Raw genomic sequence first — 57671 nt, forward strand, 5'->3', positions numbered from 1 at the left:
TGAGTACTCACTCCCGTCGGAGATTTCTTCACTACTAATCTTAGTATGTTTTATAGCAAATTTACTTATTTCAATAGTCTTAATAAAATTGATAGTCTCCATTGTAATTGATACAATTCTAAATCATGTTCAACCACTATTAGCTCAGCTTGTAGATATACTTTATCAATACAATCTATATTTTCCTTTAGATTCATTAACAATGCTTCTGTATTAAAACTATTCATAACTTTAGATGAAAGCTGATTATCGATTTTTTCATTAATTAATACTTTTAATTGCTCACTCCCTGTTTCCTTATAAAGCAAGCAATATTTCAATAAACTTAAAAGCATTAGGGCACTATCTTTAGATATATCATCAATAATTGATAATGAAGTATAAATCAATAGCTGATATGCTCCATATGAAAGAAAAAATTTTTCTATTATTTCATAGTAATTAGTTGACGGAGAACTCTTCTCTAGTAACATAGTAATAAAAGATGAGATGATAAATATCTCAATAAAATAAAGTATTAAGTGTTTAAGTCTTTGATTATTAAATCTACTCATTAATTATACAATCTTCCTCTCTAGCAAATACAACAGCAAACGAATTAAGGCAAAACTAAAAGGAATTAGTAATTTTCAGTCAAAACTAAATCCTTTACTTAATTTATTTATCTAACTTTATGCGGTCAATAACTTTTTCTCAGTATGTTTATTTTATTATATTATCTTTGTCTTATTCCACAATTGTATAGTCACCACTTTGTAGTAAACTCAGGACTTTATTTACAAATTGTGTTGAAAGTAATCCTTCAATATTAGCACCATGAGTCTTAAAATCTTTGTCAATTTCTTTAATTTGTAAGTTAGTATACTTTTTAGCCTTTTGCTCCGAAATTGGTAAATGGAAACTATACTCCCCAATTTCATAAAATAAAAAATATAGATATTTTTTTCTACCCAACTTATAATCAAAAAATTCTACTTCTATAGACTCCTCAGAATCCTCAGAATCCTTAACAGAGTAACCACTTTTCCAAATGATATCATTACTTTTTTCTTGCAATAATTTATCATAGTCTTTTTCAGTACTAAATACTCGTTTTTTCTCTTCCCCTACATATTGTTGATGGATTAGTGATGGTTCAAACACTGTTAACAATTCTTCTTTCATCGTATAGTATTTTTCCATCTCACCTTCAGCATTTTCAATGTTTCTTTCTGTATACGGATTGTAGCGATCGTGTTTAAATTTTCTTATTTTATCACGATAATTTTTAGCTCGCTTGTTTACAGAATATATACATCCTGCAATCATCTCATTCGTAATTTTTTTGTCATTTACCAACTTAGTATATTTTTGGGGAGTTCTCATATTATTAATCCTTCCATCTCTTACTTTAAAATATGCAACAGTAAAAATTATTTTCCCATTATATTAAATAGTCTATTATTTCATTTTTACTTAATTATCTGTTTTATTATATCAAATATCGTTCACCTTGTCTTTTTTGTACTTTTCTACCATTCCCCAGAGCGTATGATTCGCTAAATCCGCTACAAGATCATACCATTCATTAAACAAGAATGATTTAAGCAACATATCAAGTGCATAATTCAAATTTAAAATCTCATCCATCTCTCTAATCTCAAACGTTTTTTTACAATGGCAAGAGTGATAAACTACAATTCTCAATGTATCATCGACAAAAGCGAACTCTAGTTCTTGGTTATCTCGAGATAAATCTACATAGAAGTCATCTTCGTAAGCATTGAAGTTGATAACAATATCCATCTCTTCTCTTTTCTCAATCAGATCACCCACTATTGTCATGATTTGTTTATTAATATATTTTTTTACAGTTTTCATTTTTTACACCTTTCTTAATTTAACTTAATATTTAATAGAACTATTCCGTATCAAATTGGTCAAGTTCATAGCCTAGCCTAATCTCTAAAAAAGAACATTTATCATATAGTTAACCTCCTTGTTTACAATTTTAGTATGTCAGAAAAGTTGAATTTTAAAAAAATCAAAATTATTTTTTACTTCTCAAAAATAATCGTAGTTTTTTTCTTAAATATAAGTTCACTTAGCTCTTTTATATTTTAAGTTTTTGTTATATCTGTAAGCGGTGAGCCCAAAAATCGTAAGTAACTTTACTTTTAGTAATTATATATATTTTTGCCTCTCTACTTTTGTAACTATTTAGTATGTCAGAAAAGTTGAATTAAAAAAAACAAAATTATTTTTTAATAAAGAACCACAGCTCAAAGATTATACAGAAATAACCTAACTTTTGAAGTATTTTAAAAGAGCCGCTAATGAAAAGCGACTCTTTTTGTGATTCTATAAAACGCCTATTCTTCTACTCTCGATAATAAACATCCGTACCATCACTGACATGATTTTTACTCCAAAAAATTGACTCTCTTCCATCTTGTCCCGACGGAGTAAATACAATTGGTGTCTCACTAATACCTTCTGATGTTTTTGTAACGGCTGTGAGGTTTTCTCCTTGGACGGCGAACTTATCAAAAACTACATCACCCGCAGGATTACCATTCACTTGGGTCAAGCCATTGGCATCGAAAGTAATACTATTACCTTGTGCATTTCTCCAAGATCCTTTAACACTTGAAAAATTACCTGTTTGAATTTCTTGAATGTTCATACCACTAGATTCCGATTGAGTTTGTTTCTCACCTTCTATTCGTTCCGTATAATCAAGAGCAATCCATCCTTGACCAGATTGTAACTTCCCCCAAGTGTAACCTTCTGCACTTGTTGTTTCCGAAATAGTGTGAATACCTTGAGATATCTTGCCCAGAGACTGAGACTTAGCACTAGGTTCTTTGCGTATTTCCAAATCCGATATTTGCACACGAACCTGAAAACCAGTTTCTGACTTAATATCCTCACTCTGACTAGAAGATTTCATATCACTTTCTTTTGAGGAAGTCGTTGAACCTTTATCAATTGATTCCCACTTTAAGTTTTTGAGATTCAAAGCCGTAGACGAAATACCTAGTTCTTCTTCGATTTTCTTCTTATCATTCATTTGTATCGTAGTTTCTTTTTGCTTATTTGGGAAACTAGCTTCAACTTTGTATAAAGCTAGGTTTACTTCCGGATTCGATGACTGCCAGGCAGCAAATACCACCTGACCGTTTTCATAAGCAGTAAGAGATGAACGTGCCCCACCAACAGAGGCTGCATAAGCTACATGTAACAAAGTAGGTTGACTATTTTTTAGATAATAGATTGCAGAAATATAATCTTGTTTACCGATTAATAACTCGTCCTGTCCATCTTTATCTAAGTCTACAAACGCATATTGAAAATCAACTGACGTTCCCGAATGCCCTAAATTATCAATGAGCATATATTCTTCAGATGTAGCTTCGACCTGTTTTAAGGCTTCAGTTAAACGACTATCATCACCACTATTTATTGCTTGCTGATAAGATTTATAACGATCTAAGACCGTTTGAAATGATTCCTGTCTATTCTTCTTTAATTCTTGCTTACTAGACGAAGATGATTGCTGTGTTACCTGCTTCATTTGATTAGAGCCACATGCAACCAAGGTCAAAGTACTCAGGCTTAAAAGCGATATCAGTATCCATTTTTTCATATTAAATTCTCCTGTTCTTTCAATATTTTTATTTCCGCTAAATGTTTTGATTTGATTACCCACCACTACTCATTAGCAAATTTTCTACAACTTAACGTTGATCAAACTAAAATATAGGGTAGCAATAGTTAGTAAATCTTTCAATAGGTCAATATTATTTGGAAGATTCTATATACAAAAACCATTTCAGCAAAATAGGACTCCGTTGAAGAGTTCAATGAATCTTCATAAGAGTCCTATAACTATTTATTGTTTTTCATAGGTGGCATCGTGAAGTGCATAACTCACATTAGTATTAGTGAATTCAAAGAAAATAGATTCAATCTTTCCTGTTGAAAGTTCACCCTCAGCTTTTGGACCACTTGTTGCCGTAAACTTAATTTTATCACCCGCAATTCTCCAAGTACCTGTTCTAGATTCACCACTTTCTTTGGTAATTTTTAGGCTCTTATTTGATTTCAACTCAATTGTTACGTCATTTTCACCGTCGTACCAAGTCCCGACGACCTGCTGTTCCGGAGACTTTTCACGAGTTAAGAAATATGCTCCTACACCAATACCTGCTAGTGCGATTACAACAACAGAAACAATAATTAATACTTTTTTCATTTTATATTCTCCTATTTATTATTAATAAAACTTAGTTTTTATTCTCAACTTCTCTAGAATATGGAAGTAATTGTAATTGAATTAAGGAAGTGATTCTTTAGTTATGTCATAACTTCTCACTCAGTAAAGCAATTTAGAAACTGTAATTTATAACTTCTTCTTTCTCATCACTCCTGCTAGGGCAAGAAACGTAATTCCTGAGAGCGTATAAACCGCTGTCTCACCTTCACCTGTTTCAGGTAATGATGCTTGATAGATCGGCACGCCGTGTCTCGAAACAACATTATCGGTAATAGTACGGACAGCAGTTCTGACGTTTCGGGAAAATGAAGAGTTATAACCTACTATTTGTCCATTTTCATCAAGGATAGCAACAGGAGTTCCTCCTTTTTGAACAATAGCTTCATATTGAGCTTTTACTTGTGCTTGTGTATAAGCTTCTTTTACAGCTTCATATTGAGCTACTGCATCACGCTTATTGATAAACAACCGTTTAAGTTTTTCAGTTTCTTTATCAAGAATTGATTTAGCTTCTTTATGTTTTTCTACTGCTAATTTATAAGCAACTTTAGCTTTTTCTAAATTACTATCAGCATTTTCTAGTTTGCTAAGGTAGTCTTTTGTTTCTTGAAGTTTAGTTTGAAGAGATTTAATCTCGTCTTTGATTTTAACTTCATTCGCTTTCAAAGCGTTCACTGTTTCTTGAAGAGAAGCAAGTTCTTTTTCATCTTTAGCTTTTTGAGCTTTAAGTTCTTCCAACTTAGCTTCTTCATTTTGAAGTGTTGCTTTAGCATCCGCAAGAGCTTTAGTTTTAGTTGCAACATCTGAGCTAAGATTATTAACAGCTGTTTGAGCATTAATTAATCTTAGCTCAGCTAATTCACGCGCCGAAGTCGCTTCAGCCAATTTTACTTTAGCATCAGGTGTAAGGTCAGCAATTGCTTTGAGTGAAGCAATTTTATTGCGAGTTTCTGAAAGTACTTCATTAGCAAGTTTATTTTTAGCCTGCGCAGAATTTAATTCTTCATTAGCGACTTTGTTTGCGTTGTTGGCTTTTTCTTGTGCTACTTTCGCATTGGCAAGAGCTTTAGTTTTAGTAGCAACATCAGCGTTAAGATTGTCAACTACTTTTTGAGCGTTACTGAATCGACTTTCTGCATTCTTACGTGCCTTAGTAGCTTCATCTAACTTAGCTTTCGCATCAGGTGTGAGATCAGCAATTGCTTTGAGTGCGTTCAAAGTTTTTGTTGTGTTAGATACAGCATCCTGAGCTACTTTATTTGCTGCCAATGCTGTGGTCAAATCTTTCTGAGCTGTTTTGTTAGCATTATCCGCAGAAGATTGAACAGCTTTAGCTTCAGCTAATTGAGTTTTTACAACTGAAGAGTCAAATGGATTAGCTAATATTTTATCAGTATCTGACGAAGTGTGATTGAAATGAATTTCATGCATCAATCCAAGACCTTCTGGTGTTACGCTTGTTGCAGCACCAATATAATTTGGAGCAACCTTACCGTTTTTATAGTCAGGTTTTCCTCCAACTGTTGTAATGATATGTGCATAATTCTGATTGTAGTCACTACCAAAAGTATTGATAATAGATTTATAAATACCTTTATACAAAGCTGACATTGTAGTTGGTTTAGCTTTGATGTAACCGAGGTTTTCTGCCTTCCAATGCGTAGTATCGGTTCCATCATTAGTTAGTGCACTAAGAAGATGGTCGCCATCAGGATTTGACATGTTCGAATAAGCAGTTGTGATATTCTTCATTGCCGTAACAACATCTTCTGTTACAAGGACTTCTGAATCACCCCAGATAGTTTTTCGCACTTGTTGAATCAAGCCTGCTTGATAAAGTGAGAGGTTAGCAATTTGTTCTTTTGTTAAATTGCTAAGATCGTTGATTACAGTATCGTCAGCAGGATAGTTGTTTTCTTTGCTATAATCACGGTTATCCCACCAAGTTTGAACAGCATCAAAGAGCTTATCCTTGTTTGCTTCTGTTTTATCTTCATAGAAGTTTCGATAAGCACTTGCAACTTCTTCTGGAATTTCAATAGAGCTAAGATTTTCTAGACTAGTTAGTTTATCTTCCAAACGTTTTACAGCTTTGTCTGCTTCTTCTTTTTTAGACTTAGCATCAGCCGCAACAGCTATAGCAGCTGTCAATTCTGTTGAAGTTCTCGAAGCTACATTTTGTTGAGCTGTCAAAGTTTCTGTCAATGCTTGGATTTTAGATTTTTTATCAGCATCAATTTTTTGAGCTTCTTTCAACTTTCTTTCAGCCTCTGCTTCGGCATCTTTTTTCGTTGCCAAATCAGTTTGAGCATTGTCTCGCTCTGAGATGATTTCTTTAGCTCCTGTACCTTCAAGTGCTGCTTGAGCATTAGTTACAGCAATATTAGCATTATTGAGTTGCTCTTTAGTCTGTTTAGCCTTAGATTCAGTATCACTCAAAGTTTTAGAAGTGTCTTCAACAGCTTTAGCTTGAAGTTTTTCATCTTCTTCAGCTTGTTCAAGTTTAACTTTTTTATCAGCATCAGCTTTCTGTACTTCTTCTAGCTTGCTTTTGGCATTAGCTTCCGTGTCTTTTTTCGCCGCCAAATCAGTTTGAGCATTATCTCGTTCTGAGATGATTTCTTTAGCTCCTGTACCATCAAGATCTTTTTGAGAAGTTTCTACTTTGGTTTTAGCATTTGCTACATTAGTTTCTTGAGTAGTAATCTCTGTTTGATCACTGTTAACAATTTCAGTTTGTTTGTTAACTTTATCTTGAGCTTTAGCAGTCTCAGCTTGAGCATTCTGAAGTTGAACGTCTTGATTTTCGATTGCTGATTCTGTTTCACTAATATTTTGTTTAGTTTTATCAATTTCAGCAGGAGTGGCCTTGTCTTTGATAATTTGAGCTTCATCAAGAGCTTCCTTAGCCATAGCTTCAGTTTTTTCAGCTTTTTCTTCTTCAGTGATGGCTTGCTTAACTACACCTTGTTGAGCGTTTACTGCTTGTACCGCTACACTTTGCTTGTTCTCAGCTTCTTTAAGAGCTTGAATAGTTACTTTAGAACTTAAGGCATCAACTTCTGTTTTTGGGGCTTCTTGTTGATTAGCATTCGCTACAGACGTTAATCCTGTCGCTGCAATCACCGTCGAGACGCTAGCCAATGCCTTAATAGCCTCTTTCTTTTCCATTAACGCTAAAACTCCTTTTATTTTCAATAAATTATACAATTCCTATATTGTAATGTTTACATTATATAACTTAAAAACAACCTTGTAAAGTTGTTTTTAACCTTTTAAGGTGTTATAACCAACCTTTTAAGGTTGTAAAATAAACCTTGCGAGGTGGTTTATGTCAAATCTACAAGAATATATCAGTAAGCGTATTAGAGTCTTACGAATAAAAGAGGGAATGACCCAAGAAATGCTTGAAGAAAAAGCTGAATTGGGGACAAATTACGTTTATAAAATTGAAAATCTAGAACCTAACATTAAAATCAAAACTCTTGAAAAAATTATGAAAGCCTTAGATGTGGATATCCCCACTTTCTTTGATGTCACACTAAAAGAAGAAGATAGCGATTTGGTAAAACTTATTGATAATTTAAAAGCGTTGCCTGCGTATAAACAAAAGAAATTAATCAAAGCTATCAATACTATTATGACTGAAACAAAATAGCAGAACCTTTTTGAACTGAACAACTACTTTAGGTTAAAATATAATTTAAGTAAAAGACTTATCTCTATGCAAGATAGAGATAAGTCTTTTTAGCTTTCTTTATTTATCATTGTGATATACAAATTGATTTTTATTCCATACAAAAGTACATCCTTGTTTCAGAAATTTACAGATTTGTATCTTATCTTCAAAAGTTAATTTCATAATAAAAACACCCCAGAAGTTAGATCTTTCCTGTCTAACTTTTGGGGTGTAGTTCAATATTGGGTTTCGAACCTCCGTAAAGACGCTTCATTGCGACTATTGCCAGTATAGTAACCTACTTTATCGTACGGTTCATACCCTAAAAAGTTGACAACACTGCTTGAAATAGATCATCCATGGCTGTTTCAATAGAAGAAGGGTAAAATTCATCAATATCTTGCTTCTGGGTTAGGAAGTTAAGCAATTATATGGTAAATTGAGTCATAGTAATAAATCTTCTTCTAGTAATGTCTCACAACTCTACAATAACGTATTTATCCCTTTTTGTGTTTATACAACTTATTATATACTACCATTTACCATACTAGTATTTAAAAAATTACGTTTCTTTATTAATAAACTGAGTTTCAACCAATTCTTTATAGAGCTTATTCCTCGATAATAATTCTTGGTGAGTGCCACAGTCATCTACTTCACCTTCACTAATTAGATAAATTGAATCAGCATTCTGAATAGTAGATAATCTATGAGCTATTATTAAGACGGTCTTTCTCCTAGATAAATCTTTAATTAATTGATGAATTTTTGACTCATTTATACTATCCAAATTTGATGTAGTCTCATCCAATAATATTATGTCATTAGGGGAAATTAAAGCTCTAGCTAATGATAACCTCTGTTTTTCACCACCACTCAAAGTGATTCCAGACTCCCCGATTACTCTATCTAGTATTTCTTCAGAGGGAATATCTTGAAAAAGGTTAACTAAATTTAGAGCATGTAAGCAGTCAAGTCTTGAGACATTTTTATTAGCAATTTGTAAGTTCTCTAGTACTGTTCCAGAGAAAATTGAAGCATTTTGTTCTACAAAGGTTATATTCGAACGAAGAACTTTAATAGGCAAATCATAAATATTATTTCCATACAGTTCTATTGTTCCATCATCAAAATCATAAAATCTTTCAATAAGCTCAAATATAGTTGTCTTTCCTGAACCGGATGGTCCAACCAAAGCTGTTACTCCTGGACCATTAACTGAAATATCAATCTTATTTAGAATATTTTTATCAAAATTATCATTATATTTAAAGCTTAATTTTTTAATTTGCAAAATCTGATTTTCTTTTTTCTCAAGAACGTCTAAAGAATTAATATCCTCCTCTATCGGAAGTTCCAAAGCAACTTTAATCCTCGAATAAGCTCCCAATCCCTCATTTATTGATGCTAGTACTCCTCCTAGCATTGCAGCTGGAGTCAGTACTAACATTACGTACATTATAAAGGCGCTTAGACTTCCAATAGATATAACCCCTGTTGCAACTCTAATTGCACCAACTCCAATTATTATTATAAGCATTATTTGTAGTGCTATGTTAGAGAAACCACTTATAATAGATTTAAAAATAGCCACTTTTTTCCCAATCTTTGTCGCACTAGTTACAACACTACTCATTCTTTCAACAAAAACATTTTCCGATAAAAATGCACGAATTGTTCTGACACCTCGCAAAGTCCGCTCTAACTCAGATGATAATTCTCCAACTACTTCTTGTAAATCTTTCGCAATAGGCCTAGTTCTTTTACCAAGTAACAAGCCACATATTAAAAGAGAAAGAACTGCTAGCAGAGATAGACTAAACAATTGAATATCAAGATAAAACATCATAATCAATGCAAATAACATTGTAAATGTTTGTGACACCAATTCTACTATTCCTTGACTTAAAATCCCCCTAAGCTGAGCTGTATCCGTGCTCAATATTGATGCTAAATCCCCAATTTTTCTAGTATCAAATACTTCAATCTTATACTTGATTGATCTATTAACAATTTGAATTCGTAAACTATTCACTAAATTTTCACTAATACTCTCCAATATATACTGCTTAATTGAGTTAAGGATTGCAGATGACAATACTATCATAGAGAATAAAATTACAGTTTTTTTCAAGATGGTATTGTTAATATTGTCAATAATTTTTGAAAGAAGTATTGGTTGAAGAATTGATAATGTCGACGCAATTAGAGCAATAATCAAAGCAATACTTATAGATATTTTATGTGGTTTTAGTAATCTTAAAAATTCCCTGAAAGAGACTTCTGAATGTTGTTGACTATCCATTATTAAACCCCTTTTTTATTTTCAAATAAATCAACAGTAATACCATAACATTCCAAAACAACAATACAATATGACTAGTCGAAAATACTGAAGTTTTGAAACTTTCAGAAATCGCTTCATAATATATATAGGGTGATGTGGCAGGCAATACCCTTTCAATATATGGCAAAACTAGTATTGGGAATATCAATAAAGTAGCTAGTGCTACCATTGAGCTTTTGAAAAATAAAGTTAAATAATAGGCGATAGAAGAACACAAAGTAGTACTCAAAATATAAGAAATTAATACGATCAAGTCAATTCCTTTAATCTCTCCTTTAAAAAGTAAGAATAAAACGATAATCAAAAATGATAGAATTACTTGTAATACACAGTCTATCAACTCTACTATAATTATTTTTTGTGCACTGATATTTTTGTTTCCATTTAATAAGTATATTATTTTAGATTCTGGATTATCTACTTCCGTAGAACCATTTATCAATCCACCTATCATAAATAAATAAGATGCAATTATCAGTATTTGATTCATTGATAACACCACATAATTATCATTGATTTTAAATTTTATTAAACTAAGAATACAAGAAAGCAGAATAAGTGATAACAGACTTAAAATTTGTAGTTTCACCGCATTCAGACTATATTTTTTATAAAAAAGAGCACATACTGTTTCATCCATAATTCTTGTCCCTCTGATTTTTATACCAATCTTTAATATACATCATAATAGTTACTATTGATGCTTGAGACAATAATAACAACAAACCATATACTTCCGAAGTATTGTTATTTTCTACTCTCCCAAATGCAAATGACTTTGCACCTATTAAGGGTAATAAATTTTCAAGTGTTGGAGAGACAACTCTTAGTATGCCTGATAGAGTTATAATAAGAAGACTTACAATAACAATGACAGATGGAATAGGCTTCCTTGTTATTTTTACTAAAAGCATTGAAAGCAATGTCAATGTTATGGAAAAGATAATAATTCTAAACGTTACCTCTAAAATAAGACCTATATTAAGGTAGTCCTGTAATCTTTCATCTAACATCACATAGAGCATTGCACTATTTATTAGAGATAAAATAACAGTAAACGTACTGGCTACAATTATTGCAGAACAAATCTGGCCTGTTAAAACCGTATGCCATTTTGGTGTAAGTAATTTAGTTAATGATTCCTGACCAAATTTGTACTCTGTAGATAGAACCAGTGCAAACAAGATTGGAAAAAATAGAATACTTGATTGATAAGGAGAAGATAATATCGCATCTCTTACTGTTTGAGCCTTCGTTAATTGACTAGTCATATCTTCGAGCTTAACAATCTCTGTATTACCATTTGCTATCGCATTAATTACTTGAATATTTTGAAAGGTAAAGAATATACTGATTCCAATCACAATTACTACACCCATCCAAAAAAGTGGCAAGGACAGGATTTTATATAGTTCACTATGCGTATTTTTCATCAAGTTTACCTCATCTCGTTTCTAACAGATCTAAAATATGCTTCCTCGAAAGATCCATACTCTTCAAGAACATCTTTACTGCTACCATCGATAACGACTTTACCATTAGATAACCCTACAATTTTGTCAACTGTAAGTTCTAATTCATTCATATAGTGACTTGTGATTAGAACAATTTTATCGTCCTTTACAAATTCTCTTAGAAATTCTCTAACCCATCTAATTCCATCTGGATCAAGTCCATTAATCGGCTCATCCAAAATAAGTATTTTAGGATTTGCTAAAATAGCCGTAGCCAACCCCAGTCTTTGTTTCATTCCAAGAGAATAGTCTTTTATCTTTTTATTACCAACATCCTGAAGACCAACGATTTTTAAACATTCTAAACACCTCTGCTTACTTATACCACTAGTTAAAGCAATCCATCTCAAGTGATTATAGGCCGTCCTTGTGGGATTTGGTTGAAAACTATCTAGAAATGTCCCGACATATCTAAAGGGATATTTCCCCAATTCACCATAATTTTTTCCGTCAAAAGTTGCTCTTCCTTCATCTGTAGAAATCAGCCCAAGCAATATTTTTAGTAACGTTGATTTCCCTGACCCATTTGGTCCAATCAACGCTGTCACCTCCCCTTCGTTTGCTGTAAACGAAATTTTTGAAAGAACAATTTTTTCTCTAAAAGCTTTACTAACATTTTCTATTTTAATCATTTACCTTTGTCCTCCTTTTACAAATAGGATTTTTTGAAAGTTAGATAGGTCCATCTCTTCACCGATTGGTATTCCATCGACTTCCACCCATGCATGAGCTATGAAGGGTGATACTTGGAAACCTGAAACCCAATCTGGAGTTCGTCTTGCTATTATTCCCCGTAGCATAACTGCGACTGACCTTTGTAAGCACCCATTACCTGCACACCTAACATTAATTGAATTTATAGACGTACGCCAACTCTCTACCTCCTTCGGAAGAGCCTTTCGAGTATTTTTACTTAGTTTCTCGATAACTTCAGACAATTTCTTAGGAGGTAGTTTAATTAGAAAAAATGAAACATTGGCACAAAATAAAGCTGTTATTTTGTTTTTTACTGACAATTTAGTTCTCTGCTCCATTCTAACTGGTGAACTCATTTAATTTCCTCCAAAACCTTTAACTGCTGTAATTCCTCAATAATTTCTTTATAGTCTTTTATAACCTGATATAACTCCACTGAATAATTGATAGAGACATTTTTGCAAAAATCTTCAAGTGTGACTCCTTTAATTAAGGAAGCTAAAAAATCCGTAGTTAATTGATCAAAATGGTAATACTGAGCATCATTAGAATTCAAAACAATACTACTACCATCTTCTGTTTTGCTAATATTAATATTCGATGACAACCTATATTTCATACTCACCCTCACTTTCACAATAACCTCTCAACCAAAATTCAATAATTTGAAGCCTCATAACATTTTCTAACAGTTCTCCATCCGCACTAAATTTATTGAGCGACTCTAACAGATCAACCCTATCTACAAGTCCTAACTTATAAATCAGACATTCTTCAGAAAATATTTTTTGTAATATCTTCTTACGCTTACTGTATTCTGTAAATGTCGGTTTGCTGTATTCCCCTTTATCTCTTCTCTGAAAGTATTCAAGAGACATAGAGCTTGGACGTATCTCCGCTAACATAGGTTTAGTCACTTTTGCGTTAAATCTTTCGTCAATATTATACTTTAATGCTGATTCTACAATGTCATAATTTGTATACGGACTTAAAAATCTAAAATACTTATCAGTTGGCACCATTGCATTTAAGTCTCGTTGCAAGAGAGTATGACTTTCAATTTCTTCAAGAATTTTATGGATAGATTTATCATCAGAATATGATTCAATATCTTTTTCAGCATAAGAGGTTGCACATCTTGTAATTAAATCTCTTGCTGTTTGGGTTACAAAACTTTCAACTGACAGAGTCGAAATCCATTTAGAACTATACTTAATATCAAAATCAACCTGTTCAACCTCCTGACAAACTAAATTTCTCAAATTGTCAGATAAACTAGTGTTGTCGGTCAATGACTTAAAAAACTTAAAAAGGTTGAATTTATTTAACCTTGCAAAACCGTATAAATTTCTTATGCGATTTGGATAGTTAGAATGATATAAAGACCAAGCCATAGTAGATAACGGACCAAACAGTTCATCACCACCATGACCATTTATATGGGTACTTATATCATTCTCTAGCCCAATTTCAATAATTTTTCTAGCTAAATTTATATAGCGAAACGATTCTGAAGGACCAAATGGAAGTGCATTGTATATCGCTATCGGATCTAAAGTGCTCAAAGTAACTGTGCTACTATACGGCAAAATCACGTGTTCTGCTGAAACATCCCTGCTTGCTCGATTTGACCAGACGACATCACTATCAGCACCATCCTCTGGAGATAGAAAGACTGTATTCAATTCTATTCCTAAATTCTTACAAAAATAACAAAGAGAAGTCGAATCCAAACCACCTGATAAATCTGCACTAATTTTTGGTTGGTTTTCCAGATATTTTCGTAATACACTATTTAAATTTTTACTCAACTCTCCTGCTACTCCAGCAATAGTTTTATTTTCACCATTACTTCTCCAAGGAAATACCTGTTTAACCTGTCCTTCTAAGGATACAAGTATCTTTCGACTGTTTACAAGTTTCACGTTATCCCATGGGGTCAACTCAGTAAATGGATAGACGGTATCAAAGTTTACTATACGTAACGCAAAATACGTTCTATTTAGTTTTTGTTTTGTAAAACTAGCAATTAATTCTGGATAAAATGAAATAAATAATTCTTCATCCTTTTCTAAATAATATATTGGATTATGATTATTAAAATCACCACCGATTACAAAGTGATTCTCTTTTGTGATTGCTACAAAAGATGCATTCTTTTTTAGCTCAAGCAGATTACTCTCTATCATTTCAATGTTTAAGTTTTCTTTAGCCAAAAATCTACCAATGTCTTCAGAATTTTTATGGGGTTTTACTATCATTAATAAATTATCAGCAGTATAGGTTTTAAGTTCTTCTGAAACTACCAGTTCGTCTATCAATGTATCAGTAGTAATGATTTGATTTTTCGATAAAATAACATTAACTTTCATTCATAATTTATGTTTTATACCAATTATATAAATAATAAGCAGAGTTGCTCACCTCCGCTTATTATCTATATTCTATATATTATCCCCAAGGCCAGTGGATAACGATCAACGCACTAAAGCCAAGCAAATCGCGCTCACGTGCTTTACCTGCACCATTTGTCAAAGTACGGTAGTTACCGATTTTTGTAATAGTTGGTTTTTGGTACATAACAGTTTCCTTTCTATTTTTCCATAACAATTTCTGAACAACAAACTGTGTAACTCTGTTAAACCATGAGCAAATTAATTTAACCTACTTCACATGTTGCTGTTTCAGAGACATTTTTTTCTATCTCTAAGAAATTATGTTACAGAATAAATTTTTAGAACTAATAGTCACTATTAGTATAGATGATAAACTATCATCTACATTTTGTATTGTACAAAGCAAATATCAAAAAAATATCAGAATTTCTGATTTTCAAGTAAATTATTTTGACCCAATAATCCCTTAGTTCCTTAGTATATGGTATAATACTCTCATAATTTACGAACGTTCGTCTAGAATATCGTATCTAACACTACCACATTCACTTACATTCTGGTGAAAGCTGGTATAAAACATCTCAACATCATAAAAAAATGACTAACTGTTGTGACTGGAGTCGTGTTTGAAACTGGATGAAATATGTAAGGAGAAGGCACTTATGAAATATAAAATCCTTGTTATAGATGATGATAAATCCATCTTAAGGTTGGTTCGAAATGTTTTAGAGAGTAAAAACTTTGTCGTTGATACGCTAACATCTATTCCAGATATTGATATATGCCATTTTATCGGCTATGATTTAATTATTTTAGACATCATGATGCCGCACAGTGGAATTGAAATTTGTAGGTATATCCGAGAATTTATTTCTGTGCCAATCATATTTCTAACAGCAAAAAATTTGGAAGAAGATGTTGTATGTGGCATACAGTCTGGTGCAGATGACTATATCACAAAGCCATTCAGCATTCCAGAATTAGTAGCAAGAGTACAGATGCATATCCGTAGAGAAGTACGCAATAATAATTCTAATGAGATTCTACAATTCGGACCGATCACAATTAATAAAATTAAAGAAGAACTTAGGGTTGCGGATGTACATGTCCCCACTACAAAAAGAGAGTTCCAATTAATTTTGTTACTCTCCAGCAATCCAAATAAAATATTTTCAAACGAAGAACTGTTTGATTATCTTTACCCTCATGATTCTGAAACACAGGGAAGATCAATTACAGAGTATGTATACCAAGTCAGGCAAAAATTAAAACCTTATGAACTTAATCCTATCAAAACAATCTGGGGAGGTGGATATCAGTGGAGAAGTCTTTAACTTTTAACCAACTGGTTAAGCAAACATATTTTAAGATTTTAAGACAGTTCCTAATTAATCTTTTTTTATTTTATTTGTTACCGATGTTACTTACTGCATTTACCAATATTACTGAAAAAAATGCAGGGGCATTTACAATTTATTTCAGCACAGCTTCTTGGATTTATATTAGTCTAATTTTACTTTTTAGTATTACTAAAAATATGAGGAATCTTCTAGAAAAGATAAAACAAGAAACAATTATCGTATACAATCAAAGTTTACTGGGCGATACAAATGAAAATAACTCAGCTAAGTTAACCCTGATTGAACTGATTGAAACCCGACAAAAAATTCAGGAAATGCAAGCAACAATAAAAAAAACAATTCAATCTGAAAAGCAGCAAAAACAGGAGTTAATGTTTCAAGTATCAGCTGCAGCACATGATTTGAAAACACCATTAACAGTTATTCAAGGAAATGCTCAATTTTTACAATCTATGGATATTCCTGGAAATATTGAGCAATGTTTAGAAGATATTGAACTTGCCAGTCAACAACTTAATCTTTACTTTAACCAACTCATAAATTATTCTAAAACATTCTATAATGATACTTCAAATTGGGAGAGTTTGTCTTCAGATTACTTATTTGAATTATTTGAACAAGAAATTAAGTTAATTACTGATAAAAAAGCTGATATTCAATTTTCAAACAACTTACCAACCTCTATTTATTTAACGCTTAACCTAAACTTATTTCTAAGAGCTATTCTAAATATCATAAATAATGCTATTGACCATTCCCAAAGTAGTTATCCAACAATAAAAGTAAACTACAAATTTATAGATAATCAATTTTACATCTCAATATGGAATAGCGATTCTTCATTTACAGAGAATTTACTCGAAAAATATGGACTACTATTCTATCAAGACAAACAAGCAACAAATTCAGAGCAACGAAGTAATTTTGGTATCGGATTAGCATTTGTTAAGAGGGTAGCTAAGATTCATGGAGGACAAGTAAATTTGAGTAATTATAATAACGGTGCTCTTGTCACTATTTGCATACCAGTCTAGGATATACTTCTCGTACTACTGATTAAATGAAATAAATTTATGACCAACCGTCTAATGATTGATATGATAGCAGGTCTCTTTAAGACTACTTTCTTTTATTCTCCTCACCTGTAAACGGATTATATTCCTCAAAAAGACTGAGCTGATCTGCTATCACGTCTTCTTGTAATTGATTACGAATATATTCTTCAATTCGCTTCTGATTTCGTCCAACCGTATCAACATAAAACCCTCGACACCAAAATTTGCGATTCCCATATTTATACTTCAAATTAGCGTGTCGGTCGAATATCATTAAGCTACTTTTACCCTTTAAATATCCCATAAATGAGGAAATACTTAGTTTCGGTGGTATACTCACCAACATGTGAATATGATCTGGGCATGCTTCTGCTTCATGAATTTCAACGCCTTTTCTTTCACATAATAACCGTAAGATTTGACCAATACTTGCTTTGTATTTCCCATAAATTATCTGACGTCTATATTTTGGGGCGAAAACAATATGATACTTACAATTCCATGTAGTATGTGCTAAACTATTATTATCCTGTCTCATCAGGGGTCCTCCTTTTGTATATTAGTTAGTGGTCGGGAAACCTTACCTAATATAACACTTTAGGGGGACTTTTTTGATATATCGCTATACCGCTTTTGTGCTAAGAAGTTTAGTAATTCTGTGGTAAACTGAACCATAGGAATAAATCTCTTTCTAGTAAGGTATTGCAAATCTACTATAACGTATTTATTCCTTTTTGAGTTTACATAACTTCTTTTATACTACCTAAACAAAACGTTTATTATGATAAAACATCGAAAAACTATTTAATCGGATGATAAAAAAATAACCTCAAGTACAGTTTACATGTACATGGAGGTTAGTGCACCTTTTCGATATTAAAAAAGTAATCTAGATATCCACTAATGTCATTAGTAAATCCCGCTAATGACTTTTTTATATCAATAACACCTAATAATTCGAGATGTTCATTGAATATTCTTTTATAATCCACATTTGCGGTCAATAAAATAATTTGTGCACTAACGTTACTCCGCCTAATTTTTTTGACTCTTCTTCCATAGTTACATCTCTGTGTAAGTGTGATAAAATATAGACAATTGGTTGCTGTAGTAATTCTTAACGAATTAAAATGATTACTAATTTTAACTTTTAACTTATATTTTTTTATATACCTTTTTACAGTAATCAACAACCAAAAGTGCTTTACAATATTGAGCATACTTCTCCTCCAATTCTATTTTTATTATAGCTTGGTTATACCGTTTAATTAGTCAAATATCGTAAACGGTTCATTTATTGTCATCTGTGGTAAAAATATACTAATAATGATAGTTTCTAGACTGTTTACGACATACCAATTTTATTACTCCTATCATTACTTTTACAATATTAACTTGGAGAAGAAATATGGATTTTTATTTAGATGTTGTAAAAATGTATTGATTAACCCTAGGAAAATATCATTCTTATCTAAAACAACAACCATATAATTTTAATGCCGGAAAAGGCTTCAATATCTTTTGTTTTAGGAGAAATAAAACACAGTTACTAAATATTTTAGCGAATGAGGAGTACACTAATTGTTAAATATTTTTATTTTAGAAGACGAATTTTTACAACAAACACGGATAGAGACCGTTATTAAGGATGTTATTGCAAAAAAATCTCTAAAATGTAAAGGACCTGAGATTTTTGGAAAACCTAGCCAGCTACTTGATGCGATTACCGAAAGAGGTTCTCATCAACTTTTCTTTTTAGATATTGAAATTAAAGGAGAAGAAAAAAAGGGGCTAGACATTGCAAAAGAAATTCGGAAAAAAGACCCTAATGCAACAATTGTTTTTGTAACAACACATTCAGAATTTATGCCAGTCACATTTAAATATAGAGTTGCTGCACTAGATTTTATTGATAAAGCTTTGGATGATGAAGAGTTTTATGAACGTGTTCTTTTAACAATTGAATATACCATGGATAAAATGGGTGCCACTATTGCCCAAGATTCTTTTACTTTTGAAACAGCTACGGCCCATGTTCAAGTGCCTTTTAACAATATCTTATTTTTTGAAACGTCTCCAACAATACATAAAGTTATTTTGCATACTAAAGAAGAACGCATGGAGTTCTACGCCAGTATTTCAGAAGTTGAACGAGCTGATGACCGCCTATTTCGATGCCATCGTTCATTTATCGTTAATCCTGAAAATATCGTTAGGATCAATAAAGAAGATAAAGTGGTAATGTTTGAAAATAATAATGAATGTCCCATTTCGCGTACGAAATATAAGGGCCTCCTAGAAAAAGTTAAATCTCTGAAAAGCTAAGGTGTTTCTATGGATATAGTTATAAATTTATTGCTGTTCTATTCTAAGATATTGGTAGCATTGTTACTGTTTCAACAGGTTAGTAACCAACCAATCAAACCTTTGTGGTGTATTATTGGTCCATTTTTGTATGTTCTACTCCTCATCATATGTCCTCCTGTTGGGTACTTTGCTTTCTTTTTTATCTTTATTGCTTATAACATATATCAAAATAAGTATGGTAGTAAAACACTTGATATTTTTTATGGCTTGTACCCCGTTATCGTTGAAAGCTTGCTAGGTAGAATGTTAGGATTCTACGTTTTCCCTCTACTAGGAGTCTCAGTCTTCAATGAAGTCAAACTAAGTTGGTATGATATCTTAATTGAATTACTGGTTTTCCCTCTTCATTTACTCATAGTAAAATCTCTTAGGTTAGATTTTAACGAAATAAAAGAAGGTTTCAAGCGTTACTATTTCAAGTATTTATTATTACTGACCAACATCTCTATGTTTGTATATATGCTCTTAGTTTCTATACTTGTTATTTATAGAGACAAATTAGCTGATGCAGATAACTGGAGAGGACATATTAATAACTTTTATATTGTTCTGTTTTTTGTAATGCTACTCTATCTCAATGCAATTTCAAAAGAAAAACTAGAGAAGGAAATTATTGATCAAAAAGATACTCAACTAAATGAACTAGCTATCTATAGCCATCATGTTGAATCACTTTATGAGGAAATTAGAAGTTTCCGTCATGACTACATTAATATTTTGACCAGTCTAAAATTAGGAATTGATAATCAAGATATTGAAGCTATTAAAACTGTTTACAATGGCGTACTTAGAGATAGTGCAAACCAATTCTATGATAGTAAGTTTGATATTGCTAAACTTAGTAATATTAAGAATGATGCTATCAAAAGTATTCTTTCCGCTAAATTACTTGAGGCACAAAATAGGGGAATTTCAATTTCTGTTGAGATTGAAGAACCTGTTAGTAATTTTAGGATAGAATTACTAGATTTCATAACTGTTCTTTCTGTCCTTTGTGATAATGCCATTGAAGCCACCATTAAAGCCACAAGTCCTAGAATGACTGTTGTTTTCATAAATAATGATGATTCATTGGTACTTATCGTTGAAAATAGTATAAAATCAGAAAAAGTGGATGTTAGTCATATTTTTGCTAGGGGGTACTCTAGTAAAGGGGAAGGAAGAGGCCTTGGTTTACATAATGTAAATAGCGTATTGGAAAAATACCCTAAATCTACGATTACCACTCGTAGTGCAAATCATCTCTTTTCTCAAACTATCAGATTTTGTAAGTAAGTCTCAACTTTTAACTTTAACCTCTTTAATCGACTTAGGTTTTGCATTTGAATAGTCTGTTTCTAGTATTTTTTGCTACATAGCTTAATAATTTTTGGGACCACTAGCATAGCTAGTGGTTTTCGTAAGACCAAAATAAGACAGTAACTTCAGAATAGTTACTGTCTTTTTTATTTCATGTTTTTCTTAAAGCCTTGATAGACTTGAAAAGTGGTTTATAAAGACTTCTTAATCATTTATCAATGCCCTACATCTGAATATGAAATATAATAACGTTGCCCATCTTTGACAAAACTATACCAGTTTCCATCAGGTAAAATTTCATATTTATCCCAATCAACATCTCCGGCAGGAAGTGTAGAAACTGCTCCGCTATCTTTATCTGGTGCAGCATATACAGGTGTTTCCTCATCAAGTGTCAATGTTCCAGAAGTTGCTGTCCAAGCACCTCGACCACCTTCAACTCCTCCAACTTGAGAAGCTGGTGTTGTTGCTTCAGCCACTTGCCCACCATCTGTGGTACCTGCTTGAGCTTGTTCTTGAGAAGAAGCTTTAGGTACTACTGCTGAAGCCTGGTTGTCATTTTCTTTACTTGAAACTGCTGAAGATGATGATTGAGCTGCTTTCTTATCCTTCTTAACAGCTTTACTTGAGCTTGAAGATGATTTCTTAACCGTCCTGACTGAGCTACTACTTGAGCTAACACGTGCCGACTCATGACTATTAAACTTAGTCACTAAGAAGATAGCGAGGATAACTACAATAAGAGCTGATAGGATACCAATGAGTTTAGTTGTTGTTTTCATGATTGACGTTCCTTTTCTTATGATTTACAAGATTAGTATAATACAAAGACAACTAAAGTTTCATTGAAGTCATAAACTGTAGTTTTTTCGTCATAAAAGGACAACATCTTCTATTTTTAGCATCTATTTTAAATGATAGTCTTTAAATCGTATTGACAAAGAACAATTAGGATACCTCCCTAAAATCTCTCCAACAGCAGACAAACCTATACCATGTCGCTCCCCTTTACTTTAGTAACTGAGTTTAAAGATATGATATAGAGTATATAGATAGATTCTTGAGAAGTATTTACTCTTTTAGTACTGCTTTCCATACCAGCCTCAAATATATCTAATCTTCCAGTTTATATACGTGTCAATTGACGTATTGATAAAACCTCTTCACAATCACTTAAATATAGATATAAAGGCGAGATTCTCCCAATCTCTTTTTTTATTTCTTTTTTAATTTAGAAAAAAACTTACCTTTGCCAACAGAGAGGTGAATTTTTCCAAATACTTTTGGAAAAAGAGGATGCAATCCTAGCCGTCTGCAAGACCACAATAATAATGACTCTGTCATTATATATATTGTGTTATAAGCAGCGTCAAACTCTGCTGACTGTCTCCATCATCTCCTAAAAAAATCATCATAATCTTTTTTTATTTTCAACTTATCAGACATAATTAATAAATAAAGGAGAAAGGTATGGACAATGCATATACTATTTCAGCTCACTTTGGAAAAAAGATGAGTCGTGATCATAATATTCGTAATCGCAACATAACCAACTCAGAGGATCATATAGACCCAGATGGATATTTTAAAATTATAGAGGATAGGCCCATCAAACAGGCTTATTATAAAATTTTCGGACAGGCTGTTCTTGACTATAATGCGAAACAAACTCGGTCTGATAGACAAATTATAGACTATCATACGAAAGTACTTTCAGCTTATAAGCGTGATCCCAATCGCAATCCTGCAACCAGCCATGAGGCAATTTTTACCATAGGAAATGTTAACCATCATCCCACAATCACTAAATCAGAAAAAATTCTCACAGATTTTTTAAAACAATTCAAAAAAAATAATCCTAATGCCGTCGTGTTCGGTGCCTATTTCCATGCAGATGAACCTGGTTCTGCCCCTCACCTTCATGTTGATTTCATCTTAGTTAAACGACAAAATAAAAGAGGCTTAAGCATTCAAGTCAGCCAAGAAGGTGCTCTCAAAGAAATGGGCTACTACACAACAGGTTCTAAAAAAAATAAGGATTTAGTAACAGCACAGACGAGATGGCAAGCAGCTCAACGCGAACTACTTCGAACAACAGCTAGAAATCATGGATTACAAGTTCAAGAAAGTGGCAAATCTAAAACAATAGCTAACCATCTGGATACTGAGATTTACAAACGAACTACAAAACTTAAAAACTTAGATCAAAAAATTGAGGAGAAAAAGATGTGGGCTGAAAATGCTAAATCTGAAGCAGAGAAAAATAAAAAGGAGCTGTCAGAGATTTTGAGAACTAAACAAGAGTTAGACATTGAAATTCAGATGAAAAAAGCAAATCTTGAAGAGATTACTAAAATTAAAAAGAAAAATAAAGAATTAAGCGAGGAAAATACTTTTTTAAAGAAATCAATTAATATTCTGCAAGAGAGTATCGATCTAGCCGAAAGTTGCTTCAAAACATATTTACTAAAAAATAAAGAGAACCTATGGAATATATTTAAACAAAAACTGTCTGAAACATTTGGTTCTAAAAAATACGAACGTTATAATATTATTCGTCATGATACAGAATTAAATGAAAAACTTGCACAACACGAACGAGATTACTTAGAGGGAGAAAGACGTGATCCACCTCCTACTCAGCTATTTGGATATGATGCTAAAACTGATAATGAATCAGATTTTCATTGTGAAGAATTGACTATTGAAAATGAAAATTTATAAAAAGGTTAGTTCTCGTATTTTTTCTACGACTAATATCAAACATAATATATTTAGAAAAATTGAAAATAAGGAGATAATAAATGATGAATCATGTCAATTCCCAAATAAAAAATAGGAGAAGAAATACAGTTATTGCAAGAGGAAAAATCATAAATATCGAACATAATGAGGATTGCTCTTACTTAAAATTATTTATTCGAAATGGCGCTGGACTAAGACATACTTACTTAACATTTAGATATGATCCAAAAATATTTTATATTAGTAAAAATCAATATGTGATAATTACAGCACATATTGAAAATAAACAAAATAGTTTTGGAGGTGTTGATCAATTTATCATAATTGATTCAATTTCTGAATCGCAAAGTGAACTATCTGAGCACTTTTTTGATAATCAAAAGAAATTAGGATTCTCACATCCCAAATCATACGCAAAATGTTATGTATACGGAAAAGTCATTCATAAATTCGAAAAAAATAATTCTAATTGGATTGAACTTATTGTTAAGGACAATTTTGACTTCACAGTCAAACTCCAATATAGTAAAAAAATGCGAGTATCAGATATAAATTATGATGTAGGAGACAATCTATTCATATATGCTTTAATTATTTCAAGCGAAAAGACAATAAATCAAAAAAAGCGTTCATATTTCAATCTCATAGTAGAGGATATGATAAACAAAACCAATCTAAAATAGAAAAACAAAAAAACTGCCAAAAATAAATTTGGCAGTTTTTTTGGTAGGGAACCTATTAATTCAAACAGTTTCTCATAATCGCTTATCGCAATAAAAAACCGGTATAGTAGGATTCCGCAATTAAATAGCTATATGACTATTATTTAAGAGTAACTGAAGCTCCAGCTTCTTCAAGTTTAGCTTTGATTTCTTCAGCTTCAGCTGCAGCAACACCTTCTTTAATAACTGATGGTGCACCGTCAACGATAGCTTTAGCTTCTTTAAGACCTTCGCCTGTGATTTCACGTACAACTTTGATAACGCCAACTTTTTTGTCGCCTGCAGATGTCAATTCAACGTCGAATGAATCTTTAGCAGCACCAGCGTCAGCAGCACCAGCTGCAGCAACAGCTACAGGAGCAGCTGCAGTTACACCAAATTCTTCTTCGATAGCTTTTACAAGGTCGTTCAATTCAAGGATTGAAGCTTCTTTAATTTCAGCAATAATGTTTTCAATGTTCAATGCCATTGTGATTTCCTCCAAATGTGTTTTTTAATATAATGTTTTAAACGTAGCTTAGGCTACGAGTTGTGAAGATGGGCTTACGCAGCACCGTCTTCTTTGCTTTCTGCAACCGCTTTGACAGCGTATGCAACGTTGCGCACTGGCGCTTGAAGTACAGAAAGGAGCATAGAAAGCATACCTTCTTTGTTTGGAAGTGATGCAAGAGCGTTGATTTCTTCGACTGAAGTGAACGCACCGTCAACAACACCACCTTTGATTTCAAGAGCTTCTGCGTCTTTAGCAAATTCGCTAATAACTTTTGCTGGTGCGATAACATCTTCGTTTGAAAATGCTACTGCAGATGGTCCAACGAAAAGTTCTTTAAGGTCTTCAAGACCTGCTTCTTCAGCTGCACGGCTCAAGATAGAGTTTTTGATAACTTTAAATTCAACGCCTGATTCACGAAGATTACGACGAAGAACTGTATCTTGGTCAACTGTAAGTCCACGAGAGTCAACAACAACGATAGATGCTGCTGCTTTCATTTTCTCAGCGACGATAGCAACCTGTTCAGCTTTCTTAGCAATAATAGCTTCACTCATTAGTAGTTTTACCTCCGTTTTTATTTTTGGGCTAGGCACAAAAAAATCGTACCTAAACCTAGACACGAAAGTACAATACGTTACAAAAAATAGTTACGTTTTGTGCCTCGGTTGGATGTTTACGAGTCTAGCTCCCCAACTGTCTTAGGTCAGTTTTTTCAAACCTCATATATAATACCATGACCTAAATCAGACGTCAAGAAAAAAATACAACTTTTTTTGATTTTTTCTCTATCTTTTTTTGAACACCATAAAACCTCTTAAAATCCAAAGATTTCAAGAGGTCTTTTCTAATCATATCTAAGAGCTTCGATAGGGTCGAGTTTTGAAGCCTTATTAGCTGGCAGGAGGCCAAAAATGATTCCTACGCCTGCTGAGAAGGCTATGCTTCCCATGGCTACGCCAAGAGAGACCGTCGCTTTAAGATCCATTGCACTCCCAATTGGTCCAACTACAAGGGCCGCAAAACCTAGACCAATCAAACCACCCAAGATGGTAAGGACCATCGATTCAATCAAAAACTGAGTCAAGATTTTACGACGTGTGGCGCCTAAAGCTTTTCGAAGACCAATCTCTCGTGTCCGCTCAGTTACCGAAACCAGCATGATATTCATAACACCGATTCCACCAACTAATAATGAAATCCCAGCAATAGCACCGACAACAGTGGTAATGGTTCCAAAGATCGTGTTCACCTGATCTAAGGCTGAACTCATATCTGCCGCCTTGTACTCTCCATTGTCATCTTGGGACAACTGGGTCAAGCGTTTAGCGGCATCCTTTGCGACACTGCTACTATTTTTCACATCGGTCACATGGAAAAAAATCTGACCAATAGCATCAGTATTATTCTCAGCTGCTAACTGGGTATTGGCCACAAGAGCTGTCCCAATTTCACCATAGGCACCAATTGCTGTGTCTTTATTCTTATAAACACCAATCACACGATAATCATTGTTCCCAATAGTAACCACTTGATTAAGGGCATCCTCATTGGTCTCAAAGAGTTTTTTAGCTACCATCTGATCAATGACAATGACGCGCGAAAAGTTTTTGTAATCATTGTCTTGCAAAGAACGTCCTGTCAACATCTCTAACTTTTTAGCTTTAAAGTAGCCCTGGCTGGCACCTGTGATATTAACATTCTTCACAGTCTTTTTTTGGAGGGAGATAGAGGACGTTAGGCTGTTGGTCACAAAATAACTATCGATACCAGGCGTCTGCTTGGCCACTTGCTCTAGCCAAACTTCTTTAACCGGTTTGGTAGGTTGTGCCAAATCTGCATAAGCAGGATCTAGCTCCTCACCCTTGGCTTCATAGTAGACTTGAACAGTATCCTTATCACCGGTCACACTATCGGTAACACTCTGACGCATCCCATTTCCTAGACCCATGATAAGTACTACCGCAGCAACACCAATGATAATTCCCAACATGGTCAAAAAGGACCTCATCTTGTGTGAACGGATAGAACTAAGAGCAAATTTCCAATTTTCCATTCTTACCTCCTAGTCAATCCGAACGCTATCAGTCGTATCCTGGGTAATCTCCCCATCACGGATGACAATCTTACGTCGGGCATAGTCCGCAATCTCTGGCTCATGGGTAACCATAATGATAGTTTTTCCTTCACGATTTAGCTGGGTTAAGAGCTCCATAATCTGCATCCCTGTCTTGGTATCAAGAGCACCCGTAGGCTCGTCCGCCAAAATGATTGCTGGGTCATTAGACAGGGCACGCGCAATAGCCACTCTCTGCTTTTGTCCACCAGAGAGCTCTGATGGTAGGTGATGGCTACGGTCTGACAAACCGACTTTTTCCAAAAATTGTTGTGCCCTTTGTTTGCGTTCACGTGGAGATTTCCCTGCGTAAATCAAGGGAAGCTCTACGTTCTTTTGGGCACTTAACTTTGGCAATAGAAAAAATTGTTGAAAGATAAAGCCAATCTGGTTATTTCGTACCTTAGCTAAGCGATTTTCGGAGAGCTCAGCCACCGCTTCTCCCTCAAGTTGATAAGAACCTGTAGTCGGTTGATCAAGGAGTCCGATAATATTCATGAGAGTTGATTTTCCTGAACCAGAAGGACCCATGATAGCCACAAAGTCACCTTCTTCAACAGATAAATCGATACCCTTGAGTACCTGCAAGGACTCTTGACCATTTTTGAAGGACTTGGTGATGCCTTTTAAAACCATAAGCGCTGGCTTAGTCACTAGACTTCACCTCTTCTCCGCTAGTGTCTTTTGATTTTTTGCTATCAGCATCCGTCACATCCTTTAGGGTCTCGCCGTCCTTAAAGGATTTTTTGGCCTTGGTGATAACCTTTTGACCTTCTTTAAGCCCCAATGCAATTTCTTGTTGCTTGGCATCTGCATTACCAAGTTTGACCTTGACTTGCTTGATTTTCTGAGTCTCATCATCGTAAACCCAGACATAGTTGTCAGAGCCTTTCTTGCTCACAGCCGTTACAGGAACCAACAAGGCATCATCATCCTTTGTCACTTCAAGAGATACATTAAAACCTTGCTTAAGTTTGCCGATAGGACTGGTCAATTGAACCTTATATTCATACTGGGAACCTGACTGACCTGAATTTCCAGATGCCCCCGTTGACTGACTGGCATTTTGCTTAGGATAATTGGAAACATAGCTGACTTTACCTGTCCACGTTTGATCTGGGTATACTTTAGAAGTAATCTTGACCTTTTGACCTACTGAAATATTTGGAATGTCATATTCTGTTAAGGTCCCTTGAATCTCAAATTGGCCTTCACTTGTCACATGAACTAGGGTTTGGCTCTCTTTCGAAGCAGGGTCCACAGAGTCCGCAACTTCTACGACTGTTCCATTAACATCCGAAACAATGACTGTTTGGTTGAGAACATCTTGCGCCTTTTCTAGCTCTGATGCTGCATTAGCAATAGCATCATTATAGTCTTGCAAGGTTTGGTAATTACTTGCCTCAGTTTGCTGACGCTGTTGAGCTGTCACTGCATCTGTCGAATTATCCTCATCCGAATCACTATTTGTTTGCGTTGAAGCCGACGGAGCTGTGCCATACTGTTGGAAATAATTACGGTCCCGAACGGCCTTATTGTAGGCACGACTAGCCGTATCATAGGCTGCTTGAGCTGAGGTACTGTCGTATTGGACCAATTGCTGACCAACACTAACTTCCTCACCAACATAGACTGTCACAGAGGCATTTCGTCCAATAGTATTGTCAAAATAAACGTACTGTTCCGATTCGGCCTTCACCATACCAGTTAGAAGAGTGGACGAGGCCAGTTGCCCCTTTGTTACCTTACTCGCTGTAGGACTTTCTGCCGCCTTATCATCTTGACCCCCTCCTCCAAAAAGGTTAAAGCCTAAAACCAAAAGGACAAGAAAGCCAATTCCTCCAATGATCCAAACTCTTTTTTTATTTTTAAATAACTTTGGACTAATTTTCTTTCGCATAAATCTCTCTTTTCTTTTTTGTACTACATAGATAGAACAATTGTAATACTTTTAAATTTCAGTGTCAATAACCGTCTCTTAAATCCATGAGACCATAGTGCAACTTTTGATTGGGACGAACCTGACGTTCAAAACCAAGTTCCTCAAAAACAGGGTCACGAAAATGCGCCTTGATGATAATTCTTTCTCGGCCAACACGTTTAGCCTCATCGAGCCATTCTCGCGTTAGGCGACTGCCATTGGCCAGAGGTTTGATAGCATGTAGATTTTCTGATTCCTTTATGGTCTCTGAAAACATAGGGTCAGCATAGACGATATCAAAAGAATGATTAGCCTGAGATTTCAAAAAGGATAAACTATCACTCTTTACAGTCTTAATAGACCGCATGGCCTTTTCAAGCCACTTGTCATCTGTCTGGTAAGTTGCCAGACCACGAGAAACCACCTGAAAAATCACTTCTTGACTCTCAAGGGCTGTCACCCTATTTCCCACTGCTGCCATCACTAGACTATCTGAAGCCAGACCCATGGTCGTGTCAAGAATAGACTTGGGAGATTGCCCCAAAAGACTAATTAAGGCATCATGTGGAGCCCTAATGCGAAGGACAGCCGTATCTGGATGAAAGGTCAACTCACTGGCATCTGCATTGACAAAAGACAATCTGTCCTTATATAGAAGATAGAAAGGTCCAAATCGTTCCAGACATTTGGATAAAGACAACTTGCGCCGAGGCTGATAGTCAGCCCCCAGTTGCCTAGCTAATTCTTGGGCACACGCAATTAAGGACTCGTTTTCACGTAAAGATGTCGTAATAATCATGTTTCTAGTATAGCAGAATCTTAGGAAACAAAACCATAGTCTAAGCTTTCATTATTAACTTCTTAGCTTACATTCGTGTAAGAAAAAGAGAGTGGGACAGAAATCGGTAATTCGTTAGAATTCGATTTCGTCGTCCCACCTCCGCACAGTTGAGTAGGGCTGTAAAAGCTGATAAAATCAGCGTAGTAGAGTCCACTCAACCACTGCGTCTTGCTCGACAATCCAAAGACAATTTATAGACTAGGACTTTTGCCCCACTCACTCTCTTTGCCTTTTTATTAACCTTCCCTTAGGTGAGGACGGACGGTAGCGACTCCCTTTGGGATTCCATACCTTAGATTTGAGACTTCCGTCCCAAATCTACCGAGCAGCAGAAACAAATCTGTTTCTGCTGCTTTTCTCACGACGGGAAGTTTCAATAGTAAGCCTTCCGCTTCCTCAAATGCTCTTATGTCTACTATCCCTGTTATAAACCTTATTGCGAAGGGAAATAGTGGAGCAAGCTTCGTTTGCTGGTTTTGATTTTAGTGGTGGCATGATATAATATACTAAGAATAGAGAAAGAGGCATACTTTGAACGAAATCAAGTACCCCAACTGTGGGGAAGTCTTTACAGTCAATGAAAGTCAATACAGCGAGCTCTTGTCCCAAGTACGGACAGCGGAGTTTGACAAGGAAATTCATAAGCGGATTCGGCAAGAGTTGGCTTTAGCTGAGCAAAAAGCCCTTAATGAGCAACAAGAGAAGTTAGCAAAAAAGGACCAAGAAATTGCCCAGTTACAAAATCAGATTCAACAGTTTGATACCGAAAAAGAATTGGCCAAAAAAAGAGGTGGAGCAAACCGCTAGCCAAAGTCTGCTAGAGAAAGAAAAAGAAGTTCAGACACTAGAGAATCAGTTGGCCACCTTGCGCTTGGAACACGAGAACCAATTACAAAAGACTTTGTCTGATCTAGAGAAAGAACGGGATCAGGTCAAAAATCGGCTCCTTCTACAAGAAAAGGAAAATGAACTTTCTCTAGCTTCTGTCAAACAAAACTATGAGGCCCAGCTTAAGGCGGCCAATGAACAAGTTGAGTTCTACAAGAACTTCAAGGCCCAACAATCGACTAAAGCTATAGGGGAAAGTTTAGAGCAGTTTGCGGAGAGCGAGTTCAACAAGGTTCGTAGTTTCGCCTTTCCAAATGCTTATTTTGAAAAGGATAATAAGGTCTCTGCGCGTGGGTCTAAAGGAGACTTTATTTTCCGCGAATGCGATGAAAATGGAGTAGAGATCATCTCTATTAGGTTTGAGATGAAGAATGAAGCCGACGGCACTGAGAAAAAACATAAGAATGCTGATTTCTACAAGGAATTGGACAAGGACCGTCGTGAAAAGAACTGTGAATATGCGGTTTTGGTAAGTATGCTTGAAGCCGATAACGACTACTTTAACACAGGGATTGTCGATGTTAGCCACGAGTATGAGAAGATGTATGTGGTCCGTCCTCAGTTCTTTATCCAAATCATTGGTCTCTTGCGCAATGCGGCTCTCAACTCTCTTAAATACAAGCAGGAATTGGCGCTTGTCCGTGAACAAAATATTGACATTACTCATTTTGAGGAAGACCTAGATGCATTCAAGGTGGCCTTTGCTAAGAACTACAATTCCACTTCTGTTAACTTCGGTAAGGCTATCGACGAAATCGACAAGGCCATCAAACGAATGGAAGAGGTCAAGAAATTCCTAACAACATCTGAAAACCAACTCCGCCTTGCAAACAATAAGTTGGATGATGTTTCCGTTAAAAAATTGACTCGGAAGAATCCAACCATGAAGGCTAAGTTTGACGCCTTGAAGGAAGACTAGGAGGCTCCTATGCAGATACGAAAAGCAACCATGAAAGATGCTGAAGCCTTATTGTCTCTATACGAAGACTTGGGCTATCCAACGACCGCTTCTAAGCTGGCTCGACGTTTAGAAATGATTCTCTCTCAGCCGCATTATGGCTGTCTTTTAGCTGAAAGAAACGGAGAAATTTTAGGTTTCTTAGGTTATGCAAAGCTCTTCTTTTTTGAAGCAGATGGATTTTACTATCGTATTTTAGCTTTGTCAGTTAAAAAAGAAACAAGACGACAAGGAATTGCTAGTAGACTAATCGATGAGTTGAAAAAACAAGCGGTAAAAGAAGGAGTTAAGGCACTGGCTCTAAATAGTGGATTAACTGCTGAACGAAATGCTGCACATCAGTTTTATCAGGCGGTTGGATTTGAAAAAGTGACTGCCGGCTTTGCTTTGCATTTAAAAACTCAACATAAATAAATCATGAAAAAAATAGTATAGGAAACGAAGTAATGTCTTCAACAAAAGGGAAAACCTTATATTTTAACAATAAGAGCATGGACTATGTAACATTTGGTAAAGGTAAGCAACCATTAGTGATCATACCAGGCTTGGGGGATGGGTTGCAGACGGTTAAAGGAAAGGCCCAGCTCTTTTCTCTCTCGTATCGATTACTTGCTAAACATTACAAAATCTATGTTTTTTCTCGGATCAATGAGCTGAGACAGGGCTATACGACACGGGATATGGCAGCCGATGTAGCGGAATCAATGGAAGTATTGAATATTACTAGTGCTGATGTTATGGGGATTTCACAAGGTGGAATGATTGCCCAATGGTTGGCAGTTGATTTCCCTGAGAAGGTTCAAAAGCTCATCCTAGCCGTGACAACAGCTAGACCGAGTCAACTTGCTAGAGAGCGAATTGAACATTGGCAAAAACTCGCTCAATCTGGAAATTTTAGAGACCTCATGCTGGATATCGCCTATCATTCTTATACGCAAGAGAGCTATCCAAAGTGGCGCTTTCTTTCGAACATCATGGGTTGCTTGGGGCGAATCAAAGATGAGAAACGAATTGCTATTCAGTCTCAGTCGTGCCTTGAACACGATAGTCTTGAGGTCTTAAAAGAAATTCAATGCCCGACCTTGGTCCTTGGTGCGCTTGAAGATGATGTGATCGGTGTGAAGGGATTCAAAGAACTGGCAAAAGGGATTTTGGATTGTCAGCTCATTATTCTTAAGCATTCAGGTCATGCTCTGTATGAAGAAAATAAGTCATTTCAAGAGATTGTTTGTGGATTTTTACACTAAAAGAGAGTGGGACAGAAATCGGTAATTCGTTAGAATTCGATTTCGTCGTCCCACCTCCGCACAGTTGAGTAGGGCTGTAAAAGCTGATAAAATCAGCGTAGTAGAGCCCACTCAACCACTGCGTCTTGCTCGACAATCCAAAGATAATTGAGAGTCTAGGACTTTTGTCCCAGACTCAGAACATCATTATACTATTTAAAATATGAAATAGATTTTACGAAGAAGCTAGTAAGCTTACACCGAGACTTTCCTAAGTGATAAAAACGCCTGAAGCGATTAGTTTCAGGCGTTCGGAAGTTTTGAGACATCCGGCTCAAAACTTAGTCATGGAACTTCGCAGAAGGTCGCTGACGTCCACCATCACCCAAGGAAAGTCTCAAAAGAAAACTTAGTCTTCAATAAAAGCCCCAGCAAAGCTGAGACTCAATATTATGTTTAGATAGCTTCTGTTGTAAAGCTGCGGCTTTCAAGCACACGCACCATAGCATCTGCTGTATCAAGGGCTGTGAAGAGTGGAATTCCTGCCTCAATAGCTGAGCTACGGATAGCCGCTCCATCTTCATCATAAGTACGTTTGTTACCAACTGTATTGATAATAGCTTGTGCTTTACCTGTACGAACGAGGGCTGGAATGTCATTGTCATCATTTTCACCCAACTTGTTAACAAGCGTTGCGTGAACCCCGTGTTCATTCAAGAACTTAGCTGTTCCTTCAGTTGCGTAGATACCATAACCGATAGCATCGAAACGACGGGCCAAGCCAAGAGCTTCTTCTTTGGTGTCATCATGAATGGTGAAGATGACGTTACCAAAGGTTGGCAAGTGGAGGTAGGAGGCTTCAAAGGCTTTGTAAAGGGCTTTTTCAAGCGTTGCATCTGTACCCATAACTTCACCAGTTGATTTCATTTCAGGTCCAAGGAGGCTATCTACCTTAGCCAATTTTGTGAATGAGAAGACTGGTGCTTTGACATGGACATGGCTACTTTCTGGGTAAAGACCGTCTTTGTAACCTTGCTCAGCCAATGATTTACCAAGAATCAAGTTTGTAGCAACTTGAGCCATTGGGATATCAGTCACCTTAGACAAGAATGGTACCGTACGGCTGGCACGTGGGTTAACCTCGATAACATAGACCGTTTCGTCCTTAATAACGAACTGGATGTTCATCATACCGATACAGTTAAGACCGATAGCCAAACGTTTCGTGTAATCAGCGATAGTCTCTTGGATTTTCTTAGAAAGAGTTTGTGGTGGATATACCGCCATTGAGTCCCCTGAGTGAACCCCTGCACGTTCGATGTGTTCCATAATACCTGGAATCAAGACATCCTTACCATCAGAGATGGCATCCACTTCACACTCACGTCCAATGATATAGCTATCAACAAGGACTGGGTGGTCTGGACTTGCCTTAACGGCTGTGCGCATGTAAGAACGAAGGTCATCTTCATTTTCAACGATCTCCATAGCACGTCCACCCAAAACGTATGATGGACGAACAAGAACTGGGAAGCCAATCTTACGAGCTGCTTCAACTGCTTCTTCTTCATTTGTCGCTGTTTGTCCTGGTGGTTGTGGAATGTCGAGATCTTTAAGGGCCTGTTCGAAGAGGTCACGGTCTTCTGCACGGTCAAGGTCAGCAACCTGTGTACCCAAGATTTTCACACCTGCTTTAGACAATGGCTCTGCCAAGTTGATGGCTGTTTGACCACCAAACTGAACCACCACACCCTTAGGTTGTTCCAATTCAATAACGTTCATCACGTCTTCAAAGGTCAATGGTTCAAAGTAGAGTTTATCTGACACTGAGAAGTCTGTTGAAACTGTCTCAGGGTTAGAGTTCATGATGATGGCTTCGTAGCCAGCAGCTTGGATAGCTTTTACAGAGTGAACTGTCGCATAGTCGAACTCAACCCCTTGTCCGATACGGATAGGACCTGACCCAAGAACGATGACTGATTCTTTATCAGATTTGATTGACTCATTTTCCCACTCGTAAGTTGAGTAGAAATATGGTGTTGATGATTCAAACTCAGCCGCACACGTATCAACCATCTTGTAAACAGGAACAATGTTATTTTCCAAACGTGTCGCACGTACTTGGTCAGCTGTTTGATTCCAAAGATCCGCAATCTTACGATCAGAGAAACCATTACGTTTAGCTTCTTTCAAAACATCAACATCGCCTACGTGAGTAGCCAATTCTTGTTCTAATTCGAAGATGTGGAGCAATTTATCAAGGAAGAAGATATCAATCTTAGTCAACTCTGATAATTCTTCAATAGTATAACCACGACGGATAGCTTCAGAAATATAGAAAAGGCGGTCGTCTTGAGCTTTGACAACTTTTTCAACCAAGGCATCGTCTGTTACTTCGGCAAGCTCTAGAATTTCATTGTGGTAAACTCCGATTTCAAGGGAACGACATGCTTTAAGAAGGGACTCTTCAATGTTACGACCGATAGCCATAACTTCACCTGTCGCTTTCATCTGAGTACCAAGACGACGTTCACCGTGTTCAAATTTATCAAATGGGAAACGTGGAATCTTAGCAACCACATAGTCAAGGGCTGGTTCAAACATGGCGTAAGTTGTACCAGTGACTGGGTTAATCATTTCATCAAGTGTCAAACCGACAGCAATCTTAGCTGCCAATTTAGCGATTGGGTAACCAGTTGCTTTTGAGGCAAGGGCTGATGAACGTGATACACGAGGGTTTACTTCAATAACATAATACTTGAAGCTATGTGGGTCAAGCGCCAATTGAACGTTACAGCCACCCTCAATTTTAAGGGCACGGATAATCTTCAAGCTAGCATCACGAAGCATTTGGTTTTCAATATCTGACAAGGTTTGCGTTGGAGCAAATACGATTGAGTCCCCTGTGTGGATACCAACTGGGTCAAAGTTTTCCATGTTACATACCACAAGAGCATTATCTGCGGCATCACGCATAACTTCGTATTCGATTTCTTTGAAACCAGCGATAGAACGCTCAATCAAACATTGTGTTACTGGTGACAATTTCAATCCATTTTCAGCGATTTCACGAAGCTCTTCTTCGTTGGCACACATACCACCACCAGTACCACCAAGGGTAAAGGCTGGACGAACGATAACTGGGTAGCCAATCTCTGACGCAAAGGCAACTGCCTCCTCAACTGTATTTACAATTTCTGATTCTGGAATTGGTTGCTCCAAATCTTCCATCAATTGTTTGAAAAGGTCACGGTCTTCGGCTTGGTCAATGGCAGACAATTTTGTTCCCAAAAGCTCTACTCCAAGCTCATCAAGAATACCAGCTTTTGACAATTCCATTGCCATATTCAAACCAGTCTGTCCACCAAGTGTTGGCAAGAGAGCATCAGGACGCTCTTTACGAAGAATACGTGTGACAAACTCAAGCGTAATTGGCTCAATGTAAACCTTGTCTGCGATTTCTTTATCAGTCATGATAGTCGCAGGGTTAGAGTTAACAAGAACAACACTGTAGCCTTCTTCTTTCAAAGCCAAGCAAGCTTGCGTACCAGCGTAGTCGAACTCAGCAGCCTGACCAATGATGATAGGACCAGACCCGATAACCATAATTTTTTTAATATCAGAACGTTTAGGCATATTTAAGATACAAAGGACGACCAGAAAGCGTTAGAATTTTAGGCAATCGTTGCAGGATGCCAGCATCCAAAACGATTGTTCTAAATTCCGAGCTTTCCGTCCGTGTTCAGTTTCAGATGACATTATTGACACAAGATCTTTGGCTGAAAACTCCTTCCAGTAAAGACAGGTCTCACTCTGTAAGAAACAAGGCACTACACTTCGTTTCTTTAACTGAATACAAGTCCTTAATTCTCCTTTCTATTTGACAACTCTCTGGTTGTCATTAAATAAGGTAGTAGACTGGGGCAAACAAGAGTAATACCCCATTATAGTCACTAGACAGTTGTAATTAACGACGTGCTTTTTCAGCTTGGAAAGCATCAATCAATTCCAAGAACTCATCAAAGAGATAGCTCGCATCGTGTGGACCAGGCGCTGCATCTGGGTGGAATTGCACTGAGAAAGCAGGGAAGTCACGGTGACGAACACCTTCGACTGATTTATCGTTAATTTCTTCATGCGTTACCATGAGGCAATCTGGAAGTGTGTCACGGTCAACGGCATAACCATGGTTTTGGCTGGTAAAATCAACACGACCAGTCGCAATTTCACGAACCGCATGGTTAAATCCACGGTGACCAAACTTCATCTTATAGGCCTTGGCACCATTCGCCAAACTAAACAACTGGTGACCCATACAAATACCAAAAATTGGGATTTTACCTTGGATGCCACGAATCATATCAAGTGCATACGGCACATCTTCAGGGTTACCTGGACCATTGGACAACATCACACCATCTGGATTAAGATGAAGAATTTCTTCAGCTGTGATGTCATGAGGAACAACCGTCACGTTACAATCACGTTTTGAAAATTCACGTAAGATAGAGTGCTTAAGACCAAAGTCAACCAAAACGATATTTTTACCAACACCTGGTGCTGGGTAGGCTGTCTTAGTCGATACCTGCTCAATATTGTTCGTTGGCAAAACAGTGGCACGCAATTGATCTTGCAAGTGCTCAATGCTGTCTCCAGGATTAGCCAAAGTCGCCTTCATGGTACCGTGTTGACGGATAATCTTAGTCAAGGCACGTGTATCAATACCAGAAATACCAGGGATGTTTTTGGCCTTCAAAAACTCATCCAAGGTCATTTGGTTACGCCAGTTGCTGGCACGACGGCTAGCCTCTGATACAACCACTCCCTTAGTTGTTGGCGTGATTGACTCATAGTCATCACGGTTAACACCATAGTTCCCAACCAATGGATAAGTAAAAGTCAAAATTTGACCGTTGTAAGACTGGTCGGTGATAGATTCTTGATAACCTGTCATACCAGTATTAAAGACGATTTCACCCGTCACATCCACATCAGCACCGAAGGCCTGACCTTCAAAAATTGTGCCGTCTTCCAAAATAAGTAAACGTTTTGCCATTATAGTAAATAGTTCCTTTCACTAAGATACAAAGGGCATTCCAATCTGAATGAAAACTAGTAAATCCGATGCAGAAGCTCAAGCTTCTAGAAAGATTTATCTATTTTCCGAGGATTTAGCCCATGTTCTTTTTCGTCTGATTCTCTCGGGAATCTGTTAACGTTGTTTACGCTTTGCCATTTAAAATAGCTTCAATAATCGCCATACGGACAAAGACTCCATTTTGCATCTGAGCAACGATTCGAGCCTTAGGTGCTTCAACCAAGCTATCAGCAATTTCCACATCACGATTAACCGGAGCTGGGTGCATGATGATTGATTGATCTGCTAACTTGGCATAACGTTCTTCAGTCAAACCATAGAGAGTATGGTACTCTTCTTTTGAAAATCCTTTGTCATCCCCATGACGCTCGTGCTGAACACGAAGCAACATGAGTACATCCAAGTCCTCAATGACGTCGTCAATGGCCACATGCTGACCATAAACATCAAACTCACTTGAGTACCACTCTGCAGGACCAGCAAAATAAAGCTGAGCTCCCAAACGCTTGAGAATCTGCATATTTGACTTAGCCACACGCGAATGCGTAATATCACCTGCAATACAAATCTTTAAATCTTCAAAGGTTCTGAACTCTTCATAAATGGTCATCAAGTCAAGCAAACACTGACTTGGGTGTTGCCCAGAACCATCACCACCATTAACAATAGAGGTCTGAATAGTCCTACTGTCAATCAACTGCTTGTAGTAGTCAACTTCCGAGTGGCGAACCACACAGATGTCAATACCCAAAGCAGACATAGTCAAAATCGTATCATAGAGGGTTTCACCCTTATTTACTGAGCTGGTCCCAGCATCAAACTCAATCACATCTAAGCCAAGTTTTTTCTCAGCCACTTCGAAGGACTTATGAGTTCGTGTTGAATTTTCAAAAAAGAGATTGGCAGCGAAATACTGTCGATCCAGCTGGAAATCAGCTCTGCCGTTTTTAAAATCTCCACCTCGACGAATCAGGCCCAAGACCTCTTCATTCGTGAGGGTTTCCATAGTCACCAAATGTTTTAGTGACACTTTTCCATCTGCAATCGCCATAGTTTTTCCTTTTTTAATGATTAACTAGTCCTTGCTACCTTTATTAGGATCTGGCAAGATTTGGTAAAGTAAGATCCCAAGAATGGTTGAGCTTGCCACACCTGTGATTTGAAGACCACCAAGGTCAATCATTAAACCACCGATACCAGATACCAAGATAACACTAGCAATCAAGAGATTCTTTTTATTATCAAAATCAATCTTATGTTCAACTAAAATTTTCAAACCGCTAGCAGCGATAACCCCAAAGAGGGCAATAGAAATGCCACCCAAAACAGCTGTTGGGATAGAACTCAAGAGAGCAGATACCTTACCGATAAAACTCATCAAGACCGCAATCACTGCTGCGCCCGCAATAACGTAAACTGAGTAGACCTTACTGAGGGCCATAACTCCAATATTTTCACCATAAGAAGTTACTGGCGGAGCTCCAAAGAAACCAGCGATAATCTGTGCCAAACCATCACCCGTTAGAGTACGGTCAAGACCTGGATCTTTAAAGTAATCACGACCAGTTAAACTATTCAAAACCATGACATGGCCAAAGTGCTCAGTCATTGTCACAAAGGCAATTGGGGCCATGGTCAAAATCGCACTTGGATAGAGTTTGAAGTCATAATTCACAAATGGAATATCAAAACTTGGAACTTGGAACCAATGAGCGGCCGCAACTTTTGAAAATTGAACAAACTCATGTCCTGTCAACCAACCAAGAACCACTGAGAAAATATAACCCACGATTAAACCAAGCAAAATTGGGATAACACCGATGATTTTCTTACCATACATGTTAAAGAGGATGACGGCAAAGAGAGTCACCATAGAAATCACAAGACTGAAGATACTATAGGTATCATTAACCATTGTCGCATCCTTAACTGCATTAGCCGCAAGACTCAAACCGATGACGATAATAATTGGACCAACCACAATTGGTGGTAGGACCTTATCAATCCAAGCATTCCCCGCATACTTAACAATCAGGGCAACAATCAAGTAGACCAAACCACCAGCCATGGCACCTTGAGCCACCGCTGCGATCCCGTCAGTCTTCATAAGCATCTGCATGGCCGCAATATAGGCGAAACTAGACCCCATGTAAGCTGGAATCTTGTACTTAGTCACCGTCAAGTGAGCCAAAGTTCCCAAACCAGATGAGAAAAGAGCAATAGCGGGATCAATCCCAACCAAAATCGGCACAAGCACCGTCGCACCAAACATGGCAAACAAGTGCTGGAATGACAAACCAAGCAACAAACCAGGTTTTGGCATATCATTCACATCATATTTTACGTTATTCACGATATCAAAGGACTCCTTAAAAACAAGATACAAAGGGACGTTTTGGCGTAGCCAAACATTTCTGTAGAAAAATAGGAAGTCGACACCGCACTCCAAAGAGTGCTAGGAGACTTATCTTTTTTCCTAAGAAATGAGTCCCGTGTTCAATTAACAAGATACAAAGGGACGTTTTAGCCTAGCTAAACATTTCTGTAGAAAAATAGGAAGTCGACACCGCACTCCAAAGAGTGCTAGGAGACTTATCTTTTTTCCTAAGAAATGAGTCCCGTGTTCAATTAACAAGATACAAAGCCCGTCTAAAGCCTAAAGTAAAATAGGAAATACGATGACGGAGCGCTAGCTCCTAAGAGTATTTATCTTTTTTGCACTAGGCTCAGGGCATATTACATTCAAACCAAGATTCCTCTACCACAGCGAAAGAATCATTCTAGGTTCATGAACTAGCCTATCAAAATCTTAGCTTGGATCGATAATGTTGACGCTATCTTTACCATCAACTTCAGAAACCAAAACTTCGATTTCTTCTGACTCACTTGTTGGGATATTTTTACCAACATAGTCTGCACGGATTGGCAATTCACGGTGACCACGGTCAACCAAGACAGCCAAACCAACACGCGCCGGACGTCCATGGCTAACGATATTATCAATCGCAGCACGGATAGTACGACCTGTGTAGAGCACATCATCCACAAGGATAACATCTGTTCCATCAATCTCGACAGGAATAACAGACGTGTCTTGCTCAGCCTTAACATCATCACGGTAAGCCTTAGTATCAAGCTCAATCAATGGCACATCAAGGTTTTCCAACTGTTTCAAGCGCTCTTGAATACGCTGAGCAATATAGACACCACGTGTCTTAATACCAGCCAAGACAATCTTGTCGAGATTCTTGTTTCGCTCAATAATCTCATAAGTGATACGTGTAATGGCACGTTTCATGGTTACGTCATCGACGATCTCTTTTTTCTTCATAAAAAGAACCTTTCTAAATACAAAAAAATCCCCTTGAAACAAGGAGATACACAAAAATATGGCACAGTCCACCCGTGCGCTTCTCATGGCTCCTTGCCTGCCTCTCTGGACAGTGATTAAAGGACTTATTTAATTAGGTAAATTATAGCAAATTTCAGACTCTTTTACAAGAAAAAAACGGATAGCCTCTCCCAAGAAAGACCATCCGTTTGATGATTAGTTACCTTTTTTCAAAGTCTCCAAGGTTTCCTTGAAAATAGCAGGTTCTTCTGCTGTAAATTCGACCAATTCTCCTGTCGTAGGATGCGTGAAACCAAGGGTCTTGGCATGTAGAAATTGTCCATGGCCCTTGAGGGTCTTACGAGGCCCATAAAGAGAATCTCCAGCCACTGGGTGACCGATATAAGCCATGTGCACACGGATTTGGTGGGTCCGACCTGTTTCCAGTTGCAACTCTACCAAGGTATAGTTGCCAAATCGTTCCAGAACGGTGAAGCGAGTTACCGCAGGTTTTCCTTTAGCTGTTACCGCCTGTTTCTTACGGTCCTTGTCAGAACGCCCAATCGGAGCCTCAATCACGCCTCGGTCGTTGGGCAAATTGCCATGAACGATAGCTACATACTTGCGAAGTGACTTCTTATCCTTAAGCTCAGCCGCCAAAGCATTGTGGGCCTTATCATTCTTAGCAACCATAAGAAGACCAGACGTGTCCTTATCGATACGGTGAACAATCCCAGGACGAACCACACCATTGATAGACGAAAGGTCCTTGACATGATACATAAGAGCATTGACCAAGGTACCAGACGTGTGACCAGCTGATGGATGGACCACCATGCCTTGAGGTTTGTTGACCACTGCCACATCCGCGTCCTCGTAGATAATATCCAGAGGAATATCTTCAGCCTTGTATTCCAAGACCTCTTCTTCAGGCAATACATAGGTGATGACATCACCCTCTTTAACCGCATACTTAGCCTTGGCCAACTTACCATTGACCAAGACTGTTCCAGCCTTGATCGCTTCATTGGCCTGACTACGTGACAATTCTGTCAAATCTGCCAAAGACTTGTCCAGACGGTTTCCCGCCTCTTTAATGATGACTTCCATTTTCCTCTTTCCATAAGACTAAAATCAAGAGCAGGACGCCCACCGTTAGATAGGAATCTGCCACGTTAAATATTGCAAAATCAATAAAATCAAGCTGAACCATATCAACCACGTAACCCAAGTGCACACGGTCGATAAAGTTGCCAATACCACCTGAGATAATCAAAACCAAAGATAGAACCAACCATAGGCTCTTCTGGTAATTCTTAACCAGATAGACCAGAGCAGCACCAATCACTAGAACCGTCAAAATCACAAAGAAAAATTTCTGATTCTGTAAAATCGAAAAAGCAGCACCACGGTTCTGTAAATAGGTCAAGCTGAACACCCCAGGAATAGCCTTGATAACTTGGTTGAGGGCAATATTTGCCACAACCCAATGCTTGACCCACTGATCCAAACCAATCAAGGCCAGAATGGCCAAAGGAATCATAACCTTACGCATAAGTCCTCCTATGGTTTATAAGTATCAAAGTAGTCAAACATAACATTGACAAACTTGAGAGCACACGACGACAAATTAATTCCTTTACGACGAACATAAACCATCTTGTTATCCAAATTATCCTCAAGTGGAATAACTGTAATACCGTTTACACTTTGAGCATCCAGGAAACCTGAGCCCGTCGCATAAGCATCCGTACGCTCCAAGATACCGTTCAAAGTCGCACGGTCTGTCACGTTAAACATAAGAGACGAATCTGACGTATCCACAAAGTTTTCAGAATAGTACAGATACTCGTCCTTCTCCTGAGTAAAACGTACGGTAGGTAGGTGCGCCAAATCCTCCATGACTAAACTCTCTTTTTGAGCCAGTGGATGCCCCTTGCGAAGATAAATATGAGTCTTAAATGGAATCAAATCAATAGCCTCAAGCCCAAGCTTGTCCATATTTTGTTGGATTCCCTTACTATTTTGACGATTCAAATAGATAATTCCAATCTCACTGTGCCCCTTGGCTACCTCATCCAAAATTTGAATAGTCGTAGACTCAAAGATTCGGAAATCCTTGTAATCAGGGTAACGTTCTGAAAAAGTCGTAATCAAAGGTGGCAAAAAGTCATAGTGCTGACTGGCAATCGAAAACTGGTTGCCCTTTTCAGAAGCATTAAGATAGCGATTTTCAAAACTATCAAAACTGCGCACTACCTCAAGCGCACGTTCATAAAAGGTCATACCCTGACTGGTCAAGACAGCCCCCGTCGTTGTACGGGTGAAAATTTGAAAATTCAGCTCTTGCTCCAAATCCTTGATAGCCACTGAAAGACTAGGCTGACTCACAAAGAGCTTGCTGGCTGCCTCACGAAAGGTTCCGCTGTTGGCAATGGCTACGACATAACGTAGTTGTTGTATGTTCATATGTGACACTTCTTTCTTGAAAAATCAATCAGTTCTATTATAACAGATTTTATCCTCTTTTGTTGATAGTAAAAAGCCCAGGCAACCCTGAGCTTGAATTACTAAAAAAGTAGTCTTATTCGTCTGATTTGTCTGTCAAGAAGTACTCGTTTTCACGTTTATCGTAGTCAAAGGTCAAACGAACAGTACCTAACTTACCACTTTCTGGATTATAATCACGGTAGCTAAGACTCACTGACTGAGTGAGGTCTCCTTGTTCGGTTTGTGTCATTTCATGATAAGTAAAGCTAGCCTCTGGGTGTTTTTCAACTACCTCAGAAAGTCGTGTCCCCTTGAGCAAATCGGCTTGTGTGCCTAGAGACAACTTTTCATAGTCATCTTTTGTCCAGTTGCTACGATAGTCATCGACTTCTTTGACCTTATCATAGTCGAAGGTCGCTGAGGCAGATTTCAAAACATAGACATCATCTTTTTTCTCAAAAGTTAAACGAACATAGTTGTTTCCATCTGTACCTTCTTTTCTGTAAGTAAGGTCTAATAAATCTGGTTCATCTTCCTCGTAAGCCTCACTATACTCGGCATCAGTCGCATTACCGTGGGTATCCAAGACTTCATCCAAAGTCAAGGTACCAACCTTTAACTCCTTAAACTGATCCTCGGTCCAGTCAAACTTATAATTCTCATTAATATATTGATAAGCTCTGTCGTTACCGTCACTTTGGAACTCTTCAGCATGGTTCATGACATATTTCACCACTTGATAGCCTGTTCCAGCAAGCGAAGTCATGAAGAAAATAATTGACATCACCAAAGCAATAATAGATAGTGCTTTGCGTGTTGACTTTAGACTCAGCACCATGGTCACAATAGCCAAAATGATAAAAAAGAAAGCAAGGAAGGTAAAGATGAAACCAATTGGAAGTGTCCAAGCCAAAACGGCAAATAGAAGTCCCAAGACTAGAATAATAATCGGGAGAACGATGTTAACAAAAGCATTATTTTTGACTTCTTTAGGTTTGTAATAAGGGTTCTCCAAAGGTATCTGACTTGTCTTTGGAGCCTCTTTTTCTTGCTCTTTCTCCATATTTAACTCAGGCATTTGCTTAGGAGCTTCCTCCTCTAATGTCACCTGAGCTTCGTCTGGTTGTGCATCTGCTTCTGACTCAGCAGCTACCTCTTCAGTAGCTTCAGAACTATCCACCTGCTGAGCCTCAACCTGTTCAGACACTTGGGAAGCTTCCTCCTCAGAAGCGATGACAAAGCCCTCTTTCTTAGCCTCCATAAACTCCTCAGGACTTGGTTTACGACCATTGACGTCCTCAAAGTGACGCACCCATTCTTCTCTAGTTGCCATAGCTGACTCCTTTATATCTTTTTCTTTATTCTATCATACTTTAATCTCATCTTATGAAAATAAGGTCGGATATAAGAGAAAATTTTTTGAGACTGTCTTATATGCTTAAGTGACAAGCTATCTCATAGAAAATGGATGAAAGTCGAAAAAAACTGCACCCTAAAGTTAGATTTTTCTGTCTAACTTTTGTGGTGCCATTCACTTCTAGTGAATTATAGTATTTTCACTGTCCACTGTAAGTGAGAGTATATCACCTTCACCGTCTCAGAGGATAGGAATTAAAAGAATTTTTCAATAGAAAAAGGACTCTGCATTGAAAAAGAATCCTTAATTTCTTATAATCCCATCAAATAATTTCTTCAAATTCCCAAAACTCACCACTGGAAAGACGAGTCCTGAATAGAATAAGAGCACGGTGTTTAGAAAATCTACCAAGACTGAAATTCGTTGGAAGCGGATAGTCAGTCGAATCATGACAAGATAATAGCCGAGGAAAATCAGGAAACCAATCAGTACCACGAACAGTCCTTGGAAACTGATGACCTTCAAAGAAAAGTGAGTTGGTAAACCCTGATGAATCAAAAGCAGAGCAATCCAGAAGATCAAAGACAACCAAACAAAGTAAACCACTGCTCGTTGCAGGTAAATTCTATACACTGATTGCAAGGCATACTGGGTGCCAAAAGATTGCCCAGACCGAATCTCGTACTCCAACTCTTCATTTCCCAAGGAAACCACATGGGTCAAGATGAAATAATAATAGAAATAGGACAACTGAAAGTCAGAATTTCCTCTCAAAAGGCTATAAAAACCAAGAATGAAAATGACGTGGTAGAGGGTGTCAAACAGGGTATCCGCCCAGCGTCTCCTGCGAAAGAGATAAAATCGCTTCACTTCATTATACATGGAACAAACTTCCCTTCTTTTTGGCATAGGTCAAACAAGTTTGAAAGCACAAGTAACCCAAGAGCCAGTAAATCAAACCGTATCCCAGTAATAATAAAAGAACGAACCAACTTGGCTGGCGGATAAAACTCACCAAGAGATGGAAAGGCAAGAAACGAGTTAAAGTAGCAATCAAATGACTCGATTGTTCCTGAAAACCAACCAAAAAGAGAATCCCGTAAGCAAGGAGGCTAGTAATACTGGAAATTTTTGTAAAGACAAAGGAAAAACTGGCAAAGAGAAAGCCTAGACCATAAAGGGACGCAATAACCACAAAGGACAGAAGAAAGGTAACAAATGTATCGACCCAGTCAGTAGGAAAGGCAATCTGCTGAACCAAGGCAACCAAGCAAAACAAAGGAATGGCCTTGACCAGGTCCAACAAAATCTGTACGATAATTTTGATAAAAAGCATGACAAAGATGCTCCTCCGACTCTGAATCACGTTGATAATGGTGCGGTCTGCAATCTCATCCTCGATAAAATAGGTCGGATGAGTGATACTGTGGCTAGAAAAATACCAAGTAAAAAGCAAGATAAACAGCTCAAAAGTATCTTGCTGACTGTCAAAATAGTTCAGAAAACCCGTAACCAGAAAGAAAATTCCCAAATTGGCAAAGAGAAGATTGACTTTGAACTGTTTGTATTCACTGAGTTGGCGACTAAACTCTCGCCCAATCGCTGCTAGCATCATTTGAGCACCTCATACAGCAAATCTTCCAAAGAGGCAGGTTCTCGAGTGAACTGCAAGACTTCCGTTTCTTCTAGCAATAGCCGATAAAGGTCTGGATTTCTGGTCTCTACCGAAATCCCACCATCAAGCACCTTGTAGTCCAGCTCAGTAAAGTTTTGTCTCAGTACACTTTCTGCACTCTTATCTAGAAGCAAGTGATAGACTTCATACTGGTGGACATTGCCAAAAATCTCTTCAAAGGTTCCGTCACGATAAAGCCGCCCCTCCTGAATTACCACCACCCGAGTGCTGACCTTCTCGATAAAACTAGCGTCATGACTGGTGATGAAAATACTTGCTTGATGGTAACGAGCATAATCCTGCAAAAGAGTTATCAGCTGTTTTTTTGCCAGCAAATCTAGCCCATTGGTCGGCTCATCCAAACAGAGAACTTTCGGTTTTTGTACTAAGGCTAAGATTAAGGTCAATTTCTGACGGTTGCCCTGGGACAGTTCTGAAACCAGCGTATCCTTATAAGGGGTAAAAGCCAGCTGGTCACATAAGACATCCACTTCTGACTTGATATGAGACAAGGCAATCCCATTCAAGCCTAGAAAATATTGGAGATTTTCCATAGCTGTCAAATAACTGTACAACCCCTGCCCGCTCTCCAAGACAAACTTGACCAGCGAGTGGATTTTCTTGGAGCGATTAGAAACGCCATGAACACGAACCTCGCCCTTATCCTGCAAAAAAATCCCTGCCAAGAGCTTGATAAAAGTCGACTTACCGGCACCATTGCCACCAACGATGGAGACGATTTTACCTGAATCCGCTTGAAAATCAGGAATGTCTAACACCAACCTCTTGTGAAATCTCTTTTGAACTTGTGAAAATGTTATGTTAGTCATTTAAGATTACCCCTTGATTTGGAAGATCCCCTTTAATTTGTTCAATTATTTTTTCAATATCTATAATTTCAGTATTATTAGGAAAATTATATTGCTTTGGAATATAGAGATTGTAGATATACTCATTTTTCCCCTCTTCATTAACACTCTGAGCAATCTCACGAATTTTTTCATTAATTTGTTTTTCCATTTTATCCTCCAATACGGTTTAAAATTGTTTTAACTTCAAGCATTTTGCCATCAATTTCATACATTACTTTAACCACACCCTAACCCTGCATCCTCCTATACTCCTTCGATTTCTCGCCATACCAGTCCTTAGCTGAATAGCCGAATTGCTCTCGATAGCTTTCGGAGTATTTAAAGAGGTAATAACCTCGTAGCAAATCAATGGAAAAGACATAGGTCGCAAAGACAAATATTGCTGGCATTAGGGGCATCAACACCGCATCGATGCTCCCTCTTATATCACTTCCAGTGGAGCGGTCAAAGAGCACCAGTCCAGCTGTAAGCCCGGTTCCACCTAAAAAGACCAAACCATCCGAAATCTTTTCAGTCACAAGTGCTACCATGGGGCTAAACTCTGTCTGATTTTGAACGGCTTCTTTCAGTTTACGGGGAACCGTTCGAATCAAATAATAAATGGAAAGAAGAAACATAGCCCCTGATAGTATACTGACAATATTTCGTCGTGTCATCATCATTATACCAGCACATACTGTAAAGATAGCGAGTAAGACTACCATGTAAAAGTAAGTACAAAATTTCAGCTTCATCGGACTTTTTCTGTGCCTTATTGAAAAGAGCAGATAAAGCAGATACATGATAAGATACAAGAAAATCATGGGCCACTGAATCCAAGAAAATGTAGGATCTTGTTCAACGGTCAAGCCCTTTATAAACAACGGTGTGGCAATGGAGGAAAAGTAAATAAGGATTGAAGTGATAAATAAACCAATAAAACGTTTCCAGCTTCCTTTTTGATTGAGTTTTTCTACAGTCTCCTTAGTGACAAGAGACTGACTTTTCTCGAATGTATAATTTAAAAATCTCAATAGTTTTCTCCTTTTATCAAGAAAAAACAGGAAGGTCTCCCCTCCTGTTCCCTATTTAGTCATCTCCCAAACCTGATTTATAAGTAAGGTAGAAGGTATCTTCACCTTCTTTGGTATCAAATGACAAGTAAACACTCTTGAGTTTACCTTCTTCTGCATCAAAGTCACTATAAGAGAGAGTCATCTCTTTCTTGAACTCACCTTCACGAGATGTTGTGATTGTGTACTCTCCCCTTGCAGCTTTAGGGTGATCTTTAATGACATCTTCTAGTTTCGTACCATTAGATGGGTCACTATAGTCTCCTTCAGTAAGTGCCTCGTACTGTTCTTTCGTCCAGTCAGATTTGTAAGAGCTATCAATTTCTACCTTATCTTGAGAGAATCTACCTGAAGCATATGACAAGATAAAAGTACCATCATATTGTTTCTTAAAGTTTAGGTAGACACTTTCGCCATAGTCTTTACCAGAGTATGTCAACTTCAACTCATCACCTGACATCTCAGCATTTGACGCCTTGCCATATGTCTTAATGATTGATTTAACAGTGTCTTTACCTGCTTTCAACTTCTTGAACTTAGATTCATTCCAGTCAAATTTAGCATTTTTATCAATGTAATCGTTGACGTCAGTGCTATCACCTTTTGAATCAGATTTTGAATCGCTGTCATCATCTTTTTTGTCAGCGTCATCATCGTCTTTGTCAGCAACTTTTGATGTCTTGCTTGAGCTTGCGCTATCACTAGAGTTTTGAGACATTTGGAAAATCAAACCGCCAATAGAAACAAAGAGCATGAGACCAGCAACACCTGTTGCGATGATTGAGAGCAATTTCTTGCTAGATTTAAGACTGAAGATAAGTGAAACCACTGCTACAGCAACTGCGAGGACTGTCAAGATAATGAAGAGCCAAGCAGGACTGACAAACCATGCCAAGATGGCAAAGATTACTGAAAGGGCAATCGCAACGATTGGCAAGATAAGGTTGAAGACAAGCTTATCCGCTGAGCTAGGTGCTGGATTAGGAACTGCTCCAAATCCTTGAGCTGTAGGGATAGAGGCCTTTTCAAACATGCTTGAATCAAATTGTGGTGTTGGTTGTTGCACAGGCGCTTCTGAGAAGGCTGCTGTACCAAATGGTGATTCACTGCTTGCTTGTTCTGCGACAGCATCTTCGGCTGTTTCAGCAACATCAGCGGCATCAGCTTGTTCTGCTGGCACTTTTTCAGCGATAGTTTCATTAGCTGGTGCTTGTACAGATGCTGCTTGAGCAGTCAAAGCACTAGTATCAAAGTTAGCTGCTTTAGCGTCCAAAAATTCTTGGGGGCTAGGTTTACGCCCATGTACCGACTCAAAGAGTTTAGCCCATTCTGCTTTAGTTGACATAAAAATCTCCTTTTATCAAGAAATCTAAACAAGAAATCCCTTCAAATTAGTGAAGTTTTCTATAGTCAGGACTTAGACACCTATCTCTGATTAAGATAAGTGCAAATGTCCCTTAAAAAGTCTGACCTCTCTTTACAACTTGAGGCAACCTTTCCCTATATCTAGTCCCATGTTCAATTTCTTGTTGATAATCCCATTCTACCATAATTAAAGACCTCTGTTAACCGTTTCCCAAAAGGTTTTTTTCTGCTACAATAGTAGTTATAATGCACCAAAGGAGTTATATATGAAAAACATTAAAAAGTACATTCCATTAATTATTGTACTTGTTATCGCTGGACTAGGATTTGTCTACCGAGAGAACATTTCACGTGCTATTCGTGGAGATGATTACGTGGATAACAAGATATTCACTAAACAATTAGAAAAGGCTCAAAAATCTGGAAAAGAGGCCTTTCCACAGTTGACAGACAAGGTCGGCAAGGACGAAGCTGAAGTTATCCTCCATACTTCAAAAGGCGACATCACTGTTAAACTCTTCCCTACACTTGCTCCTAAGGCTTCTGAAAACTTCTTGAAGCTCGCCAAGGATAAATACTACGATGGTCTTACCTTCCACCGTGTTATCAAGGACTTCATGATTCAAAGTGGTGATCCTAAGGGAGATGGTACTGGCGGAGAATCTATCTGGAAGAAAGGTTTCGCTGTTGAGCCTACACCATTCCTCTACAACATCCGTGGCGCACTTGCTATGGCTAATACCGGTGCTAAAGATTCAAACGGCAGCCAATTCTTCATCGTTCAAAACAAGGATGACCAAAGTAAGCAACTAGAAAATGCTGGCTATCCAAAACCTATCATTGACGCCTACAAAAATGGTGGTTACCCTGCTGGTGATACGAAATATACTGTCTTTGGACAAGTCATCAAAGGCATGGATGTCGTTGACACTATTGCTAACCTTGAAGTTGATGACAATAGCAAACCAAAAGAAAATGTAACCGTTAATTCAGTCGAAGTCGTTAAAGACTACAAATTCAAATAAACAAATAAATCCGAGAATGGGCTTCTCGGATTTTATTTTTATTTAACAGCGGTGAGGAGATAGTCACCAGTGTTAACACGGGCTTCTTTAGTCGTTAAGACATCATCGAAGTCAGCAGTGTTTGTTACAATGACCGGTGTGATGACTGGTAATTTAGCTTCTCGGATAGTTGCTAGGTCAAATTCTATAAGTTTTTGGCCTGCTTCTACAACATCCCCTGCTTCTACATAGGTCTTGAAACCTTTACCGGCAAGTGAAACAGTATCCATACCAATATGGATGAGAAGCTCTGCACCATTTTCAGTTGTCAAACCAATAGCATGGCCGGTAGGAAAGACTAAATTAACGGTTGCCTTAGCTGGTGCAACAACGACACCATCGGTAGGATCAATAGCAATCCCCTTACCCATAGCTCCTGATGCAAAGACTTGGTCTGGTACTTGATCAAGAGGTACAATATTCCCGATGAGCGGGCTAGCAATGATTTCTTGTTGAATTTCTTTAGGAGCAGGCGCAGCTTTGCCAGTTTTTTCCTCAGTCTTAGTTGCTTCAGCGCCACTGTATAGATTTGGTACTCGTACAAAGAGTTGGATGAAGAAGGCGAGGATACCACCAAAGACAGCAATAAGAATCGCAAAGATAACTTTAGTGAAGCTACCATCCGGTCCAATCAGGCTTGGGAAGACAAAGACACCCATACCACCAGTTGAATACATCTTAATATCTAGGGCCATCATGGCAGCTCCCATCAATCCTGAAACCCCACATGAAATATAGAATGGTGTTTTCATTGGAAGTGTCACACCATAGATAGCTGGTTCTGTAACCCCAAAAATAGATGAAACAAATGCTGGCATAGAAATGGTACGGACTTTTTCTTCTTTTGTCTTAAGCATGATAGCTCCCAATACACCTGTTTGCGTGAAACATGGCAAAATAGCTGCTGAAAGAATACTTGAACTTCCGTTTGTTGCCACATCTAAGATCGCAAGAGGAACAAGTGCCCAGTGCATTCCAAACATGACCATTACTTGCCACAAAATACCAAGTAAAAGACCAAAGACAATCGGATTAAAGTTCATGATTGCTTGGAAAACATTTGTCAATCCATCAGAGAAAGTATTGGCAACTGGTCCCACCACCAAGAATGTTAATGGAACGGTAATGAGTAATGTAAAGAAAGGCACTACGAAGACTTTAATCACATCCGGAGTGATCTTGGTAAAGAATTTTTGAATGTATGAAGCTACCCAAATTGCTAAGATAGAAGGCATGACAGTTGAGAGGTAACCTCCTGCAGGAAGCGCAAAAGGAATAACTCCTAAAACATGCCCTTGACCTGCCTTTTGAAGAGCAGTCACTAGTGTAGCAATATCAGGGTAAACAAGTGCTCCTGCAATCGCAATAGCTGTAAACTCATTAACCTTGAAACGACGGGCAGATGTTAATGCTATCAAGATTGGCAAGAATTGGAAGAAACCATCTCCTGCTGCATTCAAGATAACATACATAGGACTCGTTGCAGCAGACAAGCCACACACTGCCATGATAGCAACTATACCCTTGATAATACCGGCCGCAGCCAAAGGGCCAAGGAAAGGTTGGAAAATACTTGAGACTAGAGATACAAAGCGGTCAAAGAGATTGCCCTTTGGTGCATCACCTTCATCAAGATCAAGACTACCACCTGCTGGAAGACCGCCAACTTGAAGAACCTCCGCATAAACATCAGGGACATGGTTACCAATAACCACCTGATATTGACCTCCTGCCTTAACAACAGTAACGACACCATCACGGTTCTTAAGATAGTTATCATCTGCTTTAGACTCATCTTTCAAATCAAAGCGCAAACGTGTCACACAGTGTTTCAAGCTATTGACATTTTCTTTACCACCAACGTGTTTGAGAATGTCCTCAGCTAATTCAGTATATTTAGCCATAAGGGCTCCTTTCTTTTCTAGGATTTTAGTTTCTTTGAGGCTTTTTCAACGAAAAAAACCTAAATAAATACCAAGAACTAATTGGGTCGAGTATACACTACTCCCATCAGTTTTTCGTATTTATCTAGGTTTTGCCTGCTAACCAGTAACAATCCTTTTGCTATGGCTTTATAATATCAGAGTTAGAATATTTTTGCAAGCCCTTACAAAAATATTTTTTGTTTTTGGATGTAAAATCTTGACCAAGACTTTAAGTCGTGATAAACTATTGTTAGTTTATAAACTAACAGAAAGAGAGTTACACGATGAAAACAAGAGCAATTATTGAATTTAAAGACACTTACGCTAGCATGGAATGCCAAGAACTTGGTTACCATACCAAGGAAACCGCCTTGGCTATTATTTCACCTACTGGACATATTCTATCAAGTACACCGCTTTTCAGAAAGGCATATGGTTCAAACATTGCTCACATCGACCAGCTTCCTTTCAACATAGATAACCTCAATATTACAGCCAAAGGACTTAGTGAAAAAGCTAGAGCCAATTTAGAGGATTGGATTGCCCATACTATTATTCTTCCGATGGACTATGATAAGTACTTTACTAAGCATCAAGCACTTCTACACCTCTTAGCAGAGTCGCCTATCGTTGAGTCTGTTCAAGCCTTAACTTATAAGACTGTTAAGATATATTTTTCAGAAGCGCTTAACGACGAACACATTCGCCAACTTCAAGGCTTTATTCTTTCTCAGGCCGGTATCTACAGCTACATTGGTACTTCCACGGTATCAGATCGAAATGCTTATCAAGCTCTTGAATGGGCCAAACTAGATGTAAATGGGCGTGCACACAACAATCACAAACCTGCTATTTTTCACCGCAGCAAAAGCCTCTTAGGTGGTTTTTTTCAACATGGAAACCAAGAAAGCATTGCATAATTTATAACCAGGACACCTTGTGTCCTTTTTTTGCAACAAGAAAACTCACCAGAAAGGTGAGTTAGCTTGGATTATTTACTATGTTTCAAGTTACTATAGATACTGAATACCACAATCCAGATTGCTGCTCCGATAGCTCCGACAACAGTTGACTTTTGCAAGAAGAGACAAACAAAGACGAAGACAAAGAATCCGATAGTCAAAGGATTAAGAATTTTATAGGCCGGCATAAGGAAGCCATCTGCCATAAATTCTTGAGATTTACGGTACTTGAGATGAGCAAGCATGGTTAAGATATAGATAGCGATGTAAACCCCTGATGATGATGCGGTAATCAAAGCAAAGGCATCAGACACACCAGGCAGTACGTTGATAAAGGCTGAGATACAGACCACAATAGCTGATACAATGATGGCACGAGAAGGAATACCATTACGTGCCAAGGTATCAAGTTTCAAAGATTTCATAACCTTACTGTTTGGTGTTTCCCTAGCGATTTGGAAAAGGTGACGACCAGTTGAATAAAGTGTTGAGTTCAAAGATGAGGCTGCCGCTGTCAAGACAACGAAGTTAATAAAAGCTGCTGCCCACTTGATACCAGCCATTTGGAAGACCGTTACAAACGGTGACTCATTAACTGGGAGCTTCTGCCATGGGAAGATAGCCATGATGGCAATGAGCGCTCCCACATAGAAGATTACAATACGAATCGGAATTTCCTTGATTGCCTTTGGCAACACCTTTCGAGGGTTTGCTGTCTCAGATGTTGTAATTCCTACAAATTCAATAGCTTGGTAGGCAAAGAAAACCATCTGGAAGGTCATGACAAAGCTTACCCAACCTTTAGGGAACATCTGGAAGCCTTGTGTAATATTAGTAAGGCTCGCATGTCCAGCTGGTGTTTCAAAGTTAGTTGCTACCATAAATATCCCTGTAGCTATCAAGGCAAGAATGGTGACAATTTTGATCATTCCAAACCAAAACTCAACTTCTCCGAAAATCTTAACCGCAATCAAGTTTACCGAACTCAAGATAATCAGGAAGACAATCTGAATCTGCCAGGCAGGCCAACTTGGAAACCAAAACTGCACATAGCTCGCAACTGCTGTAATTTCTGCCATACCAAGAAATACCAGTGATACCCAGTAAGACCAGCCTGAGAAGAACCCCCAGCCTTTACCAAGGTATTTCGTAATAAAGTTAATAAAGGTATGTTGGTCCGGGTCCATGTAGAGCATCTCACCGATAGCTCGCATCATGAAGTACATGAAGACACCTGTCAGCATATAAACAAGTATGATTGAAGGTCCTGTTAGGGAAAGGGAACGCCCTGCCCCAAGGAAGAGACCTGTACCAATTGTACCAGCGATGGCAATCAGCTGAACGTGTCTGTTTTGAAGACCACGTACCATACCATTTTTAGTCTGGTTATCGTCGTCGTTATGATGTTGCTTTTGCGACATTTTTTCACTCCAATTCTATTTAACATGACTCAAGGAGCCCTACTATTTTTAACATAACCTGTATTTTACCATTTTTGAAACAACTGGTCAATATTGTGTATAAAATTCAGAATATTTCAACGAAAAAACAAGAGCTCGGAATAAACCCAAGCCCCTATTTTCAAATTATTAAGATTCAGGATCATCTAGGCTACGCCCATGTAAACCTTTTTCACGTTGTACTTGTCGGAGTTTTTCAGGGGTAACATCATTACCTTCTTCGTCAACAACTTTGATACCTTCAATGTGATGACGGACAGCACGACGATAGCCCGCAATATATTCCTCACGAAGTTTTGCTTGTTCTACCTCTTCTTCTGGTGTCAAGCCTTCTGCTTTTTTCTTTTTGGCAAGCTCATTGATTCGAGCAATTTTTTCAGGTGTCATAATAAGACCTACTTTCTACCTGTCATCAGGTCATTATTTTGTGTTCAATTGGTTAAAGGCGGCGACAGCCTTAGCTTTCGCTACAAGACCTGCAAGAAGGGCCAAACGGTTATTTTTCACAGCCTCATCTTCAGCCATAACCATGGTATTGTCAAAGAAAGCGTCAATAACAGGGCTAAGAGCAAAGAGTTGGACCAATTTGTCACTAGCTGAACCTGTCAATTCTAATTCTTCAATCGCCTTAGCAAGAGCTTTTTCTTGAGCATTTTCAAAGAGACTAGCATCGACCGCTACTGAAGCATCTGCTTTTTCTGCCAAGTTGAAAGCACGTGAGAGTGACTCAACAGCTGCCTTATAACCATCAGTCTTAGCAGCTTCTGAAAGGGCTTCAGCTGCTTCCAGCATATCGGCTACGACAAAGTTTGAACCAGAAAGAACAGCTTCTTTGATATCTTTTGGTGTACGTCCCATCATCTTGTCCACACGCGCCTTGATGAAGTTGAGCACTTCTGCTTGATTGTCATATGAAAGACTATCAAATGAAAGTCCGTAAAGACTGTCAATCAACTCATCCATAGGAATATGCCAACCAAAAGCATCCAAGATACGAACAATCCCTTGTGTTGCACGGCGAAGCGCATAAGGGTCATTGGAACCAGATGGAATCAAACCGACTGAGAAGAAGGAAAGAAGGGTATCCAATTTATCCGCAAGAGCAAGGATGGCACCAACCTTGGTTTCAGGAAGGGCTCCGTCTGCTGAATCAGGAAGATAGTGCTCACGGATAGCCGTCGCTACTGCAGCATCTTCACCAGCGAGAAGGGCATATTTTTCACCCATAATCCCTTGAAGCTCATCAAACTCACCAACCATACCAGTCAAGAGGTCGAATTTGTAAATTTCAGCTGCACGAGTTACCGCTGCTGTTTCTTCAGCAGTCAAACCAGCTTGGTCAGCCAATGATGCCGCAATGACACCAGCACGGGCCATGTGTTCTGAAAGGGAACCAATTTTTTCATGGAAGGTTACGTTTGCCAATTTAGCAACGAGGTCTTCAATCTTGAGTTTTTGGTCTTCACGCCAGAAGAATTCACCATCCTCGAGACGCGCCACCAAGACTTTCTCATTTCCTCGGATAACATTTTCCAAGTGCTCAGCGTTCCCATTACGGACTGAGATGAAGTTTGGTTTCAGCTGACCATCAAGATCGCGCACCACAAAGTAACGTTGGTGCGTTTCCATTGAGGTTACCAAGACTTCTTCTGGAACATCCAAATATTTAGTGTCAAAACTTCCCATAAAGGCAGTTGGGTATTCGACCAAGTTCAAGACTTCGTTCAAAAGTCCTTCTTCGATTTGGACTTGAACACCTTGTTCTGCTTCGATGGCTTTGATTTGCTCACGAATCATATTTTCACGTTCTTTGCTATCTGCAATCACGTAAACGGTACGAAGGTCTTCTTCATAAGAATCCGCATTGGTGATTTCCACTTCGTGCCCTAGGAAACGGTGTCCACGGCTCACACGACCTGACTTAATATCCAAGAAGTCTAGTTCAAGGGCTTCCTCTCCCAAAAGGACGGTCAAAGTGTGAACAGGTCGAATGTATTCAAAGCTGTTGTTAGCCCAGTGCATGCTGACAGGGAAGGTCAATGAAGCAAGTACTTCTGGGATACCAGCCAAGACTTCTTTAGCAGGTTTTCCAGCTTCATGTTTCGTCACATAAACGTACTCTTCCCCTTTGACTTCACGAA

General features: G+C 37.7%; 51 protein-coding genes, 3 pseudogenes and 1 other annotated feature (1 of these 55 running past the window's edge). Of the genes and pseudogenes, 12 read left to right on the plus strand and 42 right to left on the minus strand.

Annotated features, from left to right (window positions below):
• Positions 1 to 65: 65 nt before the first annotated feature.
• From RWZ99_RS01760 to RWZ99_RS01785, 6 genes are all read right to left on the minus strand, one after another.
• Positions 66 to 554 (minus strand): hypothetical protein, encoded by a 489-nt coding sequence (locus RWZ99_RS01760; protein WP_175063631.1) that lies wholly within the window; start codon positions 552 to 554, stop codon positions 66 to 68.
• 172 nt (positions 555 to 726) lie between these two features.
• Positions 727 to 1365, minus strand: a complete 639-nt coding sequence (locus RWZ99_RS01765) for a hypothetical protein (RefSeq protein ID WP_014634067.1) — start codon at positions 1363 to 1365, stop codon at positions 727 to 729.
• Between the two features lie 111 nt (positions 1366 to 1476).
• Positions 1477 to 1860, minus strand: coding sequence for a hypothetical protein (locus tag RWZ99_RS01770; protein WP_014634066.1), 384 nt, complete (start codon positions 1858 to 1860; stop codon positions 1477 to 1479).
• A 499-nt stretch (positions 1861 to 2359) separates the two neighbouring features.
• Positions 2360 to 3691: a DUF6287 domain-containing protein gene (locus RWZ99_RS01775; protein ID WP_194184045.1), complete on the minus strand. Its 1332-nt coding sequence runs from the start codon at positions 3689 to 3691 to the stop codon at positions 2360 to 2362.
• A gap of 183 nt (positions 3692 to 3874) precedes the next feature.
• A complete protein-coding gene (locus tag RWZ99_RS01780; RefSeq protein ID WP_003097334.1) occupies positions 3875 to 4237 on the minus strand; it encodes a hypothetical protein in 363 nt (120 codons plus the stop codon).
• Between the two features lie 147 nt (positions 4238 to 4384).
• Entirely contained in the window at positions 4385 to 7429 is a 3045-nt protein-coding gene (locus RWZ99_RS01785; RefSeq protein WP_014634064.1) for an SEC10/PgrA surface exclusion domain-containing protein, read from the minus strand.
• A gap of 160 nt (positions 7430 to 7589) precedes the next feature.
• Here RWZ99_RS01785 and RWZ99_RS01790 point away from each other — a divergent pair, with 160 nt between their 5' ends.
• A complete protein-coding gene (locus RWZ99_RS01790) occupies positions 7590 to 7916 on the plus strand; it encodes a helix-turn-helix domain-containing protein (protein ID WP_014634063.1) in 327 nt (108 codons plus the stop codon).
• Between the two features lie 260 nt (positions 7917 to 8176).
• Here RWZ99_RS01790 and RWZ99_RS01795 read toward each other — a convergent pair.
• From RWZ99_RS01795 to RWZ99_RS01835, 9 genes and pseudogenes are all read right to left on the minus strand, one after another.
• A pseudogene (locus RWZ99_RS01795) lies at positions 8177 to 8364 on the minus strand (transposase); the annotation flags it as partial.
• 135 nt (positions 8365 to 8499) lie between these two features.
• On the minus strand, positions 8500 to 10242 hold the full coding sequence (locus RWZ99_RS01800; protein WP_014634062.1) for an ABC transporter ATP-binding protein: 1743 nt from the start codon (positions 10240 to 10242) through the stop codon (positions 8500 to 8502).
• Complete coding sequence (locus RWZ99_RS01805) at positions 10235 to 10924, minus strand: hypothetical protein (RefSeq protein WP_014634061.1); 690 nt, start codon at positions 10922 to 10924, stop codon at positions 10235 to 10237. Before RWZ99_RS01805 ends, RWZ99_RS01800 begins: the two co-directional genes overlap by 8 nt.
• Positions 10917 to 11717 carry an ABC transporter permease gene (locus RWZ99_RS01810; RefSeq protein ID WP_014634060.1) on the minus strand — a complete coding sequence of 267 codons (801 nt, stop codon included), beginning with the start codon at positions 11715 to 11717 and terminating at the stop codon, positions 10917 to 10919. Before RWZ99_RS01810 ends, RWZ99_RS01805 begins: the two co-directional genes overlap by 8 nt.
• A 5-nt stretch (positions 11718 to 11722) precedes the next feature.
• A complete protein-coding gene (locus RWZ99_RS01815) occupies positions 11723 to 12430 on the minus strand; it encodes an ABC transporter ATP-binding protein (RefSeq protein ID WP_014634059.1) in 708 nt (235 codons plus the stop codon).
• On the minus strand, positions 12431 to 12850 hold the full coding sequence (locus RWZ99_RS01820) for a lasso peptide biosynthesis B2 protein (protein ID WP_041826654.1): 420 nt from the start codon (positions 12848 to 12850) through the stop codon (positions 12431 to 12433).
• Complete coding sequence (locus RWZ99_RS01825) at positions 12847 to 13113, minus strand: hypothetical protein (protein WP_314676005.1); 267 nt, start codon at positions 13111 to 13113, stop codon at positions 12847 to 12849. Before RWZ99_RS01825 ends, RWZ99_RS01820 begins: the two co-directional genes overlap by 4 nt.
• On the minus strand, positions 13103 to 14866 hold the full coding sequence (locus RWZ99_RS01830; RefSeq protein WP_014634057.1) for an asparagine synthase-related protein: 1764 nt from the start codon (positions 14864 to 14866) through the stop codon (positions 13103 to 13105). Before RWZ99_RS01830 ends, RWZ99_RS01825 begins: the two co-directional genes overlap by 11 nt.
• A 79-nt stretch (positions 14867 to 14945) precedes the next feature.
• Positions 14946 to 15074, minus strand: coding sequence for a lasso RiPP family leader peptide-containing protein (locus tag RWZ99_RS01835; RefSeq protein ID WP_014634056.1), 129 nt, complete (start codon positions 15072 to 15074; stop codon positions 14946 to 14948).
• A 478-nt stretch (positions 15075 to 15552) separates the two neighbouring features.
• Here RWZ99_RS01835 and RWZ99_RS01840 point away from each other — a divergent pair, with 478 nt between their 5' ends.
• Both RWZ99_RS01840 and RWZ99_RS01845 read left to right on the plus strand, forming a co-directional pair.
• Positions 15553 to 16224 carry a response regulator transcription factor gene (locus RWZ99_RS01840; protein ID WP_014634055.1) on the plus strand — a complete coding sequence of 224 codons (672 nt, stop codon included), beginning with the start codon at positions 15553 to 15555 and terminating at the stop codon, positions 16222 to 16224.
• The gene (locus tag RWZ99_RS01845; protein WP_314676008.1) at positions 16209 to 17285 is read left to right on the plus strand and encodes a HAMP domain-containing sensor histidine kinase; all 1077 of its coding nucleotides are present in this window, start codon (positions 16209 to 16211) and stop codon (positions 17283 to 17285) included. Before RWZ99_RS01840 ends, RWZ99_RS01845 begins: the two co-directional genes overlap by 16 nt.
• Before the next feature lie 85 nt (positions 17286 to 17370).
• Here the strand turns inward: RWZ99_RS01845 and tnpA are convergent, their stop codons facing one another.
• A complete protein-coding gene (gene tnpA / locus RWZ99_RS01850; protein ID WP_314676010.1) occupies positions 17371 to 17844 on the minus strand; it encodes an IS200/IS605 family transposase in 474 nt (157 codons plus the stop codon).
• 1043 nt (positions 17845 to 18887) lie between these two features.
• Between tnpA and RWZ99_RS01855 the strand changes: the two genes are divergently transcribed.
• Together RWZ99_RS01855 and RWZ99_RS01860 are read left to right on the plus strand one after the other, a co-directional pair.
• A complete protein-coding gene (locus tag RWZ99_RS01855) occupies positions 18888 to 19631 on the plus strand; it encodes a response regulator transcription factor (RefSeq protein WP_270537031.1) in 744 nt (247 codons plus the stop codon).
• 9 nt (positions 19632 to 19640) lie between these two features.
• Complete coding sequence (locus RWZ99_RS01860) at positions 19641 to 20948, plus strand: GHKL domain-containing protein (RefSeq protein ID WP_270537032.1); 1308 nt, start codon at positions 19641 to 19643, stop codon at positions 20946 to 20948.
• 239 nt (positions 20949 to 21187) lie between these two features.
• On the opposite strand, the gene RWZ99_RS01865 is transcribed toward RWZ99_RS01860, so the two are convergent.
• A complete protein-coding gene (locus RWZ99_RS01865) occupies positions 21188 to 21754 on the minus strand; it encodes a transcriptional regulator (protein ID WP_314676011.1) in 567 nt (188 codons plus the stop codon).
• Positions 21755 to 22442: 688 nt separating this feature from the next.
• Here RWZ99_RS01865 and RWZ99_RS01870 point away from each other — a divergent pair.
• Complete coding sequence (locus RWZ99_RS01870) at positions 22443 to 23696, plus strand: hypothetical protein (protein ID WP_270537034.1); 1254 nt, start codon at positions 22443 to 22445, stop codon at positions 23694 to 23696.
• Between the two features lie 80 nt (positions 23697 to 23776).
• Positions 23777 to 24400 carry a hypothetical protein gene (locus tag RWZ99_RS01875; RefSeq protein WP_014634043.1) on the plus strand — a complete coding sequence of 208 codons (624 nt, stop codon included), beginning with the start codon at positions 23777 to 23779 and terminating at the stop codon, positions 24398 to 24400.
• Between the two features lie 139 nt (positions 24401 to 24539).
• Here RWZ99_RS01875 and rplL read toward each other — a convergent pair whose 3' ends face one another.
• The 6 genes from rplL to RWZ99_RS01905 all read right to left on the minus strand — a co-directional run bounded on the left by rplL (position 24540) and on the right by RWZ99_RS01905 (position 29765).
• Positions 24540 to 24908: a 50S ribosomal protein L7/L12 gene (gene rplL, locus RWZ99_RS01880; RefSeq protein WP_314676012.1), complete on the minus strand. Its 369-nt coding sequence runs from the start codon at positions 24906 to 24908 to the stop codon at positions 24540 to 24542.
• Between the two features lie 74 nt (positions 24909 to 24982).
• Complete coding sequence (rplJ, locus tag RWZ99_RS01885; protein ID WP_003095623.1) at positions 24983 to 25486, minus strand: 50S ribosomal protein L10; 504 nt, start codon at positions 25484 to 25486, stop codon at positions 24983 to 24985.
• Positions 25487 to 25517: 31 nt separating this feature from the next.
• Positions 25518 to 25653: a sequence feature (ribosomal protein L10 leader region), on the minus strand.
• 123 nt (positions 25654 to 25776) lie between these two features.
• On the minus strand, positions 25777 to 26985 hold the full coding sequence (locus RWZ99_RS01890; RefSeq protein WP_314676014.1) for an ABC transporter permease: 1209 nt from the start codon (positions 26983 to 26985) through the stop codon (positions 25777 to 25779).
• Positions 26986 to 26994: 9 nt separating this feature from the next.
• Positions 26995 to 27681 carry an ABC transporter ATP-binding protein gene (locus tag RWZ99_RS01895; protein WP_399555997.1) on the minus strand — a complete coding sequence of 229 codons (687 nt, stop codon included), beginning with the start codon at positions 27679 to 27681 and terminating at the stop codon, positions 26995 to 26997.
• A 10-nt stretch (positions 27682 to 27691) separates the two neighbouring features.
• The gene (locus RWZ99_RS01900) at positions 27692 to 28945 is read right to left on the minus strand and encodes an efflux RND transporter periplasmic adaptor subunit (RefSeq protein WP_314676017.1); all 1254 of its coding nucleotides are present in this window, start codon (positions 28943 to 28945) and stop codon (positions 27692 to 27694) included.
• Between the two features lie 64 nt (positions 28946 to 29009).
• Positions 29010 to 29765, minus strand: coding sequence for a class I SAM-dependent methyltransferase (locus RWZ99_RS01905; RefSeq protein ID WP_314676019.1), 756 nt, complete (start codon positions 29763 to 29765; stop codon positions 29010 to 29012).
• 573 nt (positions 29766 to 30338) lie between these two features.
• Between RWZ99_RS01905 and RWZ99_RS01910 the strand changes: the two are divergent.
• From RWZ99_RS01910 to RWZ99_RS01920, 3 genes and pseudogenes are all read left to right on the plus strand, one after another.
• A pseudogene (locus RWZ99_RS01910) lies at positions 30339 to 31614 on the plus strand (DUF2130 domain-containing protein).
• Between the two features lie 9 nt (positions 31615 to 31623).
• On the plus strand, positions 31624 to 32067 hold the full coding sequence (locus RWZ99_RS01915; protein ID WP_314676020.1) for a GNAT family N-acetyltransferase: 444 nt from the start codon (positions 31624 to 31626) through the stop codon (positions 32065 to 32067).
• A 32-nt stretch (positions 32068 to 32099) separates the two neighbouring features.
• Positions 32100 to 32900 (plus strand): alpha/beta hydrolase, encoded by an 801-nt coding sequence (locus RWZ99_RS01920; RefSeq protein WP_314676021.1) that lies wholly within the window; start codon positions 32100 to 32102, stop codon positions 32898 to 32900.
• 435 nt (positions 32901 to 33335) lie between these two features.
• On the opposite strand, the gene carB is transcribed toward RWZ99_RS01920, so the two are convergent.
• From carB to RWZ99_RS01995, 15 genes and pseudogenes are all read right to left on the minus strand, one after another.
• On the minus strand, positions 33336 to 36515 hold the full coding sequence (gene carB, locus RWZ99_RS01925) for a carbamoyl-phosphate synthase large subunit (protein WP_314676023.1): 3180 nt from the start codon (positions 36513 to 36515) through the stop codon (positions 33336 to 33338).
• A gap of 331 nt (positions 36516 to 36846) precedes the next feature.
• Positions 36847 to 37935: a carbamoyl phosphate synthase small subunit gene (locus RWZ99_RS01930; RefSeq protein WP_314676024.1), complete on the minus strand. Its 1089-nt coding sequence runs from the start codon at positions 37933 to 37935 to the stop codon at positions 36847 to 36849.
• A 166-nt stretch (positions 37936 to 38101) separates the two neighbouring features.
• Positions 38102 to 39028: an aspartate carbamoyltransferase catalytic subunit gene (locus RWZ99_RS01935; RefSeq protein WP_314676025.1), complete on the minus strand. Its 927-nt coding sequence runs from the start codon at positions 39026 to 39028 to the stop codon at positions 38102 to 38104.
• Positions 39029 to 39052: 24 nt separating this feature from the next.
• Positions 39053 to 40330: a solute carrier family 23 protein gene (locus RWZ99_RS01940; RefSeq protein WP_314676026.1), complete on the minus strand. Its 1278-nt coding sequence runs from the start codon at positions 40328 to 40330 to the stop codon at positions 39053 to 39055.
• 456 nt (positions 40331 to 40786) lie between these two features.
• Positions 40787 to 41308, minus strand: coding sequence for a bifunctional pyr operon transcriptional regulator/uracil phosphoribosyltransferase PyrR (pyrR, locus tag RWZ99_RS01945; RefSeq protein WP_314676028.1), 522 nt, complete (start codon positions 41306 to 41308; stop codon positions 40787 to 40789).
• Between the two features lie 216 nt (positions 41309 to 41524).
• Positions 41525 to 42418, minus strand: a complete 894-nt coding sequence (locus RWZ99_RS01950) for an RluA family pseudouridine synthase (protein WP_314676029.1) — start codon at positions 42416 to 42418, stop codon at positions 41525 to 41527.
• Positions 42402 to 42863, minus strand: coding sequence for a signal peptidase II (gene lspA, locus RWZ99_RS01955; RefSeq protein WP_314676031.1), 462 nt, complete (start codon positions 42861 to 42863; stop codon positions 42402 to 42404). The genes RWZ99_RS01950 and lspA overlap by 17 nt, the downstream gene beginning before the upstream one ends.
• 8 nt (positions 42864 to 42871) lie before the next feature.
• On the minus strand, positions 42872 to 43777 hold the full coding sequence (locus RWZ99_RS01960; RefSeq protein ID WP_314676032.1) for a LysR family transcriptional regulator: 906 nt from the start codon (positions 43775 to 43777) through the stop codon (positions 42872 to 42874).
• A gap of 115 nt (positions 43778 to 43892) precedes the next feature.
• A complete protein-coding gene (locus RWZ99_RS01965; RefSeq protein ID WP_314676033.1) occupies positions 43893 to 45131 on the minus strand; it encodes a CD20-like domain-containing protein in 1239 nt (412 codons plus the stop codon).
• A gap of 327 nt (positions 45132 to 45458) precedes the next feature.
• Complete coding sequence (locus RWZ99_RS01970; RefSeq protein ID WP_014621870.1) at positions 45459 to 46037, minus strand: hypothetical protein; 579 nt, start codon at positions 46035 to 46037, stop codon at positions 45459 to 45461.
• Positions 46030 to 46770, minus strand: coding sequence for an ABC transporter (locus RWZ99_RS01975; protein WP_314676037.1), 741 nt, complete (start codon positions 46768 to 46770; stop codon positions 46030 to 46032). Before RWZ99_RS01975 ends, RWZ99_RS01970 begins: the two co-directional genes overlap by 8 nt.
• Positions 46767 to 47660: an ABC transporter ATP-binding protein gene (locus tag RWZ99_RS01980; protein ID WP_314676038.1), complete on the minus strand. Its 894-nt coding sequence runs from the start codon at positions 47658 to 47660 to the stop codon at positions 46767 to 46769. Before RWZ99_RS01980 ends, RWZ99_RS01975 begins: the two co-directional genes overlap by 4 nt.
• Positions 47661 to 47736: 76 nt before the next feature.
• Positions 47737 to 47850 (minus strand): annotated as a pseudogene (locus tag RWZ99_RS01985) (TIGR01741 family protein); the annotation flags it as partial.
• Between the two features lie 79 nt (positions 47851 to 47929).
• The gene (locus tag RWZ99_RS01990; protein ID WP_314676039.1) at positions 47930 to 48358 is read right to left on the minus strand and encodes a hypothetical protein; all 429 of its coding nucleotides are present in this window, start codon (positions 48356 to 48358) and stop codon (positions 47930 to 47932) included.
• A 412-nt stretch (positions 48359 to 48770) separates the two neighbouring features.
• A complete protein-coding gene (locus tag RWZ99_RS01995; protein ID WP_314676040.1) occupies positions 48771 to 50099 on the minus strand; it encodes a hypothetical protein in 1329 nt (442 codons plus the stop codon).
• 286 nt (positions 50100 to 50385) lie between these two features.
• On the opposite strand from RWZ99_RS01995, the gene RWZ99_RS02000 reads away from it, so the two are divergent.
• On the plus strand, positions 50386 to 51144 hold the full coding sequence (locus tag RWZ99_RS02000) for a peptidylprolyl isomerase (RefSeq protein WP_314676041.1): 759 nt from the start codon (positions 50386 to 50388) through the stop codon (positions 51142 to 51144).
• A 38-nt stretch (positions 51145 to 51182) separates the two neighbouring features.
• Here RWZ99_RS02000 and RWZ99_RS02005 read toward each other — a convergent pair whose 3' ends face one another.
• Entirely contained in the window at positions 51183 to 53087 is a 1905-nt protein-coding gene (locus RWZ99_RS02005; protein WP_314676043.1) for a beta-glucoside-specific PTS transporter subunit IIABC, read from the minus strand.
• Positions 53088 to 53392: 305 nt separating this feature from the next.
• Between RWZ99_RS02005 and RWZ99_RS02010 the strand changes: the two genes are divergently transcribed.
• The gene (locus RWZ99_RS02010; RefSeq protein WP_314676044.1) at positions 53393 to 54028 is read left to right on the plus strand and encodes a nucleotidyltransferase; all 636 of its coding nucleotides are present in this window, start codon (positions 53393 to 53395) and stop codon (positions 54026 to 54028) included.
• A gap of 71 nt (positions 54029 to 54099) precedes the next feature.
• Here the strand turns inward: RWZ99_RS02010 and RWZ99_RS02015 are convergent, their stop codons facing one another.
• The 3 genes from RWZ99_RS02015 to glyS all read right to left on the minus strand — a co-directional run.
• Positions 54100 to 55491, minus strand: coding sequence for an amino acid permease (locus RWZ99_RS02015; protein ID WP_314676045.1), 1392 nt, complete (start codon positions 55489 to 55491; stop codon positions 54100 to 54102).
• Between the two features lie 168 nt (positions 55492 to 55659).
• Positions 55660 to 55917 (minus strand): DUF896 family protein, encoded by a 258-nt coding sequence (locus tag RWZ99_RS02020; RefSeq protein ID WP_314676047.1) that lies wholly within the window; start codon positions 55915 to 55917, stop codon positions 55660 to 55662.
• Between the two features lie 33 nt (positions 55918 to 55950).
• A protein-coding gene (gene glyS, locus RWZ99_RS02025; RefSeq protein WP_314676048.1) for a glycine--tRNA ligase subunit beta crosses the window boundary here: on the minus strand, positions 55951 to 57671 show its 3' portion. The gene runs 316 nt beyond the window's last position; the window shows 1721 of its 2037 coding nt (coding positions 317-2037); its start codon lies off the right edge, out of view — the gene reads right to left on this strand; its stop codon occupies positions 55951 to 55953.

Source organism: uncultured Streptococcus sp. (assembly GCF_963545685.1).
Classification (GTDB): domain Bacteria; phylum Bacillota; class Bacilli; order Lactobacillales; family Streptococcaceae; genus Streptococcus.

Excerpts from the sequence above, each read along its gene's own strand:
- RWZ99_RS01825 (WP_314676005.1), bottom strand. The coding sequence starts at position 13,113 with ATGAAATATAGGTTGTCATCGAATATTAATATTAGCAAAACAGAAGAT.
- RWZ99_RS01830 (WP_014634057.1), bottom strand. The coding sequence starts at position 14,866 with ATGAAAGTTAATGTTATTTTATCGAAAAATCAAATCATTACTACTGAT.
- RWZ99_RS01840 (WP_014634055.1), top strand. The coding sequence starts at position 15,553 with ATGAAATATAAAATCCTTGTTATAGATGATGATAAATCCATCTTAAGG.
- RWZ99_RS01815 (WP_014634059.1), bottom strand. The coding sequence starts at position 12,430 with ATGATTAAAATAGAAAATGTTAGTAAAGCTTTTAGAGAAAAAATTGTT.
- RWZ99_RS01960 (WP_314676032.1), bottom strand. The coding sequence starts at position 43,777 with ATGAACATACAACAACTACGTTATGTCGTAGCCATTGCCAACAGCGGA.
- RWZ99_RS01800 (WP_014634062.1), bottom strand. The coding sequence starts at position 10,242 with ATGGATAGTCAACAACATTCAGAAGTCTCTTTCAGGGAATTTTTAAGA.
- lspA (WP_314676031.1), bottom strand. The coding sequence starts at position 42,863 with ATGCGTAAGGTTATGATTCCTTTGGCCATTCTGGCCTTGATTGGTTTG.
- RWZ99_RS01760 (WP_175063631.1), bottom strand. The coding sequence starts at position 554 with ATGAGTAGATTTAATAATCAAAGACTTAAACACTTAATACTTTATTTT.
- RWZ99_RS01915 (WP_314676020.1), top strand. The coding sequence starts at position 31,624 with ATGCAGATACGAAAAGCAACCATGAAAGATGCTGAAGCCTTATTGTCT.
- RWZ99_RS01865 (WP_314676011.1), bottom strand. The coding sequence starts at position 21,754 with ATGAAAACAACAACTAAACTCATTGGTATCCTATCAGCTCTTATTGTA.
- RWZ99_RS01765 (WP_014634067.1), bottom strand. The coding sequence starts at position 1,365 with ATGAGAACTCCCCAAAAATATACTAAGTTGGTAAATGACAAAAAAATT.
- rplJ (WP_003095623.1), bottom strand. The coding sequence starts at position 25,486 with ATGAGTGAAGCTATTATTGCTAAGAAAGCTGAACAGGTTGCTATCGTC.
- RWZ99_RS01930 (WP_314676024.1), bottom strand. The coding sequence starts at position 37,935 with ATGGCAAAACGTTTACTTATTTTGGAAGACGGCACAATTTTTGAAGGT.
- RWZ99_RS01860 (WP_270537032.1), top strand. The coding sequence starts at position 19,641 with ATGGATATAGTTATAAATTTATTGCTGTTCTATTCTAAGATATTGGTA.
- pyrR (WP_314676028.1), bottom strand. The coding sequence starts at position 41,308 with ATGAAGAAAAAAGAGATCGTCGATGACGTAACCATGAAACGTGCCATT.
- RWZ99_RS01950 (WP_314676029.1), bottom strand. The coding sequence starts at position 42,418 with ATGGAAGTCATCATTAAAGAGGCGGGAAACCGTCTGGACAAGTCTTTG.
- RWZ99_RS01890 (WP_314676014.1), bottom strand. The coding sequence starts at position 26,985 with ATGGAAAATTGGAAATTTGCTCTTAGTTCTATCCGTTCACACAAGATG.
- RWZ99_RS01935 (WP_314676025.1), bottom strand. The coding sequence starts at position 39,028 with ATGGCGATTGCAGATGGAAAAGTGTCACTAAAACATTTGGTGACTATG.
- RWZ99_RS01875 (WP_014634043.1), top strand. The coding sequence starts at position 23,777 with ATGATGAATCATGTCAATTCCCAAATAAAAAATAGGAGAAGAAATACA.
- RWZ99_RS02000 (WP_314676041.1), top strand. The coding sequence starts at position 50,386 with ATGAAAAACATTAAAAAGTACATTCCATTAATTATTGTACTTGTTATC.
- RWZ99_RS01770 (WP_014634066.1), bottom strand. The coding sequence starts at position 1,860 with ATGAAAACTGTAAAAAAATATATTAATAAACAAATCATGACAATAGTG.
- RWZ99_RS01905 (WP_314676019.1), bottom strand. The coding sequence starts at position 29,765 with ATGATTATTACGACATCTTTACGTGAAAACGAGTCCTTAATTGCGTGT.
- RWZ99_RS01785 (WP_014634064.1), bottom strand. The coding sequence starts at position 7,429 with ATGGAAAAGAAAGAGGCTATTAAGGCATTGGCTAGCGTCTCGACGGTG.
- RWZ99_RS01780 (WP_003097334.1), bottom strand. The coding sequence starts at position 4,237 with ATGAAAAAAGTATTAATTATTGTTTCTGTTGTTGTAATCGCACTAGCA.
- RWZ99_RS01975 (WP_314676037.1), bottom strand. The coding sequence starts at position 46,770 with ATGATGCTAGCAGCGATTGGGCGAGAGTTTAGTCGCCAACTCAGTGAA.
- RWZ99_RS01970 (WP_014621870.1), bottom strand. The coding sequence starts at position 46,037 with ATGTATAATGAAGTGAAGCGATTTTATCTCTTTCGCAGGAGACGCTGG.
- rplL (WP_314676012.1), bottom strand. The coding sequence starts at position 24,908 with ATGGCATTGAACATTGAAAACATTATTGCTGAAATTAAAGAAGCTTCA.
- RWZ99_RS01870 (WP_270537034.1), top strand. The coding sequence starts at position 22,443 with ATGGACAATGCATATACTATTTCAGCTCACTTTGGAAAAAAGATGAGT.
- RWZ99_RS01990 (WP_314676039.1), bottom strand. The coding sequence starts at position 48,358 with ATGACACGACGAAATATTGTCAGTATACTATCAGGGGCTATGTTTCTT.
- RWZ99_RS01980 (WP_314676038.1), bottom strand. The coding sequence starts at position 47,660 with ATGACTAACATAACATTTTCACAAGTTCAAAAGAGATTTCACAAGAGG.
- RWZ99_RS01790 (WP_014634063.1), top strand. The coding sequence starts at position 7,590 with ATGTCAAATCTACAAGAATATATCAGTAAGCGTATTAGAGTCTTACGA.
- RWZ99_RS02020 (WP_314676047.1), bottom strand. The coding sequence starts at position 55,917 with ATGACACCTGAAAAAATTGCTCGAATCAATGAGCTTGCCAAAAAGAAA.
- RWZ99_RS01820 (WP_041826654.1), bottom strand. The coding sequence starts at position 12,850 with ATGAGTTCACCAGTTAGAATGGAGCAGAGAACTAAATTGTCAGTAAAA.
- RWZ99_RS02015 (WP_314676045.1), bottom strand. The coding sequence starts at position 55,491 with ATGTCGCAAAAGCAACATCATAACGACGACGATAACCAGACTAAAAAT.
- RWZ99_RS01920 (WP_314676021.1), top strand. The coding sequence starts at position 32,100 with ATGTCTTCAACAAAAGGGAAAACCTTATATTTTAACAATAAGAGCATG.
- RWZ99_RS01995 (WP_314676040.1), bottom strand. The coding sequence starts at position 50,099 with ATGTCAACTAAAGCAGAATGGGCTAAACTCTTTGAGTCGGTACATGGG.
- RWZ99_RS01810 (WP_014634060.1), bottom strand. The coding sequence starts at position 11,717 with ATGAAAAATACGCATAGTGAACTATATAAAATCCTGTCCTTGCCACTT.
- RWZ99_RS01965 (WP_314676033.1), bottom strand. The coding sequence starts at position 45,131 with ATGGCAACTAGAGAAGAATGGGTGCGTCACTTTGAGGACGTCAATGGT.
- RWZ99_RS01895 (WP_399555997.1), bottom strand. The coding sequence starts at position 27,681 with ATGGTTTTAAAAGGCATCACCAAGTCCTTCAAAAATGGTCAAGAGTCC.
- RWZ99_RS01900 (WP_314676017.1), bottom strand. The coding sequence starts at position 28,945 with ATGCGAAAGAAAATTAGTCCAAAGTTATTTAAAAATAAAAAAAGAGTT.
- RWZ99_RS02005 (WP_314676043.1), bottom strand. The coding sequence starts at position 53,087 with ATGGCTAAATATACTGAATTAGCTGAGGACATTCTCAAACACGTTGGT.
- carB (WP_314676023.1), bottom strand. The coding sequence starts at position 36,515 with ATGCCTAAACGTTCTGATATTAAAAAAATTATGGTTATCGGGTCTGGT.
- RWZ99_RS02010 (WP_314676044.1), top strand. The coding sequence starts at position 53,393 with ATGAAAACAAGAGCAATTATTGAATTTAAAGACACTTACGCTAGCATG.
- RWZ99_RS01805 (WP_014634061.1), bottom strand. The coding sequence starts at position 10,924 with ATGGATGAAACAGTATGTGCTCTTTTTTATAAAAAATATAGTCTGAAT.
- RWZ99_RS01835 (WP_014634056.1), bottom strand. The coding sequence starts at position 15,074 with ATGTACCAAAAACCAACTATTACAAAAATCGGTAACTACCGTACTTTG.
- tnpA (WP_314676010.1), bottom strand. The coding sequence starts at position 17,844 with ATGAGACAGGATAATAATAGTTTAGCACATACTACATGGAATTGTAAG.